This is a genomic window from Vibrio sp. Vb0349, from assembly GCF_033338975.1.
The window spans coordinates 1-57,671 of sequence record NZ_JAWOTS010000008.1 but is presented as its reverse complement, the minus strand read 5'-3'; the positions used below and the strand labels follow the sequence as shown (position 1 = coordinate 57,671).

The following is a 57,671-nucleotide window of genomic DNA, read 5'->3' as shown; positions in this document are numbered from 1 at the left end:
TCCGTCGTGTTTTCTGTTGTTGATGTGTTGTGTTTTGCTTTTGACTTGCCCGATGACACGCTCATCGTGGAAGCTTTCATGCTATTGGTTAAATCAGACATACTCTGGCTCCAGAGGTTCTTTGCAGCAGCCAAAGACTGGCTACAAATGTGAGTTTTACGCCTGCCGTATTGTTATTATGTGGACAGGCGGTTCCTACTTTGGGGAATGCTATGAAATAGGCTCTAATCCTTCTTTAAGGAAGTTGAACCAGTTTTCACCCAATATTTTTCCAGCCTCAGATTCACTGAATCCGTGACCCATTAATCCGTTGTAGATGTTCTCCATCCCTGCGCTGCCGCAGAACCATGGCAGCGCATCTGGCCATCCCGAGTTACTTGCTGAACCTTCGCCGTAATCCATCGCTTTTGACCAACGCCCGTTGCGCATCCACTCCAACACTTGTTGCGGCTGATTTAGGCACAAATCGCTACCGATACCTAAATGGTCAACGCCAAACATGTCTGCGGTTTTCGCAACCATCTGGCAGAAATCATCCAGCGTGCACTGGCTGCCATTTGGCAAATGGAATGGATATAAACTGAATCCAATCAAACCACCGCGCTCCGTCAGTGCTTTGATCACGGTGTTGGATTTGTTGCGCAGTGCGTCATGCGCAAACGTCGGGTTAGCATGGCTGATACAAATTGGACGCGAAGAGAGCTCGATAGCTTCCAACGTCGAACGCTCCGCGCTGTGGGACATATCAATGATCATCCCGACTCGGTTCATCTCTTCAATCGCTTGCTTACCAAAGCGAGTTACGCCGGAATCATTTTGTTCGTAACAACCTGTCGCCAGTAAGCTTTGGTTGTTGTAGGTCAGTTGCATGATCAGCAGACCTTGACGGCGCATCACTTCAATCAGACCAATTTCATCATCGATTGGTGAGCAATTTTGCGCGCCGAAGAAGATGCCGACTTTGCCTTCTGCTTTGGCTTTTTCTACATCTGCCATTGAATAAATAGGCATGATGAGGTCCGCATTTTGCTCGAAGCGCAAGTTCCATTCAGCAAAACGCGTTAAGGTTTCGCGCGCAGTTTCGTGGTAGACGATGGTGGCATGAACGGCGGTAATGCCACTCGCCTTAAGCGTTTGGAAATACTCTCGATCCCAATTGCAGTACTGCAATCCGTCAATCACAATCCGTTGTTGGTACATAACCACTCCTTAAACAATTTCTTAGCCTTTTCGTGCGGGCAACTGACACCATCAGTTACCCTGCCGATCTTAGTAAGGACGCTGATAAGCGGTTTTCACTACGGTGTAGAACTCTTTGGCGTACTGACCTTGCTCACGAGGACCAAAGCTAGATTCTTTACGACCACCAAATGGAACGTGATAATCTGTACCCGCAGTTGGCAAGTTAACCATGACGCAGCCCGTTTGGACTTGCTGTTTGAAGATCGCGCTATTGCGCAAGCTTTGCGTGATAATGCCGCCTGTCAGGCCAAAGCGCGTATCGTTTGCGACTGCAATTGCCTCATCCAGATCAGAAACGCGAATCACGCTCGCCATTGGTGCAAAGACTTCTTCTTGGTTCACTTCCCAGCCATTCTGTGTATTTAAAAACAGAGTTGGTGACATGTAGTAACCGTCATGCTCTAGGCTCAGACGCTCACCACCGAAAGCCAGCTCCGCGCCTGCTTGGCGTGCGTTTTCGATCCACTCAAAGTTCGCATTCAGCTGGTTACCATCAACCACAGGGCCCATGAACACGCCCTCTTCCAGTGCGTGACCCACTTTAAGTTCGCTCATGCGTTGGATTAGCGCTTCAACATACGCGTCGTGAATTCCGTCCATAACCACAAGACGAGAAGACGCGGTGCACTTTTGACCTGCACCCGAGAATGAGCCTGCGATTGTCGCTTCAACGGCAATTTGAATGTCTGCATCATCTGCCACTACGAGCGCATTTTTGCTACCCATCTCTAGCTGACAACGCACAAAATTTGGTGCCGTTGCCGCTGCAACTTTACGGCCTGTGTCCACAGAACCAGTGAAGCTCACGCCGTTCACATCCTTCGAATTGATAAGGGTATTACCGACTTGCGAACCGCTACCCAAAACGAGGTTAAACGTGCCGGCAGGTAAACCTTGGCGATGGATAATCTCTGTCAGCGCAACGGCACTTGCTGGGGTTAGGTTGGCAGGCTTCCAGACGACGCTGTTGCCAAACGCAAGTGCTGGCGCGATTTTCCAAGCCGCTGTTGCTGTTGGAAAGTTCCAAGGAGAGATAATGGCGATAACGCCGACGGCTTCACGAGTAACTTCAACGGAGACACCTGGACGGACGGAAGCAGCGTTATCGCCAATTTGACGCAGAACCTCAGCAGCAAAGTATTGGAAGAATTGGCCAGCACGGTATATCTCACCTCGACCTTCAGCAAATGGCTTACCTTCTTCACGCGAAAGTAAGGTGCCCAATTCGTCACATCGTGCAATGAGCTCATCACCAATCGCTTGTAGCACTGCTTGCTTGCGCTCGATTGGTGTTTTTTCCCACTCTGGCTGCGCTGATTTAGCCGCTTGAATCGCTTGCTCTACTTGCGACACACTCGCTTGTGCGAAATCGCCAATGTTTTCGCTGATATCAGAAGGGTTAATATTGGCGATGGTGTCCATGCCCGATTGCCACTCACCCGCTATATAGAGGGATTTTTCTGCTTGAACATTGTTAATAAAAGTCATGGTTCTTTCCTTGTTCTTCCGATTTGTGATGGCAAGCCACCCACTCACTGATCTCTAATTGTTCTTATTGGATTTATTCTGGTTGGCTTGCCGACGCGTAGACGACAAACTCCACCAACATCTCTTCTCGCGCTAACCCTGCAACCACCATGGCGGCGCGATTTGGGTACGGTGCTTCAAAATATTCCGCGTACACTTGGTTAACGGTCTTTAAGTATTCTCTGTCAGTCACATAAATCAGGACCTGCAACACCGAGTCCAAAGACTCCCCTGCACACTCCAGGGTGTGAATGAGATTGTTAAAGGTTTGACGTGTTTGTGCTTCGATACCGCCTTCCACAACCACGCCTGTGTCATCAATAGGAATTTGAGCCGTATACAGGGTTCCGTTGTTGACTATCGCCCATTCAAGCGGCGCTTTAGAAGCAAATAGACTGGTTTTAACTGGGTGTTTTTTAGTAGGAGTATTCACGTGCCTTTCAACCTTTGTAACAGCTTTGTTTCAATATGGTTAAATGATGCACATTGACAGGCGATAAATCTAACGGTAAATTTTTGACATTTGATAAATTAAACTTATCACCCTGTTTAAAATAACGTAAATAAAGGGATTAGGAGGCATTAGGGATGAGTATTAAGCTTCAACAATTAATGCATTTTGTGATGGTAGTCGAGGAAGGAGGCTTTCGAGCCGCTTCACATCGTGCAAATCGTTCTCAGGCGGCACTGTCAACATCGATAAAAGAGCTTGAAAAAATTCTAGGGCAAACGCTGTTTGAACCCGGAAACAAAACCAAATTGACCCCGTTTGGTGAAATTTGTCTTCCCAAAGTGGTTCAGTTTCTCAATATCTACAGTGCACTAGACAACGATCTCAAAGCAGCCGCTGCCGGACAGCAAGGGAGAGTGCGAATTGCTAGCGTTCCTTCTGTTGCAGCGAAGCTCATTCCTAGCGTGTTGGGCGCCTTTTGCGAACAGTATCCAAATGTAGAAGTAAGCTTGATAGACGATAATGCCGCTGGCGTCGAGGCTCGCCTACTCTCCGGTGAGGTCGACTTAGCGCTCGGTAACCCCTCTCACCTCGATGAGGGCGGCATTGACTTTACGCCGCTGTTAGCCGATCCAATAGGCGTGGTGTGTTTAAAGGACAACCCTATTGCGAGTCATCCAGAAGGAATCGAGTGGCAAACTTTGTTGGAACAACCCTTTATCCGTAACGGCACTTGTACACTTCTCGATCCAACCCCAGCAAGAGCTCTGAGTCAGCAAGCGCTCTATTCGGTCGAAAATATTACTTCGCTGTTTTCTGTCTTAGAACTTGGGATTGGTGTCACGACCCTACCGAAGCTTGCTTTCCCAACCAATGAAACACGCTTGGTTTGGATTCCGCTTATCGATCCACCACTTGAAAGGCAAATTGGTATATTTACGTTAACCGATCGCACGATCTCGCCTCAAGCTAAAGCATTTCACGATCTTTGTGTGCATTATTTAAACTATCAAAAAGAAGATAAATAATGGTTCGATTAACATGCGGATAATTAAAAGCCTCCATATTCAGAGTGGAGGCTAATTTGTATTTGTGTATTCGCTTCGTTCTATTTTTTGCGACGATTTCGGTTCTTATACACCACGCAAAAGTTACCACGCTTGGTACGACACTTTGAGCAACGTTCACAATCTACTGGTGCGCGATTGCCTTCTTTCCAACGTTTGATCAACTGTGGCTCAGCCAATAAAGGGCGTGACACAGCAAAAAATTGGATACCTGTGTTTTCTGCAATTTTCTCAATCGCATCAATGTCGCTCAGCCCGCCGACAGTAATCACCGGTATGCTAACGTCCTGACTGATCACGTGACCATATTCGTGAAAGTAACCTTCTTCTTGTAGTGTGTAACCATCGAACGTTTGACCAACAAGTTCGTTTGCTTTGCCGTGAACATTGCCAGATACGATGATCGCATCAACGCCTATTTCTTCAAGTTTCTTGCAGACGACGCGAGTTTCATTGAACGTTAAACCGCCGTCAAAGAACTCTGTTGCCGTCAGTTTAACGAGGATGGGAAATTCGCTTCCAACCAGCTTTCTGGTTTCAGAATAAATTTCTAAAAGAAAGCGCATGCGATTTTCTAAGTCACCACCATATTCGTCTTCGCGACGATTATAGTACGGGCTTAAAAACTGGTTAATTAAATAAGTGTGCGCCGCATGAATCTCTACGCCGTCAAAACCAGCGTCTTGAGCACGTTTACTCGCCAATGCGAATGCCTTTACGATGTAGTCTATTTCGTCCTTTGTCATCGCTTTGCCTTGCGTATTTGTACCACGCTCAGGCACGTCACTCGGAGCGAAGATGACACGCTCACCGACGTTATGGGTGGTTTTGGTGCCACCGTAAGCAATTTGCATCACGATTTTAGAATCTTGTTGATGTACTAGCTCTGTTAGCTTTTTGTATTCTTCAATAAAAGAGTCGTTGTAGATCCCCATCATACCTGCGTTGGGTTTCTCTTCTTCAACGATATTGGCATAACCCGTGACAATAAGCCCAACTTCCCCTTTCGCAAGCGTTTCGTAAATATCGTAAAGCTTTGCCGTCATGTGACCATCTTCGGTCGCCAGGTTCTCCCACGTTGCGCTTCGCACAAAACGGTTCTTTAGGGTCATGTTGCCAATGCGGGCTTCGGAAAACAAAATGCTCAAAACCAGTCCTCTTAAAGTTGTCTTTATGTTTTATCTTTTCGCAAGTAAACAAGAACGAAAAAGGAACAGCGATACACGATGTATGGCTGTTCCTTCTCTGAATCCTTGAGAGCTGCAAACTACAGGCGCACCTTAATGCCTCGGAGACGACAAAACTTTAATCTGGGTTAAGGTTTAGTGAGTTTTTAGATCATGTAAAAGGATGATTCTTAATCGTGTTCATTTCACTGGAGTTAAGATGCTTCCTCTCCCACTTTCAGTAGTAAAACTTGTGTATTTCGCTAGCAGGTGATTCAACTCAAACATTCACATTGTTAGTTTGTATGCTGCTATGAGAACTAGCACTCCCCCCAAATGTTTACATTACAAACTATCGATATTGAATTCTCATATGGTAAGTAGAGTTATTGCGCTGTTTATACTTTTTGGCTTAATAGTCGCTATCTCTTGGCATTATTACGCGTCAGCGGAAACGCGCGATCCACTATGTTTTACACACTGGTTGTTTTTGCTTTTAGATATGAATACGTGATAGTGAAGCTAGAGGAGGAACAGGAAAAACAGTGAAAATAAAGGACAATAGAAAGTTAAATGACCTTACTTCCAGGTAAGGCCATTCATGCATTCAGCAGCAAAAGATATTGGCGTTTAGCAAACGCTTAGGTTTGGTTGTTACAGAGCTAGAGGAATCAACTCGACACCAAGCACACCACTGATCCCCATCACCACTAGCAGTGAGACTTTAAACACCGACTTTGACCAAGCGATGTAGTTGTTGTCATCAATGCTGCGAAAGGTCACTTTCGTCCACATAAAGCAAACAACCGCTGCAACCGCTAAGTATTCATACCCGGCTTCACCTAGTAAAAATAACCCCAACGATACTGCTCCAAACGCCACGACATACGCTTTCATGTGTCGATGCGCTTTATGAATACCTTCTTTAACTGGCAATACGGGAATCCCGGCTTCTCGGTAGTCTTGCATGCGGAACATGGCAATGGCATAAGAGTGCGGCATTTGCCAGAGACAGAACATGGTAAAGAGTAAAATCGCTTCCAAGCTAATGAAGTTTGTTACCGCCAAGTAACCCACCAATGGCGGAACTGCGCCTGAGATACTTCCCACTAAGGTTCCATACACCGAGTTACGTTTGTACCACATCGTGTAAAAGAACACGTAATACACGTAACCAAGCAACACGACGACAGCGGATAGTGGGTTCACTCGGATAAATAACAGTGCGGTTCCTACCAGCAATAAAGCAAGTGCATAAACAAACGCAATATCGATATTGATGTTGCCTTTCACTGTTTCACGATTTCGTGTACGTGCCATCTTTTGGTCGATATCACGATCGAAAATATTATTCACCACACAACCTGAAGCGATGACTAACCCAACACCAACTAACGTCGTAACGAACAACATTAGACTGGCTGGTTCTGTTTTTGCGGCGAGGAAGAACCCCGCCGCAACAGAAATCAGGTTGCCGAAAATAATGCCCGGTTTAGTGATAGACAAATAACTTTTCAGCATACCTTGACCTACAACTTCATGTTGACGTTCATGTTATAGATGATCCATACCGAGCCAGCGATAAGGATAAGTACAACAATGGCGGTAAACATCAGTGATACAAGGTTCCACCGTCCGTCAGATGTTTTTGTTTCCATGTGCAAGAAGTATTTAAAGTGAACAAATATCTGCACTAATGCACATCCAAATAGAATCGCATAGGTCGTTGTATCTGGTAATGATTTCGTCCAAACAAAGTAGAACGGAATTACCGTCAGAATCAGTGAGGCAATAAAGCCTTTCACGTAATCTGACGCACTGGTTTCTACATGTTGATCCATTACATTACCCCCAGTAAGTAAACGATGGTAAAGACACAAATCCAAACGATATCTAGAAAGTGCCAGAATAGACTTAGGCAGTTAAAGCGCATTGCCATATTGTCGTTCAGACCTTTCGTCGACAGTTGGTGATATGCTACCGCTAACCAAATCAGACCAAAGGTTACGTGCAGGCCGTGCGTACCAACCAACGTAAAGAATGCCGACAGAAATGCACTTGTTTGTGGGCCATAGCCTTCTTCAATCAGGTGATGGAACTCATAGACCTCCATACAGATAAAACCAAGACCAAGTGCGAACGTGACTAACATCCAACGTTTGAGACCAGCAACGTTGTTGCGCTTCATCGCGATAATGCCAAAACCAAATGTGATACTGCTAAACAGCAGCAGCATGGTTTCGACAAACACGAATGGGAGTTCGAAAATGTCTTTACCTGTTGGGCCCGCAATTGAATTGCTCGACAGCACAGCGTATGTCGCAAACAAGGTCGCAAACAATACACAGTCACTCATCAGGTAAACCCAGAAGCCAAATAGCTTGTTGCCATTCGTGTCATGGTGGTGATCATGGTCGTGATGTGCTGCGATATTAGTTTGCATACGTCACCTCCAGATCATCTTTACTTTCGCTGTCTTTCACTGAGTTTTTCTTCGCTTCTTCAAGCTGAGCTCGACGTTCGGCCTCAATTGCTTTGATCTCTTCAACTTCCACGTAGTAATCCACATCATCGTTATAGCTATGTTGAATACACGTCACGATAATACCGACCAAACTTGCCGCCGCTAGCCACCAGATGTACCAAATCATGCCGAAGCCAAATAGGAGCGACCAAGCCGACACGTAGATGCCTGTTGCCGTGTTTTTTGGCATATGAATACGTTCGTATTCCACTTCTTTAGTTGGATCGAACTCGCCACTTTGTTTCTGGTACCAGAAGGCATCCAGCACATCACCTTTTGGTAGGTGCGCAAAGTTGTAGAACGGCGGTGGAGACGATGTTGCCCACTCAAGAGTACGTCCACCCCACGGGTCACCAGTTAAATCACGGTTTTGCTCGCGGTCACGGATACTCACGTAAATTTGGATGAACTGAGACAATACGCCCAGCGCAATCACAACCGTACCTGCTGCGGCAATCGACAACAGTGGGAAGTATTCTGGGTTGATGTCTTGGCTTAAACGACGAGTCATCCCCATAAAGCCCAGCGCATAAAGCGGTAGGAACGCCATTAAGAAACCAATAATCCAAAGATAGAACGCACGTTTGCCCCAAGTTTCATTCATGGTGAAACCGGTCGCTTTCGGGAACCAGTAAGTGATCGCAGCGAAACATCCAAACACCACACCACCGATGATAACGTTGTGGAAGTGAGCGATAAGGAATACTGAGTTATGCAGAACGAAATCTGCACCCGGAACAGCCATTAGTACGCCCGTCATACCACCAACAGTAAAGGTGATCAGGAAACCCACCGTCCACATCATTGGCGTCGTAAAGCGGATGCGGCCTTTGTACATGGTGAATAGCCAGTTGAAGATCTTCACCCCTGTTGGGATAGAAATGATCATCGTGGCAATACCGAAGAAGGCATTTACGTTCGCGCCAGACCCCATCGTAAAGAAGTGGTGTAGCCAAACAACAAAGGCAAGAATCGTGATAACTACGGTCGCCCAAACTAGCGATGTGTAACCGAACAACTTTTTACGTGAGAAGGTTGCGGTGACTTCTGAGAACACACCAAAAATTGGCAAGATCAAAATGTACACTTCTGGGTGACCCCAAGCCCAAATCAGGTTGACGTACATCATTACGTTGCCGCCAAGATCATTGGTAAAGAAGTGCATGCCTAGGTATCTATCCAGCGTAAGCAGAGCGATAGTCACCGTTAGGATTGGGAATGAAATGATGATCAAAATGTTTGCACACAGAGACGCCCAAGTGAAAACTGGCATCTTCATCATTGGCATAGACGGTGTACGCATACGCAAAATGGTCGCGAAGAAGTTCACGCCTGTTAACGTCGTACCAACACCTGATATCTGCAGCGCCCAAATCCAATAGTCGACCCCGACTCCTGGGCTTGCCTCAATACCTGAAAGCGGCGGATACGCTAGCCAACCTGTACGACCAAATTCACCTAAGCCGAGAGACATGTTTGTTAGGATGACACCAACAACAAACAGCCAGAAGCTCAAGTTATTCAGATACGGGAAAGCCACGTCACGTGCACCAATCTGCAATGGCACGATGATGTTCATCAAACCAATGACCAATGGCATCGCTACAAAAAAGATCATGATCACGCCGTGGGCAGTAAAAATTTGATCGTAGTGATGCGGTGGCAAGTAACCTGCTTCACCCGCAGAAGAAAGGAGTTGCTGACTACGCATCATGACTGCGTCAGCAAAACCACGAACAAGCATCACCATCGCTACTGCGATGTACATGAAGCCAAGTTTTTTATGGTCTACTGAAGTAAACCATTCATTCCACAAATATTGCCACTTTCCGGCTTTGGTCACCGCGTAAACTACGGCTAAACCAACCAGCGCCACAACCGCTAGGGTGATGACGATAATAGGTTCGTGGAATGGAACTGAATCAAGAGTTAATCTTCCAAACATTACGATTATCCTTGGTTTTCAGGCAAACAGTTCATTGAACCAGGATGCTGAGTCACAACGTCGGTGAACAAGAACGGAGGAACGCTAGAGAACAAAGTGACTGGCTCTGCGATACTTGGCGCTGCCAGTGAGCTGTATTGCTCCCAATCTTCAATACGATCAGGGCTCGCCTTCACTTTCTGCACCCAATTTAGGAACGCAGCACGATCTGACATTGCTGAAGCTGTGAACTTCATTTGCGAAAAGCCTTCGCCGCTGTAGTTCGATGCAAAACCCTTGTAGTCACCTTCGTGGTTCGCTATCAGGTTGAGCTTGGTTACCATTCCTGGCATCGCGTAGATCTGTGTACCTAAGCGAGGGATGAAAAACGCGTTCATGATGTTGTCCGAAGTCAGTTTGAACTGCACTGGCACGTCTTTCGGGAACGCCACATAGTTCACCGTCGCAATGTTTTCTTCTGGGTAGATGAACAACCATTTCCAATCGAGTGACACCACTTCGATGGTCATTGGTTTAACATCACTTTCCAATGGTTTAGAGGGCTCTAGTTCATGAGTCGAACGCCATGTGATCGTCGCAAGAATCGCAATGATGATGATTGGAATTGTCCATACCACCACTTCGATTTTGGTCGAGTGTGACCACTCGGGTGCGTACTCTTCTTCAGTGTTAGAGGCGCGGTATCGGTAAGCGAAGTAAATCGTCATTAAAATCACAGGGATTACAACGATCAACATCAGCAAAAGAGCAGTAATAATTAACTCTTTTTCTTGCACACCAATGGCACCTTTGGGGTCAAGTAAAGCTGAATTACATCCTGAGAGCATAAGTATGACGGACGCCAAACTTCCCCTCGACAAGATGCGTTTATATCTTGAGGCTTCCATTAACTTTCTCGATGGTTGTCTGGTTTCAAAGCAGATGCCAATCAAAGTAAATAAGAGCTCACAAATAGCGCAGAGGTAATGTATGAGAACAAGAAAAACTTCGATAAGTAGTTATTCTACTTACAATTTTTCAACTTCGTCATCAAGCATTTAACCAGCTAGAATGAACCGTTATTTACTACGATACGATTGGTATCAAGCCAAGAACCAGTTGTTATAGTCATTAGAATGTTTATGTGTTGAGCATGAGTAACGTCGGGCTCAGAGCGAAACAAAACGGAATTGAGTGGAGATCAAAACCACACTCTTAGTGTGAGTTTATTGTTACACTTTGAAACACTATGTTACATTTGGCGCATTATGAGGAGTAAAAAGTTAAAGCTCATTAGCCACAACTGGAAACTAACCTTCCATTAATGGAAGTTACACACTTTAAATCGAATATTAACCTCAACACGAATTTCTCGTGCTTCAACAATTAATTATTTAAAAACAAATAGTTGAAACTTAAAATTGATGAGACTGACTATCAACTTCATTTACGCAGATAGCCTTAATGAGAAGCGGAAACTAAAAAACCAAAAGTGTGATCAGCATCAAATTAATGATTTCACTTAATATTTGAGTGGTATTTACATCTCTTTATTGGATTGTGAGATATCATTCTCAAGGTAAATCCAAACATAAGTTGTAAATACATTTGGGTTGCGCAGAATTAGCACTCCACAACATAGAAAATGTTGAAATGGAAAGAGACTTATTATTCAGGTCTATCAGAGCCTTATTTCAGTGATCACTTACATACGAATGCCGCCATCCACTTCTAAAACCCTGCCAGTAAAGTAATCACTCTCAATAATGTATTTTACTGCATGCGCGATTTCGCTTGTTTCGCCCATCCTGCCAACTGGGATCATCTTTTCTAATCGCTCTATGGCTTCGGGTTTCATTTGCTCTGCCATCGCGGTATGAACTACACCTGGTGCAACCGCCGCCGCGCGAATACCGTATCTTGCGAGCTCACGAGCCCATGTTGTCGCCATGGTCGCGACCGCCGCTTTTGACGCAGAATAATTGGTTTGTCCGATATTCCCAGCTCTCGCAACACTAGAAATATTGATGATAACGCCTTGGGAGCCACTCTCAATCATCTTGACGGCAGCTTCACGCCCACACAAAAACGTTCCTGTCACGTTAACGTTCATGACCAAGTTGAATTGATCCAAAGACATCTTACTGATCACGCCATCTTTTGCTTTTACAAGTAACCCATCTCTTAACACGCCAGCGTTATTGACTAACCCATTGAGTTGACCAAAATCTTGGATAATCGCTTCAAACGTGGTTTCAACGTCGATTTCGTTGGTGACATCCACTTGATATGTCAACGCTTTCGCACTCAGCATTCGACACTGCTCTTGTGTTTCCATTAAGCCACTGGCGTTTACATCCAACAACGCTAAATCAGCGCCAGCTTGAGCAAGGGTAATGGCCATCATTTGCCCAAGCCCCTGCCCTGCTCCTGTAATGGCAATAACACTACTTTTTATGTCCATATTGGTGCACTCCATAGCTCGTAATGTTCTCTATCTCAACCAGTCTAAGTTGGCCGAAATGATGCGCGTTTTAGGTCACCATCTCGGGCTGGTTTGTCACAAAACTCGGTCTAGCCTTTCTTACTCTTGTATAACTCAAATAAGCTTGAGAAATCGAGCTCGCCGTGGCCGCTCGCGTTGTGGAAAGAATATAAGTTGCGCGCTAACGACCCCATCGGAACCGAAGAATGTGTTTGTAACGCCGCATCTAACCCCAAGCCGAGATCTTTTAGCATGAGTTTGCTCATAAAGCCCGGCTGGTAATCGTGACTGGCTGGCGCACTGTCCATCACACCTGGGCAAGGATTGTAAAGCTCCAATGCCCAATTTCGGCCAGAGCTTTGCAGCATGATGTTTGATAGCACTTTTGGATCGAGTCCATGATCGATACCTAGGTTTAATGCCTCGCACGTACCAGACATTAAAATGCCGAGCATAAGGTTGTTACAGATTTTCGCCATTTGACCATCGCCTGCTTTGCCAGCATGGAAAACATTTTTTCCCATATACTGCAAAATCGCATTGGCTTTAGAAAACGCTTGATCCGAACCACCAACAATAAAGGTTAATGTCGCCGCTTTAGCGCCAGCAACGCCCCCCGAAACGGGTGCGTCGACAAACAACACGCGTTTATTTGCCGCTTCATTGGCGACTAATCGCGCGGAGTCCGGATCAATCGTTGAACAATCAATCATCAAGGTACTTGGCGAGACAAGATTGAGAACACCTACGCCACCATGTAAGTCACCAAGATACACGGAACGAACGTGAGACCCTGCTGGTAGCATCGTGATGACTGTGCTAGCACCATCCACGACTTCCTCAATAGAGCTCGCCACCACCGCACCAAAAGGTACTAGTTGCTTTGCGGCTTCGCTATCGACATCGAATACTTGCACGTTAAATCCAGACGCGAGTAAGTTTTGCGCCATCGGATGCCCCATTCTTCCTAAACCGATAAATGCGATGGTACTCATGATCATTCTCCTTATTGACCTAGTGTTTGTTCACCCAAATCAGCAAGCGGATGTTCGTCATCCGGCCAAAGTGAGGTAAACAAGGTATCGATGACATCTTCATCGACTTCACTGACACTGTTAAACATCCAGTTAGGTTCGCCATCCCGGTCAATAAGCCGAGAACGGACGCCCTCTTTAAACTCACCTAATAAGGCACTGCGAACCGACAAACTCAACTCTAAACGGAAGCAATCTGCAAGCGGTAAGCTGTGGTACTCTTTCACTTGTCTAAAGCAAATATGCGCGGTGATCGGACTGCCCGATGCGAACGTTTGTTTCGCGTTTTCTATCCACTGGCTATTCCCTTCGATAGTCATGATTCGCTGTGCTATCGCATTAAGATCAAAGCCTTTGCACGCTTCCTCTATCTGATCTAAGTATGGACAAATTTGCGTGGTTGGTTTGCTATCAATAACCTGTTCTTCCATTAATTTTAGTAGCGCAGTTACCAACTCTTTCGCATCTTCTTTGCCCCACTGGAGCCGCTTTAGCTCATCCAGTAAGGTGGGATACTGCTCTTCCAACAGTAACCAATCGGCCAAACCAATAGTGACAGCGTCACTTGAATTTACCATTGAACCTGTCAATCCGAGGAATAAGCCCACTTGCGGATCTATCTGGCTTAAAAACCACGTACCTCCCACATCAGGATACAGTCCGATATTGATTTCTGGCATAGCAAGGCGTGATGTTGTTGTCACAACTTTATGGCTGGTTCCCATAAAAAGCCCCATCCCACCGCCCATGACAATACCTTCTCCCCAACCGATAATGGGTTTGTTGTAAGTGTGGATGAGATAGTCACACTCATACTCCAACGAGAAATAGTTCGTACAGAACTCTACGATTTTTTCTTTACTCTCGTTATGCATGACGTGATACATAGCTCGAACATCACCACCAGCACAGAATGCTTTTTCTCCAGCGCCAGTCAGTACCACACAAGCCATATGCGGATCGTCTTGCCACTTGATAAGCTGATCGTTAAGTTGGACTAACATGTCATACGTCAATGCATTCAATGAAGCGGTGTTGTCTAACGTTGCGATACCAATGCGGTGCACGCCATCTAAGCACTCTATTTCACTAATGGTTACCATCCCTGCCATGTGGCCTCCTATCGGTTTTTCCATTGCGGTGGGCGTTTTTCTAAAAAGGCGCGAACACCCTCAACTTGATCTTCCGTATCAAAAAGATTCAGAAACAACTCTCGCTCTTTCATTAAGCCGTGCTTCAGTGGCGCAGAGCGCATATTTTGAATGAGCGCCTTACATGCGGCGACAGAAGATGGCGACTGGTTCGCAACAGATTCAGCAAGCTCCAGCGCTTTACTTAAAGCTTCGCCTTTGGGAACCAACTCCTCAACTAGGCCTAGTTCTTTTGCTTTGTCAGCGCTGACTTGCTCTCCACATAAAATGATACGCTTTGCCCAGCCTTCCCCTACTAACGCTGTGAGGTTTTGGGTACCGCCAGCGCAGGGCAAAAGTCCGACTTTGGCTTCAGGTAAAGCAAGTACCGCTTGCTCTTCAACGACTCGAATATCACAAGCTAATGCCACTTCTAAACCTCCACCCATGGCGTAACCATTAATAGCGGCAATGGAAACACCACGGAATTCCGAGAGCGTTTCAAACGCTTCACCAAAGCATCGCGCCATGTCTAACGCAACCGCTTTGTCACCGTCAGAAAATAGCTTGAGATCTGCACCAGCAGAGAAAAACTTTTCTCCACTGCCGGTTAAAACCAGTGCGTAGACCTGCTTATCATTGTTAAGTGTGAGTATCAGCGACTTCAGTACCTTGAGGCTCTCTGCTGTCCACGTATTGGCTGGCGGGTTGTTCATCGTCACCACCGCAACGTGATTAGTGATCGTATGTTGAATGGCTTCTTGGGTTAATGGCATATCTGAATCCTTTCTCAATGAGCAAATCCAATACTTCGCTACAGCAAGGCCGACTCCTCAGAGAGCAAACGACGTGCGATGATCAAGCGCATGATTTCGTTCGTTCCCTCCAGAATTTGATGCACACGCACATCTCTGAAATGACGCTCCATTGGATACTCTTTGATGTAACCATAGCCACCATAAAGCTGCAGCGCGTGGTCGCAAACCTGAAAACCTACATCGGTTGCGAACCGTTTTGCCATCGCGCAATAAGCCGTGGCATCTGGGTCATTTCGGTCGAGCTTGCTGGCGGCATAGCGCACTAACTGCCGAGCAGCCACTAGCTCTGTCGCCATGTCTGCTAATTTGAATTGTAAGGCTTGAAACTGCGCAAGCGACTTGCCGAACTGCTTACGCTCCTGAATGTATTGTGTCGCCTGTTCAAGGGCCTGTTGAGCCGTACCGACGGAACAGGTCGCAATATTTATACGCCCTCCATCAAGCCCTTTCATCGCAAAGACAAAACCTTGCCCTTCTTCGCCCAGTAAATGGCTAGCTGGAATAACGACATTTTCAAAAGTAACCGCTCGTGTTGGTTGGCTGTTCCAACCCATTTTGGGTTCTTTGCGCCCATAGCTGATACCATCTGCGTGAGCAGGAACAACAAATGCAGACACGCCTTTGGCACCCGCTTCTCCGGTTCGCGCCATCACGACCAAAACATCTGTCTCTCCTGCGCCAGAGATAAAGGTTTTGCCGCCGTTGATGACATACTTATCTCCCTTTTTTGTAGCGGAAGTGGTCAGTGCAGCGGCGTCTGATCCTGCGTTAGGCTCAGTTAAGCAATAGGAGCCTAACCACTCCCCCGTAACTAATTTCGGACAGAACTGCGTTTTGGCTTCATCGGTAGCAAAACTGGCTATCATCCAACTGACCATGTTGTGAATCGTCATAAACGCCGTAGTGGACGTACATCCCATGGCCAGTTGTTCAAAGATAATTGAAGCATCCAAACGGCTTAACCCTAAGCCGCCATGTTCTTCTGGTGTGTAGAGACTAAGAAACCCCAGTTCCCCCGCCTCTCTCAATACGTCTTTGGGGAAAATCTGCTTTTCATCCCACTCCGCCGCCATCGGTGCTAAACGCTCATCGGCAAATTGTTGAGCGGTATCGGCAAATGCACGTTGATCTTCATTAAGTTCAAAGTCCATAAAAGCTCCTTTTATTCACTCAGCGCAGTTGGATGGTCAAATTAGGCCCCGTTGGAATATCGTCATCAAACCAACGCGCCGTCACCGTTTTGGTCTCGGTATAAAAACGTACCGCTTGTTTACCATACGCATGTAAATCACCATAGAAACTGCCTCTCCAACCAGTAAAGGAGAAAAATGGTAAAGGGACTGGAATAGGCACATTGATCCCAACCTGACCGACTTGAATGTCATGCTGATATTTTCTCGCAGCAGCGCCATTAGCGGTAAATATAGAAGTTCCATTGCCGTAAGGGTTGCGATTCACTAACTCAATAGCTTCTTGCAACGTTTCGACTTCCATACAAACTAAGACAGGGCCAAATATCTCTTGCGTGTAAATCGACATGTTCGCTGTTACACCGCTAAACAAGGTTGGGCCAATCCAGTTTCCATCGGGAAAGCCGTCCACTTCACACTGACTGCCATCGAGTTCACACACTGCGCCTTGTTGTTTGCCATCTTCGATTAGGTCCAATACGCGTTGCTTGGCTTGCTCACTGATCAGTGGGCCATAAGCAGCCTGTTCATCATCCCAAGGCCCTGGGTGTACTTTCGCCATTGCCTGTTTGAGGTCTGTAATCCATTGTTTTGAATCGCCGACAAATACCGCAACAGAAATTGCCATACAACGCTGCCCCGCCGCCCCAACGGAGGCTCCGATTAGGTTATTCACCACTTGTTCCTTGTTCGCATCAGGCATGATCACCATGTGATTTTTTGCACCTGCAAAAGCTTGAACACGTTTAAAATGTTTAGTCCCTGTGGTGTAGATATAACGGGCAACGGGAACCGAGCCAACAAATGACACCGCTCGAATATCAGGATGAGCCAGAAGAAAGTCGACTTGCTCTTTGCGGCCATGAACGATCTGCAACACTCCTTTCGGCGCACCAGCTTGCTCAAATAGTTCAGCTAAACGAATAGAGGTCAATGGCACTTGTTCGGAGGGTTTGAGCACAAACGTATTGCCCGCAGCGATAGCGATTGGGAACATCCACAACGGAATCATGGCTGGAAAGTTAAACGGCGTAATGCCGCAACACACACCTAGGGGCTGAATCATTGAGTAACTATCAATATCCGTGGCAACGTTTTCGACGGTTTCTCCCATCATATTGCTGGCAATGTTTGCAGCCTGCTCAACCACCTCGATACCACGCCACACATCGCCTTTGGCATCCGCTAAAATCTTACCCGTTTCATGAGAAAGCAGTGTGGCAAGCTCATCATGATGCTCTTTGAGCAAGTGCTGATAACGCAGCATAACTCGGGCACGCTCGGATATTGCCACTTCCTTCCAAGATTGGAATGTCTCTTTCGCATTATCAATGGCGGCTTCCATCTCGTGCTCTGTGGAACATGGAACGTACGCAATGACATCATTAGTGGCGGGATTGGTTACCTCAACCCAATCCGATGTTTGAGATTCACGAAACTCGCCACCAATAAACAAGGGAACCAAACGAGTCATCATTTACTCCTTTCTAATTTCAATTAAAGCGGTATTTCAATGCCTATCGCCGTGGCTTCTCCACCACCGATACAAAGTGACGCAACACCCCGCATCACTTTTTTGGCTTCGAGATCACCATTGGTGCCTAGCGCTTGTAGCTGACGCAAACTGTGAATCAATGTCACCAGAATTCGTGCGCCACTAGCCCCTATCGGATGCCCAAGCGCACAAGCTCCACCTTTAATATTTACTTTGCTCGTATCCAGTCCAAGTTCCGCCACCGCTATTTGTGTCACGACGGCAAAGGCTTCATTGATTTCCCACAGGTCCACTTCATAAATTGACCAATCTAGCTGGAACAGCAGTTGCTCAATTGCGTAGACGGGTGCCAAAGTAAATTCTGCAGGTTTTCTGGCATGTGTAGAGTGCGCCTTGATGATCGCAAGTGGTTTAAGCCCCTGATGACGCGCAGTGTCTTCATCCATAAGCACCAGAGCCGCCGCGCCATCTGAAATGGCACTCGAATTAGCAGCGGTCACCGTACCTTTTTCATCGAATGCAGGTTTGAGTTGAGGAATTTTACCAAGGTCAATCGAGCGAGGGTGCTCATCGTAGTCCAGCACCACTTGTTCTGACTTGGTATTGAGTGAAACCGGCGAAAGTTCATCGGCAAACAAGCCTCGCTCTTGAGCTTCCAACGCACGCTTTGCCGACATCACGGCCCATTCATCCATTTGCTCTCTGGTGAACTTAAGCCTGTCAGCGACTTGCTGAGCATAAACACCCATTAAGTGCCCTTCGTAAGCATCTTGTAGCCCATCGAGAAACATGTGGTCATACGTAGACTGGTGCCCCATGCGCATTCCCTTTCTCGCCTCCCTCAGCAAATACGGCGCATTGGTCATACTTTCCATACCACCAGCAATGGCAGAGCGAATCGTTCCAGCTTTAATGAGATCGTGCGCTAACATGACGCTCTTCATGCCAGAGCCACACACTTTGTTAATGGTGGTGCACCCTACACCCAAAGGAAGATCTGCCCCCATAGATGCTTGCCTCGCAGGAGCTTGTCCACACCCTGCTGGAAGCACACATCCCATGAACACTTCATCCACCGAAGTCACATTCACTTCGTGCATTGCCGCCTTGATCGCCAGTGCGCCTAATTGAGGAGCAGAGTAAGTTTGCAACTTGCCTTGAAAGCGCCCAATTGGCGTTCTTTTCGCGCTGACAATCCAGATGTCTTTTCCCATGATTCGCATTCCCTTAAGGTATATGTGAACACTTGGCAGACTGATGACACCCTACATAGAATTACTCACCAAGCGCCACACCAGCCTTTGTCGCCTTTTTCACTAACAAACTTTCATTCCGCGATTTCTTGACGTTTACGTAAGCATAGCACTAGCCTTTACAATGAGATGAAAAAACACACCAAGCAGGCGTTTATATTTCAAAGTTGATGTTCGACCTTCCCATTAAAGGTTCGATTTCCAGAAACTGGATTTTTATTCGAGGTAAGTATGTTATGGAAAAATACAAGATCAGTGACCTCGCCAAGGAGTTTGATATTACTACTCGCAGTATCCGGTTTTATGAAGACGTGGGTCTGATTGAACCAGAGCGAAAAGGCAATATGCGCGTTTATCAACGCAGGGATAGAATTCGCCTCAAATTGATTTTAAGAGGGAAACGACTCGGTTTTTCGTTGGCAGAAATTCGTGAACTTTTCGAGCTCTACGACATGCAACAAACCGAAGGACAGTTATTGAAAATGCTCAATATCATTGAAGAGAAACAAGCCGTCCTACAGCAACAACTCAACGACATCAGCGTCGTTATGGCAGAGTTGAATGCCGCTAAGGAGCGTTGTATTCAAACACTCAAAAGCAAGCAGACATAAACGCTATACTCAATTAGCAACACCGCTACAGGCTTTTCCACCTTACCTCTGATACCGGGAGACGTTATGAAAAGCACTTATACCCCACTCAATTTCGGACTTGGTGATACCATCGATATGCTCCGAGAGCACGTTAATGCCTTTGCTACCGAACATATTGCGCCCATCGCCGCGGAGATAGACCGCGATAACCAGTTCCCGAATCATTTATGGCCTTTGTTCGGAGAAATGGGGTTGCTTGGTGTGACCGTCGATGAAGAGCTTGGTGGTGCAGGCATGGGATACCTCGCTCACGTTGTTGCCATGGAAGAAATCAGCCGTGCCTCTGCATCTGTCGCTTTAAGCTACGGCGCTCATTCTAACCTGTGCGTCAACCAAATCTTTCGTAACGGCACGCCTTCTCAACGCGAAAAATACCTTCCAAAACTCATTGATGGTACGCACGTTGGCGCCCTAGCGATGAGTGAGCCCAATGCCGGTTCAGACGTGATAAGCATGCAACTGAAAGCGGAAAACAAGGGCGACCATTTTGTACTGAATGGCAACAAAATGTGGATAACAAACGGGCCCGATGCTGACGTAGTGGTGCTTTACGCTAAAACGGATGTCAGCGCAGGTTCACGTGGTATTACCGCATTCATTATTGAACGTAACTTCACAGGTTTCACTCATGCTCAAAAGCTGGACAAGCTAGGCATGAGAGGCTCGAATACTTGCGAACTTGTATTTAACCATTGCGTAGTGCCAAAAGAGAATATTCTTGGCGAGTTGAATAAAGGCGTCGAGGTGTTAATGAGTGGGCTGGATTACGAGCGCGTCGTCCTCGCTGCCGGACCACTCGGGATAATGCAAGCTTGCATGGACATTGTGGTCCCGTACGTACATGAACGAGAGCAGTTTGGAAAATCCATTGGCGAGTTTCAGTTAGTTCAGGGCAAGATCGCCGATATGTACTCTCGAATGAGTGCAGCAAAAGCGTATGTATATACCGTCGCAGCGGCTTGTGATCGAGGTAACGCAACACGCAAAGATGCCGCTGGCGCGATTTTGTACAGTGCAGAGCTCGCCACACAAATGGCACTCGATGCAATCCAGTTGCTCGGTGGGAATGGCTACATCAATGAATACCCTGCTGGTCGTTTGCTACGTGATGCAAAGCTTTATGAAATCGGCGCGGGTACCTCTGAGATTCGCCGCATGTTAATAGGCCGAGAGCTGTTCGAAGAATCTCGCTAACGGAACATACGACAAGGAAGTCATTATGGCCATTATCAAAAGTAAAACTAAGCCAACTGACGAGTTATTTCTTTCCAATAAAGCCGTGATGGAAACGTTGGTCACTCAACTTAATCAACACATCGAGACCATCAAACAGGGCGGCGGTGAAAAAGCCATTGAGCACCAGAGGCAAAAAGGAAAACTCCCCGCACGAGAACGCATCGCGCGCTTGCTTGATGACAACACTGACTTTCTTGAAATCAGCCAGTTTGCCGCCTGGCAAGTGTATGACGAAGCGATCCCCTGCGCTGGTGTTATCGCCGGCATTGGTATCATAGAGGGGATTCAATGCATGGTCATCGCCAACGATGCTTCGGTAAAAGGCGGAACCTACTACCCACTCACGGTAAAAAAACACCTTAGAGCGCAAGAGATTGCCCAACGTTGCCAACTCCCCTGCGTGTACTTGGTGGACTCCGGTGGCGCAAATCTCCCTCATCAGTCCGACGTCTTCCCCGATAAAGAACACTTTGGTCGCATTTTCTTTAACCAAGCGAGAATGTCGGCGAAAGGCATCCCCCAAGTTGCTGTTGTGATGGGGCTTTGCACTGCTGGGGGCGCGTACGTTCCTGCCATGGCGGATGTGTCCATTATGGTTAAAGAGCAAGGCACCATTTTTTTGGCGGGGCCACCTTTGGTGAAAGCGGCCACTGGCGAAGTCGTGACGGGTGAAGAGCTCGGCGGTGCAGACGTGCATTGTCGAAAATCTGGTGTCGCAGATTATTACGCTGAAAATGATGAACATGCCCTAATGCTTGCGAGAGAAGCCATTGCCAATGCCAATAGAACAAGACCTGTTAAGCCAGAAAACACCGTGCTTCCTCCCCGCTACGACGCAGAAGAAATCTACGGAATCGTGAATGCCAACTTACGACTGTCATTCGACGTTCGAGAAATTATTGCCCGCATCGTCGATGATTCTGATTTCGACGAATTCAAATCCTTGTACGGCAGAACGCTAGTGTGTGGCTTCGCTCGTATTCAAGGACACTTGATTGGTATTGTGGCAAACAACGGTATCTTGTTTTCTGAATCGGCACAAAAAGGCGCGCACTTTATTGAGCTGTGCGCCAAACGGAAAACACCGCTTCTTTTTCTCCAAAACATTACCGGCTTTATGGTCGGAAAAAAGGTTGAAGAAGAAGGCATCGCAAAACATGGCGCCAAGCTAGTGATGGCCGTCGCTTGTGCTGACGTGCCGAAGTTTACCGTGATCATCGGTGGATCGTACGGCGCTGGTAATTACGGCATGTGCGGCCGAGCGTATGATCCAACCATGATGTGGATGTGGCCGAACGCGCGTATTTCTGTGATGGGCGGAGAACAAGCAGCAGGCGTTTTAACACAAGTTCGAAAAGACGCGAAGGAACGTCAGGGGGAAGCGTGGTCAGAGCAAGAAGAGCACATTTTTAGAGAATCGATCATAGACTTGTATGAAACACAAGGACATCCCTATTTTGCGAGTGCTCGGCTATGGGATGACGGAATTATTGACCCTAAAAAAACGCGTCAGGTGTTGAGTCAAGCGTTAACGGCAGCATTAAATGCCCCCATTCCTGATAGCGAGTTTGGCGTCTTCAGAATGTAAACATCCAAAGAAGAATTAAGGAAGTTAGTATGCAGGAAATGCAACCAAGCATTATTCCCAACGCCCAAAGGCAAGATGATGTTCTTTGGCATGTCGATGATAATGGCGTAGCGACCATTACCCTAAACAGAACAGCTAAACACAATGCTTTTGACGCTTGTACGATCGACTTGCTGATCCACCGCCTAGATTATCTCGCTTTACGAACGGATGTGCGGTGCTTGGTATTAAGAAGTAACGGCAAGCACTTTTCATCCGGGGCCGATTTGAATTGGATGCAGTCGATGGCCGACAGCACGAGGCAAGATAACTTCATTGATGCCCAAAACTTGGCAAGACTCATGGAAACATTAGATTCGTTCCCTCAACCCACCATCGCAGTTGTTCAAGGTTCCGCTTATGGTGGTGCTTTAGGGTTGATTTGTTGTAGTGATATCGCCATCGCAAGCCAAAGTGCCAACTTTTGCTTAAGTGAAGTTAAGCTTGGTTTAGTTCCAGCGACCATTGCGCCTTACGTCATGCGCGCGATGGGGAATAGACAAGCTAGACGCTATATCTTAAGTGGTGAAGTCATTTCAGCCGAAGATGCCGAACGGTTTGGTATTGTGCACGAAGTGAAAGAAGCCAAACAGCTTGAAAATGCGGTCGATAGCGTAATCAAGACGTTGCTACTTAATAGCCCAGATGCGATGCGTAAAGCGAAAACGCTCTGCCATCAATGTCATCAAAACCCCATCGATCAACAACTGATTCACTATACTAGCAAGCTCATTGCGGACATTAGAGTATCACCCCAAGGTCAAGATGGGCTGCAAGCGTTTCTTGAAAAACGTAGCCCAAGTTGGGTCACCAAGTCACAGGACAAGTAATGCTACCTTCCAAAGTAAAGATTGTCGAAGTAGGTCCTAGAGATGGGTTGCAAAATGAATCTCCTGTTGCGACCCAGACTAAAATCCGGCTGATCAACTTACTCTCTGATACTGGGTTAACGCATATTGAGGCGGGCTCTTTTGTCTCACCCAAATGGGTGCCACAAATGGCGGACTCAACAGAGGTGATGAAAGCAATAACACGGCGAAATCATGTTACCTACTCTGCCCTGACTCCAAACCTAAAAGGCTTAGAACAAGCGTTGGAGGCTGACGCCAATCAGGTCGCAATTTTCACTTCATCATCAGAAGGATTCTGCCAACACAATATCAATTGCTCGATTGCAGAAAGTTTAACTCGCTTCGAGCCTGTAATGCGATTAGCCACCAAACACAGCATCCCTGTTCGAGGTTATCTATCCTGCGTTGCAGATTGCCCTTACGACGGTCCAACAGCCCCTAAACAGGTGGCGAGCGTGACCAAATCGCTCATCGATTTAGGATGCTATGAAGTATCCCTAGGCGATACAATCGGCACAGGCACGCCAAGTCGAATTGCTGCTATGCTGGAAGCCGTCATGTTGGTTGCACCTCTTCCCCAGCTTGCTGTCCATTTCCACGACACATGGGGACAAGCTCTCACCAACATTTATCAGGCACTGAGTATGGGCATCAATACCATCGACAGTAGTGTAGCTGGGCTGGGTGGATGCCCATACGCTCATGGCGCATCAGGAAATGTCGCAACGGAGGATGTACTATATTTATGCCAAGGGTTAGGAATAGAAACGGGGATCGACTTAGATCTACTGGCTAAAGCTGGCTGGATGATCAGCGAAGAGCTGGGTCGGCAGCCTACATCAAAAGTGTCATTAGCATTGCGTAACCGCGTATTATCACTTTCGTAGAAGGCCATCCGGCACCTCAAATTCTCCCAACCCAAGTTAATTTGCTCTACTTTCGAGTAGGGAAGCGAAACCGCCCGCCAGTACGATAAATAATTAGAGAAAATAAGATAAGCACACAACCTACTAGTTTATTTGCCGTTAGCACTTCGCCATACCACAGCACGCTCAGAATAACCGTCCAAACTGGTTCTAATATCATAATTAGAGCAGCGTTACCTGCCTGAACAAATTTTTGCCCCATGGTTTGCATTACGTAACGCAAGCTCGTCGCTAATAAGGTACTCAACGCAAACCACCACCAAATAGAGGAGTCTACCTCTGCCGGGAAAGATTCCATAAAAAATGAAACCAACAAACCTAAACAACCTGCTGAAAAAAGTTGCACGCAAGTAAGCAGCAGCACAGGTAGTTTTTGAGAGTATTTGCTGTTCACATTAAAATGAAGCGCCAAAACCAGTGCTGCACCAAGAAACCACAATTGACTGGCCGATTGTTTCCAGCCACCAACTAAAGAAAGACAAGCAAGACCTAATACAGCGATAGGCAAAGAAAGCCAGAAAATTCGTTGTGGTCGTTGACGAAACATAACCCATGCAACAATCGGCACAAACAGCATGGAAAGGCTCATGATAAATGCGCCTTCCCCGAGAGTATCACTGATAGAAATAGCGTAAATCCATGTCATAACGGCACTGCCTAACAGGAGCCCGACACCACCAGCAGAAAGCACATCTTTTAAGTTTGCTTTCAGCAAAGGTCGGTAACATAGAGGCAGTAAGCAGAGCGAAGCGATAGTAAATCGCGCCCCAATAAAGCCAAAAGGTGGTAAACCCTGTATTGTTTCCTTAGAGAATATCCAGCCAAGTGCCGCGATCATCGTCGTCGCAACCAGAATAACCGTCGCTTTGCGTTCTGAGTTAAACATAAGTACTCACAAAATATGGAACACACAATAGCGCAGCAAGAGAGTTTTACTGCGCTATTGTGTAAATTTGAAAGGGGTTTGTGTCGAGCGAAAAAGTGAAAGCCCGATCCTCTCCTGTATTGTTGTCACGCAGATTGAAGTTCTGCTGCTAGATACATTAAATGCAGGCAAAGTCTTAAGGCAAGCCTTTTCGCATACTAAATTACTTTAGCATTCTATACAGCAAGCAAACTGGCTAAAACCTGTACCGGGTGTCGAACGACCTCCCCTTCAAAACGCTTAACTTGACTGCGGCAGGAGTACCCCGTGGCTAACACACGCTCAGTGGGCAGGTTCTTTATATTCGGTTTCCAACTAAGCTGATATATAGCTTCAGACGTACTTTTCTTATCCACTTCATGTCCGAATGTCCCAGCCATGCCACAACATCCCGTAGGTATGACTTGCAGATTTAAGCCAAAGTGCTGAAAAATAGACTGCCAAGATTTCTCAGTCTCCGGTATTTTGGTCTTTTCTGTGCAATGCGCCATCAAATACCAAGGCTCTTCATCTGATGCGCGTACAGCTGGCCATTCGTTGAGTGTATCCACCAGCCATTCATGAGCCGTATAAACTGTAAATTCGCCTCGCTTCTCTTTTAGAACCTGATGGTATTCATCACGATAACAAAGCACTAAGGCTGCATCGATACCGATCATAGGAATTTCAACCTCAGCAACTTGTTTGAGAAAATCCGAGGTGTTTTGTGCATTTCTGGCGAATGCCTTAAGGAAACCTTTTACATGTTGAGCTTTCCCATTGGGTTTGAAAGGCAGAACAACAGGGTGTTTCCCTAACCGCTGCAATAACTGAATAAAGTCCGCAACCAACTCGGCTTCATAAAAGCTGGTAAATGGATCTTGAACAATCAAGACGTAATTTTGCTTCACTTCTGGGGAAAGCGATTCTAGATACACAAAGTCAAACGGGCTCACTCCAAGTGCCTGACATCGACTTTGCAACGTAGGGATCGATAGCACTGGCGAATCAATAAAACCGATGGATGTCTCTAATACTTGCGTAACAGGCCTACTAGATGCAATTTGATTAACCAGCTTGGGAGCTTTTGCCATAATCGGCAGCAGTTGCTCAATATTCGACACCAGATAGTCGCGCAGAGGTCTGCGATAACGAGAGTGATAGAGGTTTAAAAAACGTGCTCTAAAATCAGGCACATCAACTTTCACAGGACACTGACTCGCACACGCTTTGCACGCTAGACAACCGTTCATCACCTCATAAACTTCATGCGATAAATCATCAGATGCGGGGCGAGATATCAGTTGACTCAGCTTCTGAGCCAAAAGCTTAACCGATAACGTTTGATTGAGAAGTTGCTGTTCGTTGGCGAGCAAATCGAAGTCACTGTCATTAAGGCGACGCAGCCATTCACGCATTATCCCCGCCCTCCCTTTCGGAGAGTGGCGACGATCGGCTGTCACTTTAAATGATGGACACATTGGGCTATCAGCATCGTAATTAAAACACAGCCCATTGCCATTGCAAGACAGTACGGGCTTAAGCGACTCTCGGACTTCTACGGGGATCTGACGATCATAGTAGCCACGCTTGGTCGCTGTGACTTTTACCATTTCAGCGTCGCTATTCAGTGGTGTGCAAATCTTCCCCGGATTCATTTTATTGTCGGGGTCAAACGCCGCTTTAATACGCCTTAATTCAGTAAAGAGCTCATCACCAAAGAAGGCTGGTCCATATTCTGAGCGATATCCTTTACCGTGTTCTCCCCACATTAAGCCATTGTATTTTGCCACCAGCGCGACCACATCGTCAGACAGTTGATGCATCAACGCTTCTTGCTCGGGGTCACACATATCGAGCGCAGGACGCACGTGAAGGACGCCAGCATCCACGTGCCCAAACATGCCATAATGCAGGTTATTGTCGTCCAGCAACGTACGAAATTCCTCGATAAAGTCCGCTAAATTTTCAGGCGGCACACAGGTATCTTCCGCGAATGCAATCGGCTTTGCCTGACCTTTGGTCGCGCCAAGCAGCCCAACCGCTTTCTTGCGCATGCCATAAATGGCCTGGATGTCTTTGGGGTCGCGACAGACTTGATAGCCGATGATACCACTGCGTCGATGAACGATTTCTTTATCAAGAATTAAAAGTAAGCGTTCAACTTTATCCTCAATATCATCGCTTTGACTGCCTGTGAACTCGACAAAGTTAATCCCTTGCATCTGTTTGCCCTGCACGTCTGAGATCGCGTGTTTTACCGAGTGCCAGACAATGTCTTCTCTTGCAAGATTGAGTACCTTTGCATCAACTGTCTCAACCGATAGCGCCTCTGCTTCGACCATCAAGGGCGCATTTCGTAGCGCAGAGTCAAAACTATCGTATTTTACGTTCACTAATAGTCGAGTGGTAGGTATTCGCGTAAGATTGAGCTTGGCTTCAGTGATAAAAGCTAACGTACCTTCAGAGCCACATAATATTCTCGTGACGTCAAACTCTTCACTCTTGTCGTTGATGGCGTTTTTTAGGTCATAACCAGTAAGAAATCGATTCAGAGGAGGAAACTTATCCAGAATCTGTTGACGCTTGTCTCGACAAACTTCCTCCGTAATTTTTAACGCTCGCGATACTACATCACTGTTAAACCATTTGTTTTGTTGAATTGCTTCGGTATCGAGAACCGAACCATCCGCCAATACGGCTTTGAGCGCCAACACATGATCCGAGGTTTTACCATATTGCAAAGAGCCTTGGCCTGATGCATCAGTATTAATCATCCCACCTAATGTTGCGCGGTTGCTGGTCGACAGATCTGGCGAGAAGAAATAACCATAAGGGCGAACGATGTCGTTGAGTTGATCTTTGACTATCCCAGCTTCCACTCTCACCCAACCTTCCTGCTCGTTGATCTCTAACACTCGATTCATATAGCGAGACAGATCAACCACGATCCCCGAGTTCAATGATTGTCCGTTGGTGCCCGTTCCGCCTCCTCTGGGCGAAAAGGTCAGGTGCTTAAATTCATCACGAGCACTGACCTTGCCAAGTATTACCACATCATGATGGTTGGCAGGAAAGACGACCGACAACGGAAGTTGCTGGTAGACGCTATTGTCAGTCGCCATACTCAATCGAGTGGTATAGCGAGCATCAGTATCCCCCTTGAAACCAAGCTGTTTAAGGGTGTTAAAGAACTTGATAACCACAGGATCAGAGGAAAGCTGTAGCGGAAGTGCAGGAAGCATAATTTGAATCAGTGCCTTACGGTTGTCTTTTTAGGTTCATAACATGAATGTGGAGTTAAAAGCGGTAGAGGCGCTTGGGGTTATCGACCAGAATCTTGCTAAACACTGTCGTATCTTGCGTCCAGTGCCACAAGGTATCTAATAGCTGGCCATCATTTGGCATCTCAGCAGCAAAACATGGATGAGGCCAATCCGAGCCCCAGACGCATTGCTCTTCATTCGCTTCTAACAAAGCTTGAGCAAACGAAGAAACGTCATCATAAGGCGGAGATTGAAGCGACAAACGATACGGTGCCGACAATTTTGTCCACACTTTCCCTTCGGCCTTAAGCTTCAATAAGGTTTGAAAACCAGGATGAGAAATCAGCTTGTTTGTTGGCATATGTCCAAGATGGTCAATCACTACGGGCACGGGTAAAGCCCTTAATCGCTGATATAAGTCATCAAACTGCGAAACATCAATTAAGCATTGAAGGTGCCAGTATCGCTCTGCAAGGCGAGCCGCTAAACGTTCAACATCACGCCACTCAATACCACCTTTAAACAGCAAATTCATCCGTACACCACAAAATCCCGCTTCTTGTAGCTCATCAAGCGTTTGCTCGGACACATCCGCATCCACGACCGCGACGCCTTTGTAGTCGTAACCTTGCTGGCGTAAATACCGTAATGTATCAAGATGCAACTGGTTGTCATTGCCATACACACTCGGCTGAACCAGCACGCCATGACGGATACCTAATTGCTGGTGCAAATGCAGGTACGCGCCGACGCTGGCATCGGGTGGCGTGTAGGTTCGCGTTTCACAGTACGGATAACGTGAAGAAAAAACGTGGGCATGACAATCAACCGCGCCTTCAGGAATCGCGATTGTTGGTTTATTTACAAATGGGTCAGCCGCTTCACAAAATGGAATTATGCTCATCGAAAATCATCCTGTCAGAAAGATAGAGGTGCCATCAGTGAAAGCACCTCTTGAAGACTTAACTGAAGTTCTCACTCAACCAGTTCGCGATCACGCCAGAGAACTGAATAAACTTAGGATCGTCGTCCAACATCCACTCGGTGTGACCACCTTCAGGCAGTAAGAATAGAGATTTCGGCCCAGGGTATTTCGCGTACAGCGACTTTGCTTCGGTCACTGGGTGAAGGTCGTTTTCTGCACCGTGCGCAATTAAGATTGGCGCGTCTGCAAATCGCTCGTCCAGTAGAGCTTCCGGTTTGAAATTGATGAGAGAATCCGCAAAATCCAGATCAGATGTCACGCCGTAGCCCGGCGCTTTGACCAGTTCAGTGAATACATATTCGCGGCTTACTGGATCAAGCGGGTAGATTTCAAATGGATCAATCCCCTGCTTTTCTCCACCAAGAGCAAGACGTGTACGCTCTTCTAACATAAATTGACGGAACGCTTTCCAACCGTGCTCACCACGTTGAGCAACCTGAACACGTACCGCATCATAAAAGCCGTTCATGGAGATAAGGCCATCAATCGCATCTTGGCAAACGCGGTAAGCATCAAGAATTAATCCCCCCGCCATGCCCCAGCCAGCCAGTACGACTTTGCGGCCTTCCTCGTCAGCGCGCATTTTCACAACCGCAACCGCGTTGGCGATGTCGCGTACTTGTTCATCCAAAATAACTCGCTCACGAATACCCTCAGATTCGCCAAAGCCACGGTAGTCAAATCCGAATACTGTAAAGCCCTTCGCAGTTAAGGCTCTCGCGTAACGCTCTGGGTGAATATTTTTTTGCCCAGTAAAGCCTGAGCAGACAATAACGATCGGTAAGTCTGGGTTGTTAACGTTCTCGTCAGTAAAGAAAGCGCCATCAAGGCGTAGACCATCACTAATTACTGGGGCTTTTTGTTCAATCATAATTATCTCGTCCAAATGAATGTGTATGCTCGACAAAGAACTCCTTGTCTTAAGTCACATCATGTTCGAATTTTGATAGCAATAATTTAACAATTGCGACATTCTTATCCAGAAATACGACATAGATGAACTGCCCACTTGGTGACCACAGAGAATGAAAACGACACACACGTATCGCATTGGTTTTTTCCTTATTCCTGATTTTTCGATGCTCTCTTTTTCGGCGGTTATCGAACCTCTTCGAATGACCAACCGCCTCGCTGGTTGCGATTTGTATCAGTGGGATATTTATGGATTCGAAGATAAAGAAGTGTCGGCCAGTAATGGCGTTTCATTCTCGCCAACACAGTCAGTCAACAACATTGCTCATTTAGACTTGCTTCTAGTTGTGGCAGGTATTGGCGCCCATGTTGCTGCTGCGAGTGGCTCGGTGAATCAGTGGTTAAAGCAAGCGCTTCGTCAAGGCATCGCCGTGGGCTCGACTTCGACAGGCAGCGTATTGTTAGCAAAAGCTGGCCTGTTAAAAAACAAAACGTGTACCGTGCATTGGGAGTCCGCCAACAGTCTGGCAGAGGAGTTTCCAAACATTAACGTGACCAGTGAGTTGTACGAATTCGACCCACGCACACCAACTTGTTCGGGCGGCTTAGCCGGTTTGGATATGATGCTTCATTTAATTACAAACCAACATGGGAGTGACTTGGCGAATCAAGTGGCTGAGCAATGCATTCACCCTGCGATTCGACCCGCGCATGATAAACAGAGGATGTCGTTAATCCGTAAGCACAACATCCGCCACCCGCGCCTGCTCGACGCGGTAGAAATCATGGAAGCCAACATGGAAGAGCCACTAAAGTGCTATGAAATTGGCGAGCAAGTAGGGTTATCGGTCAGGCAGATGGAAAGGTTATTTTGGCAATACTTGCAAGACAAACCAGGCAATTACTACCTTCAATTGCGCTTAGAACGCGCTCAACATTTGTTGTTGCAAACCATGCTGTCCATCACTCAAATCAGCACCGCTTGTGGGTTCAGTTCTACATCGTATTTTGCGCGCTGCTACAAAAAACGCTATGAAAAAACGCCGCGTGAAGAGCGACGTTTAGCTTAAGATTGAGTAAGAGAAAGGAGTTCGATCTCTTCGATCTCATCGTGATGTGTCAGACGGCTTATCGGACAACGTGCCTTGGTAAAGCAATGATAGCCAAGCAAGTACCTGCTCTTTACTGGCTTTATCAAGTTGCAAACAGCCCTCTTCTATCGCTGACACGCGCGAAGCGGGCAGTTCTTTCTCTGCCAAAGTACGAAACTTACCTCGCATCTCGCCTCGACTGAGCGGATTTTCAGGATTACCTCGCGCAATACAGGGAGGCGAAGTCAGTTTGTCGCCATTTTTCAACGTCACCACGACATGCGCCCAACGTTCGGCTGGAAACTTATCATTGTATGCAGGCTCTTCAATTAACTTCATCCGTTCCGTAAGTGCCAAGCGAGCAGGATCTTTCAGTCCTCTGGTGACGGCTTCTACCGTGACCGTATTATCTATAACCGCACTCGCGACTGAAAATGGCAAACTGTACTGAGCCTGCTCGGTTGTCTCAGGGCGCTTGGTATGCAGGCACACCGCCTGGTGAAAGCTGTGAACTTCGATAAGTTCAATCTCATCAGGTTCTAGTTTATTTTCTTGTTGCAGCGCTCTCACCGCTTCAACCGCGGGTTGAGCCCAACGACAAACCGGATACGGTTTAAAGTATTGTTCCAGGATATACCAGCGCTGCCCTAAATCTGCCCACAAAGCGTGAGTTTGTTGATCCAGCAGAGTCACGGCTGGCGCGCCAGTAAATCCTTCTTCTGCCAGCTCTGCACTGGCAAAGCCCGCCATTGCTCCCCAGCCAGAGCCGTCTTTGAGCATGGTTGGATGTTCAATACAACGCATCATTTGGCTGCGTGGACCATAGAACTCGGCAATGCCGAGCGCATGCTCTGTTTGTGCATCCGTTAAGTCTTTTCTTCTTGCAGACACCGCAGCGACGCCCAACGCATTCCAAGCACCAGAAGTATGATAATCACAAGCGGTTTGATGCAGCGCGATTCCGGCGCGAGTTGCTATTTCGTAGCCAATGACGAGGGACGTTAATAACTCTTCTCCCGTAACTGCTGACTCATGCATACTGGCGAGCAGCCCCGGCAAAACAGCGACGCCAACATGGCCTTTCGTCAGGACTTGGCCGTCGTGCGCGTCCATACTGTCAATCAACATGCCGCCATATAGAGTTGCCCCACAACCACTGGCCGTGTGATCAGAAAACAGCATCGGCGTATCACCGGCAAACTGCTTCTGCGCGAGTTTGGCTACCATGTTTTGCAGCTGCGTCGCTTTACCAGCTGCGGCGACACCCAACAAATCCAAGACGCAATATTTCGCTTGTTCAATAACGTCAGCGGGAAGCTGTTCAAAGGTTAATTCGTGAATAAATCGATGAATAGATTGCATCGTCTACTGCTCCAGTTTTAGCGTTTTGCCTTCGACAATAGTGTTGTGATCAATGGTGTATTGCTGTCTCGCATGGTAGGCAGCTCGAATCTGGCTTTATCAATATCGTCCAATGACAAGGTTGCAGTTATCAAGGTTTCACCGTCTTCTGCCTGCGCCAATAGCTCACCCGTTGCAGACAAAATACAGCTTCCTCCCCAAAACCACGCTTCGCCCTCTGGCCCGTAACGGTTGGCCATCAAAACTGGAGTTCCGTAGAGCACCGCATAAAATTTAACGTTAACTAACCAGTTGTCTTCATTGGAAAAATCTTTACTGACAATACTGCTGGCCGAATTGATCGGCGCGAGCAAGATTTCAGGCTTATCGAGTAGCGCGCAATGAACCAAAGGTGGATTCCATAAATCGGCACAAATTAAAACCGAGCCTCGCCAATTATCATCAAGAGAAACGCTGGTGGTTGCGTCACCAGAATGAAACCACTTGCCCTCTTCAAGCCCACCATAGGTTGGTAAATTGATTTTGCGATGCACAGCAACCACCGTACCACCGAGCAACCAAGCCATCGCGTTGTAGTATTCTCCCGGAGCGGCCTGTTCCACAAAGCCGACAATCACGGACATGTGCGGTGCAAGTTGCGCAAGCTCTTTAAGCCGAGCATCATCACGCTTCATGGCAACTTCACGCACAGAAGATTGGAGCTGGTATCCGGTCAAGGAGAGTTCAGGAAACAGTAATAGCTGCAACCCCAAGGCCGCAGCTTGCTTTATGTAATCCTGATGAGTATTCAGATTGGCATTCACATCGCCTAACTGGGCGTTGATTTGGGCCACACTGACTTGCAGGATAGTCATGGTATTACCCCAAGTTATGCTCAGATAGGAACTGGCTTGCGACTTCTGAGATCGAACGTCGCTCCACATCAACTTGTTGATTCAAAGTCGACATCGTATCGCCATCGATCGCCGCAGAAAGCGCGTTCATTTGCTCGGCAAGCTCTGGGTTCGCATCTAGCGTTTCTTGGCGAACCACAGGTGTGATCGCGTAATCAGGGAAAAACTGTTTGTCATCCGTTAAAACGGTAAAACCGAATGCTTTGATACGACCATCTGTTGCGAATACGAGCGCAGCATCGACTTCTTTCCCTTTCAGCGCATCATAAGTTAACCCCGTATCCATGCGTTTCACTTGGTCTCGTGAAGCTTTGAATTTGTAGGTTTTCTGTAAAGGTCGGAAGCCATCTTTTCGTGCATAGAATTCCGCATTCAAAGCAATGCTCATTGGCGGGTCTTGGCGCATTTGCTCGGCGAAGTCGGATAAGGTTGAGATGCCACGTTGCTTCGCATCGTCACTGCGCATAGCGAGCGCGTAGGTGTTGTTCGCTTTTGAAGGGTTAAGCCAAACTAGACCTTTCTTCGCATCGAGTTCCTTAACGCGTTGATACACTTGCTCGGCTGGGAGCTTGTCTTTGACTTTGTTGTAAATGATCAGTGATGTGCCCGTATATTCCCAATAAAGATCAATCTGGCCGTTTTCTTGCGCTTTACGCAAAACCGCACTGCCCATGCCCGAACGTTTATCAACGTCGTAGCCTTTTTTGGTTAAATATTGAGACGTGATTTCCGTTAAAAGCTGTTGTTCTGTAAAGTTTTTACCACCTACGACGATTTCCGCAGATGCGTGAAAACTTGAAAGCAGTACACCAACGGCCAGCAAGCGGCGAGTAATTTGCTTCAACATGTTTGACTCCTGTCTGTGTTCAATTTTTAGGATTGTTATTGTCTAGCTCTAATAGGGTTACAGCCTTTAGGTACAGTGACATAAGAAACGGCTCCTACCACACTGTCGATAGCGATAGCCAGCATCGCTGTAGGAATAGCGCCTGCCAGCATCATGATGGGTTCATCCAGATCAATACCGGTAAAAATGAGCTCCCCTAACCCACCGCCACCAATTAAGAAGGCCAGTGGAACGGTGCCCACGTTGACAGCTAACGCCGTGCGGATACCGGCAAAAATGACGAACAGCGCATTAGGAATTTCAACCTGAAACAACATTTGTAACTCGGTCATACCAATGCCTGACGCCGCTTCTTTTAAATGAGCGGGCACTTCTTTCAGTCCAATGTAGGTGTTTCTGACAATCGGCAACAACGAGGCAATCGTCAGCCCAAATACCGCAGGCACGGTGCCAATACCAAGAAAGCTCATTGCCAGCGCGAGAATGGCTAAAGTAGGAATCGTGGTCCCCACATTCAAAACCTGCATCGCCGATTCTGCGACTTTCTGAAAACGAGGACGGCTGAGCAATACGCCGACGGGAATCGCGATTAGGATCGCCAATCCACCAGACAGCAGCACCAGTTCAATATGCTGAACCGTCAAATAAACAATGTCTTCTTGGTAGTAAAGAAAATCATCGATCGTACCCGCGCCTTGTAAATAAATACCCAACGCAAAGACACACGCCAATAAAACGAAATAGTAGGTTTGTTTAAGCTGATTGGTCACGATGCCTCCTTAGCCTGATGCAATGGCTGCGGCTGCCTAGGAGAGGTATCGCGCTGATAAGTTGCACCGAGATAATGGGTAATGCCGCGCTGTGTGACTTCGCCCACTAAGCGGCCATTCTCGTCAACACACGGCATCCAAACAATGTCGTGCGTGAACATCTTCGATGCGACTTTACGCAGATCATCCGTGGTTCGGGCGATTGTTTTCAGGCCGACATAATGTTCGCCGCAGTACCCCTTCATATTGATTGCGGTAGCTTTTGGCACATAACCGATAGGTTGGTGTTGGTCATTCACTAATATCACGGCGTCGCGATACCCATACGCGTCAATTTTGGTTAGGGCGTCGGCAAGCGTATCGTTAGGTTTCACGTACGCAAAAGTGGTCTGCATGACGGATTCAGCCGTCACTAAGCGAAGACGTTTAAGTGCGCGATCATCTCCGACAAAGTTTTTCACGAAATCATCTTTCGGGTGTGCGAGCAAATCGTCAGGCGTATCGTACTGAACCAGGTGACCATCACGGAAAATCGCAATTCTATCGGCCATTTTGACCGCTTCATCAATGTCATGACTGACAAACATGATGGTCTTGTTGAGCTCTTGCTGCATTTTAAGGAACTCATCCTGGATTACTTCACGGTTGATCGGGTCAATCGCACCAAAAGGTTCATCCATCAGCATGACGGGAGGATCCGCAGCTAGCGCTCGAGCAACTCCAATTCGTTGCTGCTGTCCGCCAGACAGCTCATTTGGATAACGATTAAGAAAGACACTAGGATCAAGAGCAACCATCTCCAATAGCTCTTTTGCACGCGTCATGTACCTTGCCTTATCCCACCCTAATAACTTGGGAACCACCGCGATGTTTTCGCCGATCGTCATGTTGGGAAATAAGCCAATTTGCTGAATAACATAGCCGATGTTGCGGCGCAGAGTGACTGTATCCATCCCAGAAGTATCTTCACCGCCAAGATAGATCTTGCCCGATGTCGCGGGAATAATTCGGTTGACCATTTTCAGCGTTGTGGTTTTGCCACAACCGGACGGGCCAAGTAACACACAAATTTCACCACTGGGAACTTCCATCTCAATGTGATCTGCGGCAGTCACCGGGCCATTAGGCGTTTCAAAAATTTTGGTTAGCTTGTCAATTTTGATCATTTGAATGTCCCTATTATTTGTCCTTTATCGAGCAGCGGTTAGGCCCGGTGGCGTTAATCTTTTTTGTAGTCGAATCAATCCGTAATCCGCGATGATAGCCAGAAGGCTGACGGCGATGGCACCAACGATCAGTTGTCGAGGATCACTTTGCGAGATGCCACGGCTGATAAACACGCCCAGCCCACCGGCTCCGATATACGCGGCGATCGCCATAACGCCAATATTCATTACTACTGCCGTTCTCACACCCGCCATAATCACCGGAATCGCCAATGGAATTTCCACCATTTTCAAACGTTGAAAAGGCGTCATCCCGATACCGCGAGCTGCCTCTCGGAGTGACGGTTCTACGTTGTGAATGGCGGTATAAGTGTTGCGAATAATAGGCAGCTGAGAATAAAGCAGTACGGTAATCACGGCGGGCACGTAGCCAATCCCATGACCAATGGTCGATAAGAGAGGAATCATCAAACCAAACAATGCGATTGAAGGAATGGTGATAATGATGGACGCTACGTAAAGCACCACTTTCGCAGCGCGCTCATTTTGTGTGATAAGAATGCCGATAGGTACGCCAGTTAAGATGGCAAGCCCAACAGCCAGAGCAACCAAAGAGATGTGCTCCATGGTAAGCGTACCTAGCAGCGCTAAGTTATCTATGGTGAAATTTAGTAAGTCCAAGTAGGTCTCCCCCAACTGTGATTCGCAACCAAGTTAACAGGAGATTAAATTACGCTACTTTTTATTAACAGTGTTGTAAAATAGCGACACGTAAAGATAGAAATACGAAATATTAAGAAAGGAATGAACTGGCTTTCTCATCACCAAAAACACGCTTGATTGGCGATGAGTAGCACTAGTAAACAATTTGATTATATAGGAACTTAAAAGCCTGTGCTGGCATGAAGAACTGACTACAACGAGCGGTTAAATTGCTCCACGGCCTCTACAACACGGCTAGCGCCATCTTGTATTTCATTCATCACATTGCCTGCTTTTTCAGAGAGCTCTAGCGTATCTAGTGCTTCTTTTTGGCATTTAGCGATCAGCTTAACTGCGTTATCTGTTCGCTGTAGGTTTTCACTGACCATTGTGACAATTTCATCGGTGGTTGCATTGGTTCTTGTAGCAAGCTGTCTGACTTCATCAGCAACAACGGCAAAACCTCTACCATGCTCACCCGCACGAGCCGCTTCTATCGCCGCATTTAACGCCAATAAGTTAGTTTGGTCAGCGATACCACTGATGCTATTTACCAACTCGCTAATACGCGATGAGTGCGCTTTAAGCTCGTCAATCGCGGTGTTCGCTTGCTGCATTTGCTCGGAAAGTATCTGCATCTTTTCTAACGTTGAGCCTATAACCTCTTGCCCTTGCAGGGTTTGTGTTCCAGTTTCTTGGGAGATTTCGTTCGCCAATTGCGCAGCCTGGGCCATTTTCTGTTCCTGCATCACCTGCTGGGTAATATCTGTCGCGAACTTAACGACCTTGTAGAGCTCTCCTCTGTCGTTATGGATAGGGTTATATGAAGCCTCTAACCACACCTCTTCACCATAACGGTTAACTCGTTTGAATCGCTCTGATGAAAATTGCCCTTTTGCTAAACGTTGTCAAAACTCACGGTAAGCTTGAGAGCTCGACTCTTCCTGATCACAAAACATGCGATGATGCTTCCCTAGAATCTGATCAAGCGTATAACCCATTGTGTTTAGGAAATTATCGTTGGCTTTTAAAACATGGCCATCTAATGTGAACTCAATCACGGCCATAGAACGACTTAATGCATTTAGCATGTCCTCTTGCTCACGAGATGATTTGATCGTTCGCGTAAGTTCAGAAGCAAAAACAAAAAAGCTTTCTACTTCTCTGCGCTCATTTAAAACAGGCTGGATAATCGTTCTTAACCAGGCTTCCTCACCGTTACCTTTCTGTACTTGCAATGCCCCATTCCAGAATACTTTATCTTGGACGGCTTTCTTCATTCGATGAAAGTGGTCTGTATTGCGCGAATTTGACGGTACCAATTCAGTAATTGATTTCGTTAAGATCTCATCATCATTTAAGAAAAGTTCTTGCTGTAGCTTAGTATTTGCAGAAGTAATGATGCCTTTACTATCCAATGTTAAGCGGATCATCTCTTCATCTAAACTGGTTTGGATTTGCTGCAGGATTTGCAACTCCTGCTTTACTCGTTGATTTTCTTGTTGAAGCGACTTATTAAAAAACATAACTTTCTCTCATTTGACTAATCTTCGAACTAGTCAACGGTTTATTATTTGTATACCGAATAAACTGCAAGCGGCAAAATCGTTTGGTTGCATATTCAAACGCGATTTCTATTTCTTATCAAAGGACCCCGCAGGGAATACGGCGATTTTTTCTCCAGTGTAACCTAAGCGCAGTATACTGAAATTTCTTCAGCACCCAAGTTGTTTATATATTTATCAATATTAAAGCTCTTTATCGCCAATTTGAGGTTTGTATTTGTGGATATACTTATATGGGGAAGTGGTGTGTTCAGATCAATAAGCCTTTTCATTTAAAAAAAGGGCCTTGACTTAGTTCCAATAATTTTCGCCGTTTTACCGCTTTTCCACCCGACTTTTGAGCGATTACCCACTCATTATTCGCTTGCATTTCTATTAATAGCGCACGGAGCAACCAATAACAGCACACAGACCAACAAGCTTTTGGACAAAAGCTTGTCAGTGACTTTCCTAAATTAGACATTCATGGATAACTACAGATATGGAAAGCCGTTAACTACTCCGATTTGTTCATATCAAGGGGAAAGAAGCAGATCTCATTAAGTTCGCTTTTTTTCAAAACACTCTGACAACTACATAGATCAATCTAACGGTTTAAGAATAAAACTTTGGGTAACATGCAGTTACTATAAATGGTAGCATTCCTTTACAACCAGTTGCACAGGTGTACCTTTCATGAGTTATCATTTAAATAATTTTCTAAAAAGTCAGATTCTAGATGATGATGTCTCTTATCTATATCTATTGTCCCTCATTAAAAATCAAAAAGACAAGAAACTGACAAAAGTGATGTTTTCGGAGCTTGGTGACATAGATAAGATAAAGAGAAGAGTGAAAAAGAATGTAGAAAGGTACAGGCGAATTGTAGATCAAAATATGGCTTTAGCACGTGATGACTCCAATTTAGTCCTGACACCTTTGAAATCAATACAAGTCAAAAACTTTAGAGGGTTTTCTTCACTTAACGACAATGATGAAGGGACGTTAATCCCATTTAGCAAGGGTGTTAATGTCTTTTTTGCACCAAACGGTGGAGGCAAAACATCATTATGTGAAGCTATAGAATATAGCCTTACTAATAACGTAAAAGAAGCGAGTAGAAGAAATACACCATTAAAAAGCTACATAAAGAATGGTGGGGCACCAAGCATTAACTGCAAATTGGTTAATGGAACCGTCTCCCAATCCCCCTTTTGGAATAGCTGCTTTATTGATAGAAACAGACTACAAGAATTCTCACTATTGGGTTCGAAGGATACGAACGTCAGACAAGCGGATGTTCTGGCTACATTGTTTGAGCTTGAAGAAATTGACGACATTGTAAATGGAATGGTTAAGCCAGCTTCATTCAAAGCGGCTGAGTTTTTTAGAACGTCTGGTCAAGACAGTTATGAAGATGTGACCCAACAACTCGCTGAAAAAAGGCGCTTGAGAAAAACAAAGAACGACGAAATCCAAAAAGAGCAGCAGCTCTTAGCTGAACTATTTGGATTAGAAAGATATGAACATGCTCATATAGTAACAAGGAAGAATTACTTCGATAGGTTGAAAAAACACCTAATGCTAAGTACTCAGAAATTTGAAGTTACTAGTGAAGAAGTTCAGCTAAACTCCTTAGCTAAATATATCGAGTCAATCACTTGGTTAATTGATTTGTCAGCAAGTAGAAGAAAAGTCTTAGCAAACAACGCTAGTAAAGTTAACTACAAAGATTTGTATAAGGCTATGAAAAACTTCGGTGATATGTCCGAAATTGAAATCTGCCCAACTTGTGAAACGCCTATTAAAGAGGTTCGAAAACATCCACAAAAAGTAGTTGAAGACGAGCTACCAAAGCTAGCGTTTTTAGAGCAATTATCCATAACCTGCGAAAAGATAGAGCACCAATTAAAAGAACGAATAGCTGTTTCCGTCGCTTATATACAAACGTGCCTAGAGCTACACCGAGATACCCTAACGAAAGGCTTGGTTTCAGCTATCAACAATGTTTTATCGTCAGACACATCTAATCCAGCCGAGTATTTAAAACAGTTATCGGCACTATACGGGTTCTCAACTGAAATTGAAAAACTGAATGATGATATTAGAGCAAGAAACAAGAGAGTAGCAAATCAAGCTAAACGCCTCGAGTCTCTTAACGCTAAAATTCACGACATCGAGAAAAAACTCGATTCTGCTACAGTTTTTGAAACAAATATTGAGGCGAAATCTGAGCTATTACTGGAAACACAAAAAGAAATAATTCGTCTTTTTGAACAAAGTAAAATTCATGCGATTCAAATAGTGCTTGACGAGAAGTTTAACGACTTTGCAAAGCAGCTTGAAGATAGTTACAAGAAATTATTTTCAAAACTTAATGAGTACAAGCAAGGAATAGAGTCTACAAATATAAATGGAATAGAACTATCAACACTGAGCTATTACAACCAAATCAATAAGCATGACAACCCGAATGAACTAGTGTCGGAAGTCAAATTTCAGCAAAAAGGCGGAACATATAGAATTATTCTTAAGATGCAAGATGGTAGTGAAGATGACGCGTTTTGTGTGTTAAGTGAAGGACACCTCAGAGGGTTAGGACTTGCCTTACTCTTATCTGTAGCAAAGAAAAACAGTCATCCAGTGATTGTTTTCGATGATGTAATCAATGCAATTGATACTGAACATAGGTCAAATATTATAGATATGTTTAGTGATGATGTTTACCTAAAAACAGTTCAAAGAATAATTACAACGCATGACAGAATGTTCTGGGAGAAGATTTCGAACAGACATAAAAGAGCAACTGATGCGGACACATTTTCAAGTCAAATATTGAAATCGACACCAAAGGGGATAGTTATACAAAACTTCGGTGTGAATTACTCTCAAAAGGTTAAAGAAGCACTTGAGGTATACGACATTCGTCAAGCACTGGTCTACTCACGAATTTGGTTTGAGACTATGGTCAATGAGTATTGTGTTAGAAATCAAATCGAAATAACGACAACATTTTCTAGCAGACAACTCAAAAAAGACAATTGGTTGGAAATCAGCTTAGAGGAAACTTATCGCGAGTTTGCGAAATCATTGAACGGTAATGTCGGCACCTTTAACTACCTGAAAAACGATCTAATAAACTGGGGTGGTCAGAATCAAGAACATCACGCGTTTGATGAGTATAACTATAACTTTTCTCATGCAACAACTAGCTTAGAAGTTCAGACTATCTATGAGAAGTTATGGGTATTAGAGGCTCAGTTAAATCAAGAGCAAACTGTCGAGAAGTTGAATAGTGAAAAAGCAGAACATGAAAGAATCAGGGAACAAACTACCCGTCAATTAGCAAATCAAGGGTTTGTAGATAATGCTGATCAGAAGCTTGTTCAAAATTGCAGAGACCGCCTTGAGCGAGCTAATAGGGAGTTACTGTTGCTGAACAAGATCTTAGAACAAGTTTAGCTATAGACGAATGCTTGGTTGAATATCCCCCGTGATACATCACGGGGATTCAGCTAACAGGATTAGGGCAATGGATAACTTTTAGTAGGGCAAACACATACTGCCTCAGTCGTATAGAGTGCTCACTTTAAACGACTTTGGGGCACAGGCTTTCCAGAGGTATGAAAAGCCCGTATCAGTTCTTCTAGCAATCCGTTTGCTCTGAGAGTCTCAGAGCGTCTTCTAGTTCAACGCCAAGATATCTAATAGTGTTATCTAGCTTCGAATGACCAAGTAAGATCTGTACCGCCCTTATGTTTTTCGTTCTGGCATAGATCAGAGTAGCTTTAGTACGACGCATAGAATGCGTACCATAATAGGCTGCATTCAAACCAAGCTTTACAGCCCAGTTCCTGATAATCGTACGATAAAACGAATAGCTGATGGCTTGGCCTTTACGGCGACAGCTTGGAAATAGAAAACTACTTGCCTCTAGATGTGCTGAGTAAACCCACCGACTAATACTCTGTTGCGTTCTCGGAGTAATCTCATAGTGTACATCGGTACCTGTTTTTTGCTGGATGCATTGAACCCTCTCATATATCACGCCTTGCGAAGAAACATCATATACGTGCAGCTTTAGTAGATCACTCGCCCTCAACTTGCTATCAATGGCTAGGTTCAATAGTGCAAGCTGCATTAGGTCGTTTTCAAGCTCTAGCCTGGTTCTGATTCGCCAAATCTCTTCCAACTTGAATGGTCTTTTTATCCCGCTACATTTTCCTGAAGATAACTTTCTCATGTTGACCTCCTCTTAGGTGTTATTGGTCAACATAAAGTCTGGTCATAGACTACAACTGTTGCAGCAGTGTCGATCGCTGTCGGTCAGGGCGTGCAGGAACGACAATGGACAAAAATCATTTTCGCGCTTCAATCAAACCAAGCCAGTTGGCTGGCAAACTTAGTTATGAGCTTTTAGCTGAGAAATTACAGTTAGAACTTGGCCTAAAAAAGCCGCCATCACGTTTCACATTCACCAAGTATGATGAAATTAAGCATGCTTTTGATTTGAAGAAAGAGCAGCTAAGGCAAAAGAAATCAGAAGCTATCCAAGATGCCAAGTGTTTGTTCGAAAGTACTGACAAATTAAGTGATCTTATCTCTAATCTAGGGAATGATGACGTAGCGATTGCAGAATTAATCAAGCAAGTAGAAAAGCTTGAAAAAGAGAATGAAAGGCTTAATTCAGAAAATAAAAGGCTTAACTCTCAAAATGATATGTTGCTTGAAAGATTTGCGAGATGGCAATACAACCTTCAGAAAATGGATGGCGTCGATCTCAATAAGTTAGTTTCTACGTTAGATGATGGTCTACCAGCTAAGTCAAAATAAGGCGTATTTATACAACGAATTTGTACTAAGTCACTCCTGAAATAAATAATAATGCAGGATGGGGTTGATGCTTACATGATTATTACTGATATCATCAATCCTTATAGGTATAATAGAGTCTAAACCCATTTAATTAATAGTAATCGGGCTGACAAATCCTTTGGGCTTAATTGCTAGAACTGAGCATTTTAACTGACTCAGTATGTCTTCTGCTGTATTACCAATTAACAAGCCCGAAATGCCAGTCCTAGCCACAGTTCCCATGACTAATAGATCACAATGATTTTTTGTAGCGAATAATGGAAGTTGCTCTTCAGCGCTACCAAAAATTAAATGGGTCTGTATTGAAATCTGATTGTACATTTCTTCGCCGATATTGGTTTTCAATCGTTCCATCAATTCTTCCATTCGTTGTTTAGCATATTTATATTCATAATCTTTCATTTCTCTTTCAAGTTTTTCAGGCTGATCGGCCCAGTTACTTGCAATACGAAAATAGCGAGGATTATAGATATTAACTATATGAAGATGAGCAAAGTTCATTAACGCTATCTGACTGGCAAGAGAAGTGATCTCGTCGCTCAAAATATCATTATGTGTATCTTTAAATCTATCGAAATCAACAGCAGCGATAATTCTTTTAAACGTAAGTTTTTCTACATCGTTCACAAACATAATTGGGCAAGGACACTTTCGAAATAAATGCATATCCTTGCTCGTAAATATATGATCTAAAATATTTTTTTTAAAAGGTAATGAGATTAATAGGTCATGTTTTTCAGTAATCACTCTTTTTATAATTTCATTACAATGGTCACCTGCTAAAACTATAACTTCAAAGTTATAACAACCATCATAAGCAGATAGAGTTTTATGGAGAGCACTTAAACTATCACTAAGTATATGTTGCTGTAGATCTTTAGATATTGGACCACCTGGAGGCATTCCAATTCCAGCAGATATGATAGGCACTATACTAATAAACGTCAGCTTAGCTTGATTTGATTTAGCAATCTCAATAGATTTTAATATCAATTCTTTATTAGGGTTCTTATCATTAATAACAGACAGTATATTGTTGAACCTTTTCATAACTTTCACCTCAACACCCATTATTTTTGATTGATTTCTCTATCTTGATTGAAGCCTGCTGTGCAGCATCTTTAAAAGGCTCTAACACTAAATGGACGCCTAGTTTCTCAAGTAGTAGAGTATCAGCACTATTGTGGGAAACAATGGATACACTACCATGATAAGAGCATGCCCTTAACAACTGAACTATTGTTTTACGAGAATCTTCATAAGACAAGCCAGTATGATGATTAGGTATGGTTGAAATAACCCACTTCAAGCCTTGCAAAGGTAACTCTGCCAAAAACTCGGCATCAGCTGCATCTCCATAGAGACAATCCAACCCTTCACTATTCAATTTTTTTACTACACTAGGATTAAAATCAACACCTAAAACAGATATTCCTTTATTCCTCAACTGTCTGGATAAAGCTGTTCCAAAACGGCCTAGACCTAGAATAATAACATCGTATTTTAACTGATTATGCTTTTCTGACAGATTCTCTCGCTTAGGTTCCTTTTTCTCAAATATATATAAGTATGGTTCAAATATTTTATATAAACTATGAGAATAGGTTATCATATATGTGGAAAGTGCAATGGTAATGATACCAACCAAGGTAACAACACCCAAGATTTCATTTTTCACATGACCTAAAGTGATCCCCATTGCTATAAAAATTAGTGAAAACTCACTAATTTGAGCAACAGTAAGCCCAGCTAAAAAACCTGTTCTCTTTTTATAGCCCATTAATCCCATTATGATAATGACAATAAATGGATTACCAATTAGTACAAATAGAGATAAAATTATCGACTCATATACATTACTTCCTAACTGAGATAAATCTAATGTTGATCCCAGAGCAATAAAGAAAAACAACAATAAAAAATCCCTTAAAGGAGCTAGTCTTGCTGCTATGCTCTCTCGATAAGGAGTAGAAGCTAAAGCAATGCCAGCAAGTAATCCCCCCACTTCTTTTCCTAAACCTATTAATTCACCAGTGCTTGCAAATAAAGCTGCAAATGCAATTGAGAATATTAGTAATAACTCAGGGGCGTTTGCAAGTTTTTGAGTTAAAGGTGTGGCAATGAAACGTACAAAAATAGCAACAAAAAGAACTAATCCAATACATGCTAGAATAACTTGAGCTATAGATTTCGATTCTTCTCCATTCTCACTACCAATACCTATCGTAGCTAAAATGACCATTGAAAGAACAACAACTATATCTTGTACAATGAGGAAACCTAATGCTATTTGGCCATGTAAAGCATCTATTTCTTTTTTATCAGATAATAATTTTACTATTATAATCGTCGATGAAAAAGTTAACGCTACAGCAATATATAGGCTAGAAATGCTATCAAAACCTAATGCGAGACCGAGAAGATACCCCCCCAAAGATGTGAATATAACTTGACCTAATCCAGTAAATATGGATACTAAACCGATGGAGCGAATCAGTTTTATATCCAACTTAATCCCAACGAGAAATAATAATGTTGCGATTCCTAACTCAGATAAAAAATCAATTTTTTCTTTAGAGTGAACTATATCTAGTGCTGATGGTCCAGCTATTAAACCAACGACAATAAAGCTCACAATTAAAGGCTGTTTAAAAAGCAACCCTAAGAAGCCTATGCCCGAAGCTAAAATTAATAAAAAAGCCACTTCAATAAATGAAGAGTATGATAGCATCTCATTCAAAGACTTACTCCTTTTTATTTAACAATTCAAAGTTAAGCCTAGAGTAGCACAATTCACGTTTTCTAGGTGTGACAGTTGTAACCAAAAATGTACTCAAGGTATGGGTTTTGTGTGATGGACGCTTTGGCTAAAACCAGTTTACCAACAGTTGAAAAGACTATGTAACTAGAAAGATTTGGGGCACTTTGGTGCTAGAAAGTGCCGAATGAAACAGTTCTGGACAGAAATGTTTCAGCCCGAATAGGCTGAAACGAAGATGGACAAAAGTGAGTTTCGGAAATTAGAATATTAGCATTTCATGTATAATTTAAAGTATGGAAAAGTATCTTAACTCTTAGTCCAAATCTTCTGGTGCAGATTAATCAGTATTGATCCTACGTCTACAACTTAAGCATATATGGGCTTTGTTGCTTAAATCGATGGAACTAAATCAAGAAGCGACGATCTTGGCTACACCCACCAATCGTCGTAGCCTCATGCCTAAACCTCGTTATAAAACAACAAACTGGAAGCAGTACATAAAGCCTTAATTAACCGTGGTTCTCTGACTTTTTGGATTGATGAGGAAGCGATAGCCGAGTGGAAGCAAAACAAACAAGGCAATCGTTGTAGACCTCGCCGATTCAGCGACTTAGCCATTACTACCGCACTGATGGTGAAGCGCGTTTTCTCTATACCATTGAGATCGCTGCAAGGTTTTCTAGACTCAGTATTTAAGCTGGCTAACATCCCGCTTGTTTGCCCACACTACACCTGTATAAGCCACCGAGCTAAGGAAGTTGAGGTTTCATTTAAAACCAAAAACAGAGGAGCAATATAACATCTAGCCATTGATGCTACTGGCTTCAAGGTTTATGGCGAAGGCGAATGGAAGGTCAAAAAGCATGGTACTGATGGGAAGCGCAGAGTCTGGCGTAATCTACATTTAGCAGTAGATACCAACACCCACGAAATAGCCTCAGCAGAGCTGAGTTTATCTAACGTCACCGATGCCGAAGTTCTTCCCAACCTACTTAAGCAGACACCTCGTAAAATCATTGAGATATCAGGTGATGGTGCTTATGACACAAGACATTGCCATGATGCAATACGGGTCAAGCGAGCGGTTGCGCTCATCCCGCCAAGGGAAGGAGCAGCCTTCTGGGAGCAAGGGCATCATGAAGATTTTTCGTTCAGGTTAAAACCACCGACATTAATATGTAGTCTTCAAGAGAAACATCACACCATTCTATGAACCTTTTTAAGTCTGACTGTATGAGTAGTGAAGTTTACTTGTGGAGTCTTATTATTCCAGTCAGCTTAGTCATGCGTTTTAACTATAATACATGGCTTGATATTGTGAACGAGGATTGCATGAAAGAAATGAAGTGGCGCGTTTGGGGGCTGGAATTTGCTTGCATTTTGCTAGTAATAGCAACAGGAATATTTGCTTATTGGCTGTATCACTTTTTAGTTAACCATAATTGATACAAAAGCTTTGGTTAAACATACTCTCTGATCAGCGATGTTTTATGTTGGTTCAACCGATCTAGACTAGAAATTCTCAATCGGTCAAACCAAGGTATTTACGAATAGCCATTGTTTTAGCTGTTCGCTATAACGTGAATCTCTCTCTGTGGAAAGGGAATGGTTAAACCAGCGGCTTCAATTCTTGGTTTGACCTCCTTCTGAACAGACCAATAAGTCTCCCAGTATTTATCCGTTGGACACCAGGCGCGAAGTTGGAGGTTCACTGAACTGTCAGCCAGCATGTGGACAATCACTTTAGGCTCAGGATCTTTAAGAATGTGTGGCTGAGATAATGCCAGTTCTTTAAGCACATTCAATCCGACCTCGACTGAATCTTGGTAAGAGATGCCAACCGTGATATCCATACGACGTTTGCTGTTTCGACTAAAATTACGGATAGTTGAATTCCAAACGGCACTGTTCGGGCTGGAAATGTAGAGGCCATCCGCCGTCTTGAACACAGAAGTGAATAGGCCAATATCGACCACGCTACCAGAGTAGCTTCCGAATTCAACGAACTCGCCTTTTTTGATCGGTTTCAGAAATAAAATCATGATACCTGCGGCAATGTTGCTCAGTGTGTCTTTCAGAGCAAGGCCAATAGCTAAACCCGCAGCACCGACTAAGGCAACCAAGCTGGCGGTATTCACACCAAAGAGGTCTAAAACGATGACCAACGCGACTAAATAAACCGCATAAGAAGCCACTTGAGAAAGCAAGCGAGCGATAATTTCATCCCCACCGCTAACTTTCTCTGTCGCTTTAAATACCCCGTGATTGACGAGCTTAGATATCACAGAAGCCAAGATAAAAATAAAAATCGTCAAGAGTGCATTTTGCAAGATCTGCATAATAAGCGCCTGATGCGTATCGTAAAAACCCGTGATATGTTCCATGGTTACTCCTCTATCTCTTTTTGTATGGATTGATAATGGTTACTACGTGAATCAATAAGTTCACCGTTCAGTATTTGTCTATTACAGCGCTCCATAGATGAGATAACCATTGTACCCCAAATAACACAACAACAGAACAGCGCCTTCACTGCGAGAAATCGTCTGTGATTTGCCAAAACGAGCGGCGGTCAACAGCAGTAATCCCGTGACAAAAAGCATCGATGTCCAGTCACGCCAGAAGACTTCAGCACCAATATTGGCAATAGGTTCAATGGTACCAGCAATACCGATGACGGCTAAGGAGTTAAACATATTTGAGCCGACCACATTACCCACAGCTATATCATGCTCGCCTTTACGAGCTGCCACGATGGATGCTGCTAATTCGGGTAAGGACGTTCCTAAGGCAACAATAGTTAGGCCAATCAATAAATCGCTGACACCGAGTTGTTGTGCGATTTCCACCGCTCCCCACACCAAAATACGCGAGCTGATAATCAGTAACACTAACCCTGTAATCAGCCAGAAAATGGATGACTTCAGTGACATACTTTGGCTAGACAGTTCGTCGTCCATCTCTTGTTCTAAGTGGTCTCCCTTTGAGCGTAAGGCGCTCCAGATTGACCAACCAATCAAAAGCATGAATCCACCAATCAACGCCCAGGCTTCTAATGTGCTGATATGGTGATTCCACAGCATTGCGCCAATGACAAGCGTGACGACCAAAAGAATGGGAAGTTCTTTACGGATGATGCTTGAATGCACAGCAATCGGTGCAATGATCGCGGTTACACCGAGTATTAAGGTAATGTTGACAATGTTCGAACCGACGGCATTTCCAAGCGCCAGAGCAGGATTGCCATCCATAGCCGCCATAGCCGAAACCACCATTTCAGGTGCCGATGTACCGAATCCGACGACCAGCATACCAATCAATAAAGGTGGCATTCCTGCGTAGTTGGCACTAGCGGCTGCTCCTTCAACAAATTTATCTGCACTCCAGACAAGCAGTGCAAAGCCAGCGATAATCGCGAGTGAAGCTAATAGCATGTTTAATCCCTATTAAATAACGTAAAAGTATAGAATAACGGCCAAAATTAATCGGTAGATGACATAAGGCATCATCCCAAATTGATTCAGGAATTTGAGGAAGTAGTGGATCGCAAGTATTGCGGTGAGAAAAGATGTAACGCTACCCATTAAAAGTGCCAGCCAATCTACGGTTACCGAACTATCCATCGCTACTTCAGCGATTTTAGCTGCTGCCGCGAGAGCAGTAATCGGTATGGCAAGCAAAAAGGACAGGCGAGAGGCTGCTTGTCGATTAAATCCTAGTATCAATGCTGCGGTGATGGTTACACCTGAACGAGAGGTGCCAGGGATTAAGGCTAATGCTTGCGCACACCCGACAATCAGTACATCTCTCCAACCGAAAGATTCTAACTCTCTAACTTTTCGACCAAAGATATCGGCTAAGCCCAGCATCACGCCATAACCAACGGTTGTAAACAGAATAACTATAACAGAGCGAAGCTGGTCATCGATTAAGTCAAGAAGAAATAACCCAGCTAATGCCGCAGGAAAGGTTCCCCACAAAATCGCCCAACCTAAGCGACTGTGGGCAGAGAAATATTGACGATGAATGATCGACTTCCCCCATTCAGTGCTCAATAGAACAATATCTCGTCGAAAATAGACGAGTACGGCGAGCAGCGTACCGATATGAGTGGCGAGATCAAAGCTAACTCCCTGCTCGACTACACCAAGGAAGGTAGGCATTAAGATCAAATGAGCAGAGCTAGAAATGGGGAGAAACTCGGTGATCCCTTGCACAATCCCTAAAAACAAAGCGTACCATGCATCCACAGCAGGTTTCCTTTTGTCATTTCGGGCAGGCAAAAAACAAAAGCTAAATCGCGATCCTACCCGTATCGCGATTTAGCTTAAGTCTTGCCAGAACATGTCGAACGTGAATACCACAAGCGTGAGGCTTGGAGACTGTTGATATTCACTCCACTACTAATCGGTGGTGGAAGGCTACTCCCTTAAACGAGCGGAATTGTAACTAATAAATACAATTTATATCAAATGTTAAATGAATAAGTTGAAATAAGAAAAAGTTTGGGCTGATAGTATGTGTACGAGTTTTTGCTCTAACTAACAATACACAGTTTCACAATTCATCAGAGATAAGTTTTGTGAGGGCTACACATAGTACAGTTGACAGTAATGCGCTTTGCTGCAAAGAAGGAATGGGGCATTTTTGATTTTGACTGATTTGTGCAACAGGCTGTTGCACAATTGGGAAACGGCTTGTTTCACTAACAAGCGAGTCTGATTTTAGCCAACAGGTTGTTGACCAAATTTTTCATCTGGAAGGTCTTGCTCATCATCGAACATTACAATGCTTCGGCGATGCTCCTTTAGAGCAGATAATGCAACTTGAAAACAACTTTCACACATATCAAGGTGGTGATTAATACCGTCCATTTTTGACCCAAATCCCCAGTTAGCAGTCAGTTCACCAACTTCTTCTAACTGAACACCATTTGAATCGACCATCACGCTAGCACCACAGATATCACAATATCGATCAACAACGACCTCTATCGTTTTTTGTCCATAAACTTTCATTGTGAACTCCTGTCGCTGATAAGATTAATCATTACTTGGATGTTAGCCAGTACCAAATAACAACTAAGTAGTAGCTGAAAATTATAGCTGCCCCATAGGCAACTGAGCAATTAACAAGGTCACTGAGTTTTTATTGTTACTCAGCGAAGTATCCTTCTTATGTAGACATGTTAAACGTATTAGCAAAACTCAGTCATGAGGCAGAGCAACAGGGAACAGACTCAATTGACGCTGGCACACAACGGGGCAGAGGTGATTTACGAAACAACTTGTTTAGCAATTGTACAAGACCCTCTTGCAAAATTTGATACTAGAGTTTGTCCAACAGCCTGTTGGACAATTGGGTAACGGCTTACTTCATCAAAAAGCGGTCCTGAATTTAGCCATGTAGGAGTAGTTGCAAATTCTGCAACTACTGAGGATTCTTCGGTAGTTGCTTAATGAGCAATGTGCATGTTTTGCAAATTAGCTAGTTCTATAGCCAAAACGACGCGCTCTGAAACGGTTTGGGATAGAAATCTTTCGGCCAAAACTAGCTGAAATTATAAATGAATAGCTTTTAATGTCCCAACGAACTGATCTAAGCTCAGTGGCTTATGGAAAAGGTAACCCTGTAAGTACTGAACACCTTTAAGTCTCAATGCCTCGGCTTGTTTTCTCGTTTCCACTCCTTCTGCCACTACATCGACATTCAAGCGATTTGCTAGATCTATCATATTGTCAATCAGACTGACACTAAGAGCATCGTCTGGATACCTGTCCACAAACCGTTTGTCGATTTTCAAACCACCAATGTTTAGCTCCAGTATGTTCTCAAATGAGGAATACCCAGTGCCAAAATCATCAATAACGACAAGAACTCCCATATCATGCAACTGCCTAATCGTAGCAATCGTTTCTGGTGTGTAGGAGACAATTTGCCTTTCGGTCAACTCCAACACAACCTTGATGGTTCTTAGCTTCGAGCACTTTCGAAACTTCGCTACAGAGTTAAGTAATCCTTGTGCATGAGGCTTGGTCAGTTGAATAGGACTAATGTTGAATGCCAGATGAAACTCAGGAGATACTGAATAATAGTGCTTGAGGAAAAACTCATAGGTTTTATCCATAAGCTGAGTACTCATTGGCACAATCAGTCCAGATTTTTCGGCAATGGGAATAAAGTCATCTGGACTTATCAACGATGATTTGTAATTCCAACGCATGAGTATTTCACAACCTGCGAGCACCCCATTTGAATCGGTAATCCCTTGAGCATAGGGCTCAAATTCCCCTTTTTTCAATCCCTTTCTTAATGCTTGTACAACTTCTCTTTTTGAATCATAGAAGAAATAGAACACACTGATTGCAGAAGAAAAAAGCAACAAGATCAATAGTGACCAAACATCTGACTTCAAGAAGTAGAAAAACATCTTCTGATAGTCGTAGCTAGTACTGATGGAATACGGGAAAGCTCTCGACTCGATGTACAAGGTGTCAGGCTTTTCAGTTGTCATTAATTGGCCGTCATCATTAACCCAACCAGTGCTAGTGTTAATATGGAAAGGCGTTTCCATCTCCAGAATTTTTACAATACCAAGTAAGATGAACCCATGAAGTGAAGCGGCAACCGCAAGATCATCATTACCCGATTTGATAACGACGATGGTTTTCCCTGGTACTACAATGTTTGAAGTGATGATATTGAAATTCATAAACGAGCTAGACGGACGGATGCCCCCAATGTTGGGCTCATAAGTTGAGCACACAACAGTGCCATTTTTTAAAACATTGAGGCTTTGAATACTGGGAACGGCGATTATCGCATTAGCTAATACTCTAGCATCTGTGGAGCAATCCCCTGTGATGTGACTTAGCACATTATCGACAGTCTCTGTCGCTGTTTCAAATTGCCCATCAAGGACTTCAAGGGACAAGAGCAGTCGAGACGTGGTGTCTGACTTATAGTTTTGTACTGATTGATAATATAAAACGGCATAGGTAAAGAGTACCAAACCGATAAATAAGTAGAAGCTATGGAAGAGTTTTATCCTTCTAAACGGCCTTTTATTATTCAGAGTCACATCCCCTTTGCTAACAACTTTACTCTGTTTTTCATAAAGTTGTTTTCCTCACCCTACATGAAATAATTATAGAAGCTAATAGAGAACATAGTACTGTCAGTAGCACGTATTAACCACCAGAGATCTCATTTCAAAGTTCAATCTATTACAAAAAGTATGTCGATATTTTGCTCATCTAAGAAAGTTATTATCTTTGGATAAAACACTTCGGGGCAAAGATAAGTTTGGCAGAGAAAACCCAAGCTTAGTCTTCAGGCTTTATATCAAAACTCATAAAATGAAGCTTTGGATGCCTAAAACAACCCTAACTCACTTCAATTGCTGCCCGCACTAACACTTTTGTTTTGTATCGTAACTGATTTGCTTACTGACGTTCTTTAGTTGCACTCCTACCTTATTAAAGGCCTTTTGAATAGTTGTGGAAACATGCTGGCGGCCCTCTCCTTCAAAAAAGTTAGCTCGATCTTGCTTCGTTTCGAATACGCAGACTATTTCTAAACTTTGTGGAAAAGAAGAGAATTTGACGGTATGAGTCACCCAAAGAAAGCCATCGTAACCTTTTAGCGTATCTTCACAAACTTCGGTCAACACTTCTCTAATTAGATTCTCGACCTTCTTATCTGATTTGCGCATAAATTAAACTTCATTCCTATCTAACGCCTTTAATTAGGTTTCAGTGTACATTGTCTTAAACAGTATTTGGCAGTGGTATTTAGTCAATAGCCTGTAGATGAGGTTATTCGCACGAAGATTTACCGACCTACTCGCTTCGAACTACATCTTACGCTGTTAAAAATAAGCGCTTTGCAACTCTACAAAACGCTTCTAACTTATTAGATTATTTTAAGTGTGTTTCAAGGAATGCAGAAACCTTGTCCATTGCAATGCCGACTGCTTCTGGATGGTCATACAGTTCATAGTGAGACCAATTTTCCAAATTAACCAGCTGTCGGTCTTTTGATTGAACAGAGCGGCCATAAATTTCCTGCCCATCACGATAAGCACCAAACGCCCCGACTTTTTGCCCTACCACGGCCATAACAGGCTGAGTCAATAACGTTTCGGCAAATGCAAAGGCATCCCAGCTCAGTGTTTTCTGTGCATGTGAAAACAGCATACGAGTTGCACCACCTTCGGTTTGTCCACGTGATGTTTTGTAGTATTCAGTAGCTTCGAACACGTCTCGTTCTGTTAATCCATTTTCTTTTGCAAATTCAATATTTGGAGGAAGAAGTTCATCGATTTTCAGCTCCGAGCCGCGAGCTTCGGCTGTTCTCTGTGCAGCCATAGCCTCAAGATTGGCGATAGGGTCGTACATACTAAAGCCTTCACGGAACAAGCGGCCTAAGTTAACAGGCGTAATACCTACGACAGCTTTCAAGCGCTTTTCGGTTAGGGCTGAATTGATCATGTAACCACCACCGCCGCAGATACCGAGTCCACCAATTCTATTCTCATCGACATATGGTAAAGTTACTGCATAGTCGATAACGCGACTGATATCTTCAACACGTTGACTTGGGTCTTCTACGTAGCGAGGCAATCCCCCCGATTCTCCTTGGAAGCTCGCGTCAAATGCGATCACGACGTAACCTAACTCAGCAAGGGCTTTACCATAGACAGCGCTGGATGTTTGTTCTTTACAACTACCAAAAGGATGAACACTTATCATTGTTGGGTAGCGTTTCGATTCATTGAAGCCTTCTGGGAATAAAATTAATGCAGACATATCCCAAGACATATCAGCATTTCTAAAAGTGATTTTTTGCATATTCATAATCAATACCTTAAGAGTAAAAAGCCTTGAGAGCAGAAAGGCTCGAAGCAATTGAGCCTTTCATCGGGAATATTAAAGAGTGCGTTGGAAGAAAGATGCGAGTTGGGATACTGCGTCATCGACGTATTCGGCAACATCATAAAGCGACATATGGTTTGCACCATCAATGGCATACAAGGTTTTATCTGAACTCGCTGCACGTTCTATCAGGTCATCACTCATCCATTTGCTGCCTGCGTCACTACCAACGACAGCAAGAATTGGCTGAGTTAGGAATGCTTCCGCTTTGTGGTACGCATCGTAAGTAATGATCTGGTTTAAGTTACGAGTTAGAGCAAAACCCGGCGCATTTGGATGTTCACAACGTGGTGTGTGGTAATACTCCCAAGCTTCGCGTAGCTCTGCATTTGAGGCATCTTCTTCACGCATCGGAGCTAGAGGAATAGTCGCGAATTCTGTACCATTCGTGTCGGTTGTGCGAGCATTCGAACCAAATTCTAAGTAACCAACAGCGTCAGCATCGTTAACCGAATTATCCCAACCATTACGGAACATTTGGCCAATGTTTACGGCACTAACCATACCCAGTGCTTTGATTCGACGATCATTGATCGCTGCATTTGCACTATAGCCCGCACCAGCACAAATCCCCATTGCGCCAATTTTATCGTTATCGACGTACTCTAACGTTGTCAGATAGTCGACGACTGCGCTCACGTCTTCAGTACTCGTGTAAGGGTTTTCCATTTGGCGAGGCTCACCTGTACTTTCACCTTGATACGAACGGTCAAACGCAATGGCAATTATGCCGCTTTTTGCAAGTTTACTCGCATATAGGCCTGCGGTTTGCTCTTTTACGCCACCACCTGGGTGTGAAACAACAACCGCCGCATATTGTTTACTTGCATCAAAATCTGTAGGGAAGTTGATAACCGCTGAAATCTCAATACCTTGACCATTGAGATTTTTGAAAGTGACTTTAGACATAGCGACATTCTCCATTAGAAGTTAACTGTTCATCTCAGGCTGACCTAAGCTTCGATGTAATATTAGTCAACACACTGTTTCGGATAAATATCGTTTTATCTACATGACTGTTTAGTTATACTTAACAAATGAGAATAGAACCTTCTTTAATTTCATCACTGACGTGGTTTGCACATATTGCTCGCCATCGTAGTTTCACTAAAGCAGCCTTAGAAATGGGGGTAACCCGTGCTGCCTTATCACAACACCTAAAAGCGTTAGAACAACAGCTACAAGTTCGGTTAATTAATCGAACCACCAGAAGTATGTCGCTGACGGAAGAAGGCCAACGTCTGCTTGATATTTTGCAACCTTCATTGGTGAACATTGAGCAGGTCGTTAACGAATTGAACGACTCTCATCTTGAGCCTTCGGGATTAATCCGTATCAGTGTATCAAGAACCGCTGCTCGGCTGCTTATTGAGCCCTATCTAGGTGAGTTCCTCTCTCGTTATCCTAAAATACGCCTAGAGCTAATTATGGATGATGGGTTTTCTAACATCGTCGCAGAAGGCGTTGACGCTGGCATTCGCTTAGGATTAAGCTTAGATGAACATATGGTTGCGATCCCTATTACTCCGCCGTTAACAACGGCAATAGTGGGCTCTCCTGAATACTTTAGGCAAAATGGACTACCTCAAACTCCTGAGGATTTAGAAGATCACAATTGCCTTGCTTATCGTTTTACCTCTAGCGGAACAATTGATCATTGGTCGCTAACCTCTCCAGATGTTGCAAAGCGCACCCTCGTTTTCGAGCCTAAAGGTAATGCTATTTTTAATGATGACTATAGTATGTTACAAGCTGCAATACAGGGTGTGGGTTTAGTGAAGCATATTGATTTATGGGTGGAAAAGCACATAGATGAGGGAAGATTGACCCGAGTTCTGACACCTTGGTGCAAAGAGTTTCCAGGGTTTTATTTATATATACCTTCACGAGAGCATATGCCGAAAAAAATCCGCGTCTTGATGGATTTTTTAATCAAAAAGCGCGAAGCTCTGAAACTCAAAGAGTAATTGCCAAATTGCTTTAAGTAAATTACCACCTTCTAAAGAAGGTGGCTTTGTGTGAGCCCCCTAAAAGGGGGCCTTTGTTTAGTCCAGCGCC

48 protein-coding genes and 3 pseudogenes (1 of these 51 running past the window's edge) are annotated in these 57,671 nt (G+C 44.7%); 11 read left to right on the top strand and 40 right to left on the bottom strand.

Features of this window, described 5'->3' with window-relative positions:
* The 4 genes from R7Q47_RS11550 to R7Q47_RS11535 all read right to left on the bottom strand — a co-directional run.
* Positions 1–101: the 5' end (the start) of a BCCT family transporter gene (locus tag R7Q47_RS11550; RefSeq protein WP_005388593.1), read on the bottom strand. It extends 1,501 nt beyond the left edge of the window; the window shows 101 of its 1,602 coding nt (coding positions 1–101); its start codon is at positions 99–101; its stop codon lies off the left edge, out of view.
* Between the two features lie 109 nt (positions 102–210).
* On the bottom strand, positions 211–1,200 hold the full coding sequence (locus tag R7Q47_RS11545; protein WP_053303711.1) for a membrane dipeptidase: 990 nt from the start codon (positions 1,198–1,200) through the stop codon (positions 211–213).
* Positions 1,201–1,269: 69 nt separating this feature from the next.
* On the bottom strand, positions 1,270–2,730 hold the full coding sequence (locus R7Q47_RS11540; protein WP_005375790.1) for an aldehyde dehydrogenase family protein: 1,461 nt from the start codon (positions 2,728–2,730) through the stop codon (positions 1,270–1,272).
* Positions 2,731–2,803: 73 nt separating this feature from the next.
* Positions 2,804–3,202 carry a RidA family protein gene (locus R7Q47_RS11535; protein WP_213962397.1) on the bottom strand — a complete coding sequence of 133 codons (399 nt, stop codon included), beginning with the start codon at positions 3,200–3,202 and terminating at the stop codon, positions 2,804–2,806.
* Between the two features lie 155 nt (positions 3,203–3,357).
* On the opposite strand from R7Q47_RS11535, the gene R7Q47_RS11530 reads away from it, so the two are divergent.
* A complete protein-coding gene (locus R7Q47_RS11530; protein WP_005375788.1) occupies positions 3,358–4,248 on the top strand; it encodes a LysR family transcriptional regulator in 891 nt (296 codons plus the stop codon).
* Positions 4,249–4,328: 80 nt separating this feature from the next.
* On the opposite strand, the gene R7Q47_RS11525 is transcribed toward R7Q47_RS11530, so the two are convergent.
* From R7Q47_RS11525 to R7Q47_RS11465, 13 genes are all read right to left on the bottom strand, one after another.
* Positions 4,329–5,435 carry an NADH:flavin oxidoreductase gene (locus R7Q47_RS11525; protein WP_104976556.1) on the bottom strand — a complete coding sequence of 369 codons (1,107 nt, stop codon included), beginning with the start codon at positions 5,433–5,435 and terminating at the stop codon, positions 4,329–4,331.
* Positions 5,436–6,107: 672 nt separating this feature from the next.
* Positions 6,108–6,974 carry a heme o synthase gene (gene cyoE, locus R7Q47_RS11520; protein WP_021036012.1) on the bottom strand — a complete coding sequence of 289 codons (867 nt, stop codon included), beginning with the start codon at positions 6,972–6,974 and terminating at the stop codon, positions 6,108–6,110.
* 8 nt (positions 6,975–6,982) lie between these two features.
* Positions 6,983–7,294 (bottom strand): cytochrome o ubiquinol oxidase subunit IV, encoded by a 312-nt coding sequence (cyoD, locus tag R7Q47_RS11515; protein WP_012842490.1) that lies wholly within the window; start codon positions 7,292–7,294, stop codon positions 6,983–6,985.
* Positions 7,294–7,896, bottom strand: a complete 603-nt coding sequence (gene cyoC, locus R7Q47_RS11510; protein ID WP_005375782.1) for a cytochrome o ubiquinol oxidase subunit III — start codon at positions 7,894–7,896, stop codon at positions 7,294–7,296. Before cyoC ends, cyoD begins: the two co-directional genes overlap by 1 nt.
* Entirely contained in the window at positions 7,886–9,922 is a 2,037-nt protein-coding gene (cyoB, locus tag R7Q47_RS11505; protein ID WP_005375781.1) for a cytochrome o ubiquinol oxidase subunit I, read from the bottom strand. Before cyoB ends, cyoC begins: the two co-directional genes overlap by 11 nt.
* Positions 9,923–9,927: 5 nt before the next feature.
* Positions 9,928–10,809: a ubiquinol oxidase subunit II gene (gene cyoA / locus R7Q47_RS11500; RefSeq protein WP_005388604.1), complete on the bottom strand. Its 882-nt coding sequence runs from the start codon at positions 10,807–10,809 to the stop codon at positions 9,928–9,930.
* Between the two features lie 797 nt (positions 10,810–11,606).
* A complete protein-coding gene (locus R7Q47_RS11495) occupies positions 11,607–12,365 on the bottom strand; it encodes an SDR family oxidoreductase (protein WP_005375778.1) in 759 nt (252 codons plus the stop codon).
* A gap of 110 nt (positions 12,366–12,475) precedes the next feature.
* Complete coding sequence (gene mmsB, locus R7Q47_RS11490; protein WP_005375775.1) at positions 12,476–13,381, bottom strand: 3-hydroxyisobutyrate dehydrogenase; 906 nt, start codon at positions 13,379–13,381, stop codon at positions 12,476–12,478.
* Between the two features lie 11 nt (positions 13,382–13,392).
* The gene (locus tag R7Q47_RS11485; RefSeq protein WP_248486258.1) at positions 13,393–14,532 is read right to left on the bottom strand and encodes an enoyl-CoA hydratase/isomerase family protein; all 1,140 of its coding nucleotides are present in this window, start codon (positions 14,530–14,532) and stop codon (positions 13,393–13,395) included.
* 8 nt (positions 14,533–14,540) lie between these two features.
* The gene (locus R7Q47_RS11480; RefSeq protein WP_145472032.1) at positions 14,541–15,326 is read right to left on the bottom strand and encodes an enoyl-CoA hydratase; all 786 of its coding nucleotides are present in this window, start codon (positions 15,324–15,326) and stop codon (positions 14,541–14,543) included.
* A gap of 38 nt (positions 15,327–15,364) precedes the next feature.
* Positions 15,365–16,519 (bottom strand): acyl-CoA dehydrogenase family protein, encoded by a 1,155-nt coding sequence (locus R7Q47_RS11475; RefSeq protein WP_054729373.1) that lies wholly within the window; start codon positions 16,517–16,519, stop codon positions 15,365–15,367.
* Between the two features lie 19 nt (positions 16,520–16,538).
* Positions 16,539–18,032: a CoA-acylating methylmalonate-semialdehyde dehydrogenase gene (locus R7Q47_RS11470; RefSeq protein ID WP_172563963.1), complete on the bottom strand. Its 1,494-nt coding sequence runs from the start codon at positions 18,030–18,032 to the stop codon at positions 16,539–16,541.
* A 23-nt stretch (positions 18,033–18,055) separates the two neighbouring features.
* Positions 18,056–19,267 carry a thiolase family protein gene (locus R7Q47_RS11465; RefSeq protein ID WP_248486253.1) on the bottom strand — a complete coding sequence of 404 codons (1,212 nt, stop codon included), beginning with the start codon at positions 19,265–19,267 and terminating at the stop codon, positions 18,056–18,058.
* A 275-nt stretch (positions 19,268–19,542) separates the two neighbouring features.
* Between R7Q47_RS11465 and R7Q47_RS11460 the strand changes: the two genes are divergently transcribed.
* The 5 genes from R7Q47_RS11460 (at position 19,543) to R7Q47_RS11440 (ending at position 24,560) form a co-directional block, all read left to right on the top strand.
* A complete protein-coding gene (locus R7Q47_RS11460) occupies positions 19,543–19,917 on the top strand; it encodes a MerR family transcriptional regulator (RefSeq protein WP_017821195.1) in 375 nt (124 codons plus the stop codon).
* Between the two features lie 66 nt (positions 19,918–19,983).
* On the top strand, positions 19,984–21,153 hold the full coding sequence (locus R7Q47_RS11455) for an isovaleryl-CoA dehydrogenase (RefSeq protein ID WP_213893353.1): 1,170 nt from the start codon (positions 19,984–19,986) through the stop codon (positions 21,151–21,153).
* 25 nt (positions 21,154–21,178) lie between these two features.
* Complete coding sequence (locus R7Q47_RS11450; RefSeq protein WP_213962392.1) at positions 21,179–22,783, top strand: carboxyl transferase domain-containing protein; 1,605 nt, start codon at positions 21,179–21,181, stop codon at positions 22,781–22,783.
* Between the two features lie 29 nt (positions 22,784–22,812).
* Positions 22,813–23,652 (top strand): enoyl-CoA hydratase-related protein, encoded by an 840-nt coding sequence (locus R7Q47_RS11445; RefSeq protein WP_171344096.1) that lies wholly within the window; start codon positions 22,813–22,815, stop codon positions 23,650–23,652.
* Entirely contained in the window at positions 23,652–24,560 is a 909-nt protein-coding gene (locus tag R7Q47_RS11440; protein ID WP_318088997.1) for a hydroxymethylglutaryl-CoA lyase, read from the top strand. Before R7Q47_RS11445 ends, R7Q47_RS11440 begins: the two co-directional genes overlap by 1 nt.
* 46 nt (positions 24,561–24,606) lie before the next feature.
* Here the strand turns inward: R7Q47_RS11440 and R7Q47_RS11435 are convergent, their stop codons facing one another.
* The 4 genes from R7Q47_RS11435 to R7Q47_RS11420 form a co-directional block, all read right to left on the bottom strand.
* Entirely contained in the window at positions 24,607–25,485 is an 879-nt protein-coding gene (locus tag R7Q47_RS11435; RefSeq protein ID WP_005375761.1) for a DMT family transporter, read from the bottom strand.
* 215 nt (positions 25,486–25,700) lie between these two features.
* The gene (locus R7Q47_RS11430; RefSeq protein WP_154203917.1) at positions 25,701–28,748 is read right to left on the bottom strand and encodes an FAD-binding and (Fe-S)-binding domain-containing protein; all 3,048 of its coding nucleotides are present in this window, start codon (positions 28,746–28,748) and stop codon (positions 25,701–25,703) included.
* A gap of 55 nt (positions 28,749–28,803) precedes the next feature.
* The gene (locus R7Q47_RS11425; RefSeq protein ID WP_137282542.1) at positions 28,804–29,673 is read right to left on the bottom strand and encodes an amidohydrolase family protein; all 870 of its coding nucleotides are present in this window, start codon (positions 29,671–29,673) and stop codon (positions 28,804–28,806) included.
* A 58-nt stretch (positions 29,674–29,731) separates the two neighbouring features.
* Entirely contained in the window at positions 29,732–30,625 is an 894-nt protein-coding gene (locus R7Q47_RS11420) for an alpha/beta hydrolase (protein ID WP_137282541.1), read from the bottom strand.
* Between the two features lie 154 nt (positions 30,626–30,779).
* On the opposite strand from R7Q47_RS11420, the gene R7Q47_RS11415 reads away from it, so the two are divergent.
* Entirely contained in the window at positions 30,780–31,736 is a 957-nt protein-coding gene (locus R7Q47_RS11415) for a GlxA family transcriptional regulator (protein WP_154203918.1), read from the top strand.
* A 36-nt stretch (positions 31,737–31,772) separates the two neighbouring features.
* Here the strand turns inward: R7Q47_RS11415 and R7Q47_RS11410 are convergent, their stop codons facing one another.
* From R7Q47_RS11410 to R7Q47_RS26895, 8 genes and pseudogenes are all read right to left on the bottom strand, one after another.
* Positions 31,773–33,119, bottom strand: a complete 1,347-nt coding sequence (locus R7Q47_RS11410) for an MmgE/PrpD family protein (protein WP_137282539.1) — start codon at positions 33,117–33,119, stop codon at positions 31,773–31,775.
* A gap of 17 nt (positions 33,120–33,136) precedes the next feature.
* Complete coding sequence (locus R7Q47_RS11405) at positions 33,137–33,973, bottom strand: nitrilase-related carbon-nitrogen hydrolase (protein ID WP_137282538.1); 837 nt, start codon at positions 33,971–33,973, stop codon at positions 33,137–33,139.
* Positions 33,974–33,977: 4 nt separating this feature from the next.
* Positions 33,978–34,859 carry a glycine betaine ABC transporter substrate-binding protein gene (locus R7Q47_RS11400; protein ID WP_137282537.1) on the bottom strand — a complete coding sequence of 294 codons (882 nt, stop codon included), beginning with the start codon at positions 34,857–34,859 and terminating at the stop codon, positions 33,978–33,980.
* 35 nt (positions 34,860–34,894) lie between these two features.
* Positions 34,895–35,629, bottom strand: coding sequence for an ABC transporter permease (locus R7Q47_RS11395; protein WP_006742426.1), 735 nt, complete (start codon positions 35,627–35,629; stop codon positions 34,895–34,897).
* Positions 35,626–36,795: an ABC transporter ATP-binding protein gene (locus R7Q47_RS11390; protein ID WP_137282536.1), complete on the bottom strand. Its 1,170-nt coding sequence runs from the start codon at positions 36,793–36,795 to the stop codon at positions 35,626–35,628. Before R7Q47_RS11390 ends, R7Q47_RS11395 begins: the two co-directional genes overlap by 4 nt.
* A gap of 24 nt (positions 36,796–36,819) precedes the next feature.
* Entirely contained in the window at positions 36,820–37,422 is a 603-nt protein-coding gene (locus tag R7Q47_RS11385; protein ID WP_017635730.1) for an ABC transporter permease, read from the bottom strand.
* A gap of 287 nt (positions 37,423–37,709) precedes the next feature.
* Positions 37,710–38,063 (bottom strand): annotated as a pseudogene (locus R7Q47_RS26900) (methyl-accepting chemotaxis protein); the annotation flags it as partial.
* 180 nt (positions 38,064–38,243) lie between these two features.
* Positions 38,244–38,930, bottom strand: a pseudogene (locus R7Q47_RS26895) (PAS domain-containing protein); the annotation flags it as partial.
* Positions 38,931–39,737: 807 nt separating this feature from the next.
* Here R7Q47_RS26895 and R7Q47_RS11375 point away from each other — a divergent pair.
* The gene (locus R7Q47_RS11375; protein ID WP_140064760.1) at positions 39,738–42,503 is read left to right on the top strand and encodes an AAA family ATPase; all 2,766 of its coding nucleotides are present in this window, start codon (positions 39,738–39,740) and stop codon (positions 42,501–42,503) included.
* A gap of 184 nt (positions 42,504–42,687) precedes the next feature.
* Here the strand turns inward: R7Q47_RS11375 and R7Q47_RS11370 are convergent, their stop codons facing one another.
* Positions 42,688–43,284 (bottom strand): tyrosine-type recombinase/integrase, encoded by a 597-nt coding sequence (locus R7Q47_RS11370; RefSeq protein WP_065779147.1) that lies wholly within the window; start codon positions 43,282–43,284, stop codon positions 42,688–42,690.
* 104 nt (positions 43,285–43,388) lie between these two features.
* On the opposite strand from R7Q47_RS11370, the gene R7Q47_RS11365 reads away from it, so the two are divergent.
* Positions 43,389–43,874: a hypothetical protein gene (locus R7Q47_RS11365; protein WP_065779146.1), complete on the top strand. Its 486-nt coding sequence runs from the start codon at positions 43,389–43,391 to the stop codon at positions 43,872–43,874.
* Between the two features lie 129 nt (positions 43,875–44,003).
* Here R7Q47_RS11365 and R7Q47_RS11360 read toward each other — a convergent pair whose 3' ends face one another.
* Both R7Q47_RS11360 and R7Q47_RS11355 read right to left on the bottom strand, forming a co-directional pair.
* Entirely contained in the window at positions 44,004–44,966 is a 963-nt protein-coding gene (locus R7Q47_RS11360; protein ID WP_004729347.1) for a universal stress protein, read from the bottom strand.
* Positions 44,967–44,976: 10 nt separating this feature from the next.
* The gene (locus R7Q47_RS11355) at positions 44,977–46,647 is read right to left on the bottom strand and encodes a cation:proton antiporter (protein WP_237769432.1); all 1,671 of its coding nucleotides are present in this window, start codon (positions 46,645–46,647) and stop codon (positions 44,977–44,979) included.
* A gap of 485 nt (positions 46,648–47,132) precedes the next feature.
* On the opposite strand from R7Q47_RS11355, the pseudogene R7Q47_RS11350 reads away from it, so the two are divergent.
* Positions 47,133–47,812: pseudogene (locus R7Q47_RS11350) on the top strand (IS5 family transposase); the annotation flags it as partial.
* Between the two features lie 427 nt (positions 47,813–48,239).
* Here the strand turns inward: R7Q47_RS11350 and R7Q47_RS11345 are convergent.
* The 8 genes from R7Q47_RS11345 to R7Q47_RS11310 all read right to left on the bottom strand — a co-directional run bounded on the left by R7Q47_RS11345 (position 48,240) and on the right by R7Q47_RS11310 (position 56,522).
* Positions 48,240–49,061: a mechanosensitive ion channel family protein gene (locus R7Q47_RS11345; protein WP_065779143.1), complete on the bottom strand. Its 822-nt coding sequence runs from the start codon at positions 49,059–49,061 to the stop codon at positions 48,240–48,242.
* Positions 49,062–49,142: 81 nt separating this feature from the next.
* Entirely contained in the window at positions 49,143–50,111 is a 969-nt protein-coding gene (locus R7Q47_RS11340; protein WP_039428122.1) for a calcium/sodium antiporter, read from the bottom strand.
* Positions 50,112–50,123: 12 nt separating this feature from the next.
* On the bottom strand, positions 50,124–50,927 hold the full coding sequence (locus tag R7Q47_RS11335) for an undecaprenyl-diphosphate phosphatase (protein ID WP_065779142.1): 804 nt from the start codon (positions 50,925–50,927) through the stop codon (positions 50,124–50,126).
* 474 nt (positions 50,928–51,401) lie between these two features.
* Positions 51,402–51,695 (bottom strand): hypothetical protein, encoded by a 294-nt coding sequence (locus R7Q47_RS11330; protein ID WP_065779141.1) that lies wholly within the window; start codon positions 51,693–51,695, stop codon positions 51,402–51,404.
* A gap of 542 nt (positions 51,696–52,237) precedes the next feature.
* Positions 52,238–53,758: a cyclic diguanylate phosphodiesterase gene (locus R7Q47_RS11325; protein WP_065779140.1), complete on the bottom strand. Its 1,521-nt coding sequence runs from the start codon at positions 53,756–53,758 to the stop codon at positions 52,238–52,240.
* Positions 53,759–54,088: 330 nt separating this feature from the next.
* Positions 54,089–54,391, bottom strand: coding sequence for a hypothetical protein (locus tag R7Q47_RS11320; RefSeq protein WP_031781024.1), 303 nt, complete (start codon positions 54,389–54,391; stop codon positions 54,089–54,091).
* A gap of 205 nt (positions 54,392–54,596) precedes the next feature.
* Positions 54,597–55,535, bottom strand: a complete 939-nt coding sequence (locus R7Q47_RS11315) for an alpha/beta hydrolase (RefSeq protein WP_017635745.1) — start codon at positions 55,533–55,535, stop codon at positions 54,597–54,599.
* A gap of 72 nt (positions 55,536–55,607) precedes the next feature.
* Positions 55,608–56,522, bottom strand: coding sequence for an alpha/beta hydrolase (locus R7Q47_RS11310; RefSeq protein ID WP_017821078.1), 915 nt, complete (start codon positions 56,520–56,522; stop codon positions 55,608–55,610).
* 128 nt (positions 56,523–56,650) lie between these two features.
* Here R7Q47_RS11310 and R7Q47_RS11305 point away from each other — a divergent pair, with 128 nt between their 5' ends.
* The gene (locus R7Q47_RS11305) at positions 56,651–57,580 is read left to right on the top strand and encodes a LysR family transcriptional regulator (RefSeq protein WP_213873957.1); all 930 of its coding nucleotides are present in this window, start codon (positions 56,651–56,653) and stop codon (positions 57,578–57,580) included.
* Positions 57,581–57,671 lie beyond the last annotated feature (91 nt).

What these genes read in the sequence shown, in the direction of transcription:
- R7Q47_RS11545 (WP_053303711.1), bottom strand. Translation starts at nt 1,200, where the DNA reads ATGTACCAACAACGGATTGTGATTGACGGATTGCAGTACTGCAATTGG.
- R7Q47_RS11540 (WP_005375790.1), bottom strand. Translation starts at nt 2,730, where the DNA reads ATGACTTTTATTAACAATGTTCAAGCAGAAAAATCCCTCTATATAGCG.
- R7Q47_RS11530 (WP_005375788.1), top strand. Translation starts at nt 3,358, where the DNA reads ATGAGTATTAAGCTTCAACAATTAATGCATTTTGTGATGGTAGTCGAG.
- cyoE (WP_021036012.1), bottom strand. Translation starts at nt 6,974, where the DNA reads ATGCTGAAAAGTTATTTGTCTATCACTAAACCGGGCATTATTTTCGGC.
- cyoD (WP_012842490.1), bottom strand. Translation starts at nt 7,294, where the DNA reads ATGGATCAACATGTAGAAACCAGTGCGTCAGATTACGTGAAAGGCTTT.
- cyoC (WP_005375782.1), bottom strand. Translation starts at nt 7,896, where the DNA reads ATGCAAACTAATATCGCAGCACATCACGACCATGATCACCACCATGAC.
- cyoB (WP_005375781.1), bottom strand. Translation starts at nt 9,922, where the DNA reads ATGTTTGGAAGATTAACTCTTGATTCAGTTCCATTCCACGAACCTATT.
- cyoA (WP_005388604.1), bottom strand. Translation starts at nt 10,809, where the DNA reads ATGGAAGCCTCAAGATATAAACGCATCTTGTCGAGGGGAAGTTTGGCG.
- R7Q47_RS11495 (WP_005375778.1), bottom strand. Translation starts at nt 12,365, where the DNA reads ATGGACATAAAAAGTAGTGTTATTGCCATTACAGGAGCAGGGCAGGGG.
- mmsB (WP_005375775.1), bottom strand. Translation starts at nt 13,381, where the DNA reads ATGAGTACCATCGCATTTATCGGTTTAGGAAGAATGGGGCATCCGATG.
- R7Q47_RS11485 (WP_248486258.1), bottom strand. Translation starts at nt 14,532, where the DNA reads ATGGCAGGGATGGTAACCATTAGTGAAATAGAGTGCTTAGATGGCGTG.
- R7Q47_RS11480 (WP_145472032.1), bottom strand. Translation starts at nt 15,326, where the DNA reads ATGCCATTAACCCAAGAAGCCATTCAACATACGATCACTAATCACGTT.
- R7Q47_RS11475 (WP_054729373.1), bottom strand. Translation starts at nt 16,519, where the DNA reads ATGGACTTTGAACTTAATGAAGATCAACGTGCATTTGCCGATACCGCT.
- R7Q47_RS11470 (WP_172563963.1), bottom strand. Translation starts at nt 18,032, where the DNA reads ATGACTCGTTTGGTTCCCTTGTTTATTGGTGGCGAGTTTCGTGAATCT.
- R7Q47_RS11465 (WP_248486253.1), bottom strand. Translation starts at nt 19,267, where the DNA reads ATGGGAAAAGACATCTGGATTGTCAGCGCGAAAAGAACGCCAATTGGG.
- R7Q47_RS11460 (WP_017821195.1), top strand. Translation starts at nt 19,543, where the DNA reads ATGGAAAAATACAAGATCAGTGACCTCGCCAAGGAGTTTGATATTACT.
- R7Q47_RS11455 (WP_213893353.1), top strand. Translation starts at nt 19,984, where the DNA reads ATGAAAAGCACTTATACCCCACTCAATTTCGGACTTGGTGATACCATC.
- R7Q47_RS11450 (WP_213962392.1), top strand. Translation starts at nt 21,179, where the DNA reads ATGGCCATTATCAAAAGTAAAACTAAGCCAACTGACGAGTTATTTCTT.
- R7Q47_RS11445 (WP_171344096.1), top strand. Translation starts at nt 22,813, where the DNA reads ATGCAGGAAATGCAACCAAGCATTATTCCCAACGCCCAAAGGCAAGAT.
- R7Q47_RS11440 (WP_318088997.1), top strand. Translation starts at nt 23,652, where the DNA reads ATGCTACCTTCCAAAGTAAAGATTGTCGAAGTAGGTCCTAGAGATGGG.
- R7Q47_RS11435 (WP_005375761.1), bottom strand. Translation starts at nt 25,485, where the DNA reads ATGTTTAACTCAGAACGCAAAGCGACGGTTATTCTGGTTGCGACGACG.
- R7Q47_RS11430 (WP_154203917.1), bottom strand. Translation starts at nt 28,748, where the DNA reads ATGCTTCCTGCACTTCCGCTACAGCTTTCCTCTGATCCTGTGGTTATC.
- R7Q47_RS11425 (WP_137282542.1), bottom strand. Translation starts at nt 29,673, where the DNA reads ATGAGCATAATTCCATTTTGTGAAGCGGCTGACCCATTTGTAAATAAA.
- R7Q47_RS11420 (WP_137282541.1), bottom strand. Translation starts at nt 30,625, where the DNA reads ATGATTGAACAAAAAGCCCCAGTAATTAGTGATGGTCTACGCCTTGAT.
- R7Q47_RS11415 (WP_154203918.1), top strand. Translation starts at nt 30,780, where the DNA reads ATGAAAACGACACACACGTATCGCATTGGTTTTTTCCTTATTCCTGAT.
- R7Q47_RS11410 (WP_137282539.1), bottom strand. Translation starts at nt 33,119, where the DNA reads ATGCAATCTATTCATCGATTTATTCACGAATTAACCTTTGAACAGCTT.
- R7Q47_RS11405 (WP_137282538.1), bottom strand. Translation starts at nt 33,973, where the DNA reads ATGACTATCCTGCAAGTCAGTGTGGCCCAAATCAACGCCCAGTTAGGC.
- R7Q47_RS11400 (WP_137282537.1), bottom strand. Translation starts at nt 34,859, where the DNA reads ATGTTGAAGCAAATTACTCGCCGCTTGCTGGCCGTTGGTGTACTGCTT.
- R7Q47_RS11390 (WP_137282536.1), bottom strand. Translation starts at nt 36,795, where the DNA reads ATGATCAAAATTGACAAGCTAACCAAAATTTTTGAAACGCCTAATGGC.
- R7Q47_RS11385 (WP_017635730.1), bottom strand. Translation starts at nt 37,422, where the DNA reads ATGGAGCACATCTCTTTGGTTGCTCTGGCTGTTGGGCTTGCCATCTTA.
- R7Q47_RS11375 (WP_140064760.1), top strand. Translation starts at nt 39,738, where the DNA reads ATGAGTTATCATTTAAATAATTTTCTAAAAAGTCAGATTCTAGATGAT.
- R7Q47_RS11370 (WP_065779147.1), bottom strand. Translation starts at nt 43,284, where the DNA reads ATGAGAAAGTTATCTTCAGGAAAATGTAGCGGGATAAAAAGACCATTC.
- R7Q47_RS11365 (WP_065779146.1), top strand. Translation starts at nt 43,389, where the DNA reads ATGGACAAAAATCATTTTCGCGCTTCAATCAAACCAAGCCAGTTGGCT.
- R7Q47_RS11360 (WP_004729347.1), bottom strand. Translation starts at nt 44,966, where the DNA reads ATGAAAAGGTTCAACAATATACTGTCTGTTATTAATGATAAGAACCCT.
- R7Q47_RS11355 (WP_237769432.1), bottom strand. Translation starts at nt 46,647, where the DNA reads ATGCTATCATACTCTTCATTTATTGAAGTGGCTTTTTTATTAATTTTA.
- R7Q47_RS11345 (WP_065779143.1), bottom strand. Translation starts at nt 49,061, where the DNA reads ATGGAACATATCACGGGTTTTTACGATACGCATCAGGCGCTTATTATG.
- R7Q47_RS11340 (WP_039428122.1), bottom strand. Translation starts at nt 50,111, where the DNA reads ATGCTATTAGCTTCACTCGCGATTATCGCTGGCTTTGCACTGCTTGTC.
- R7Q47_RS11330 (WP_065779141.1), bottom strand. Translation starts at nt 51,695, where the DNA reads ATGAAAGTTTATGGACAAAAAACGATAGAGGTCGTTGTTGATCGATAT.
- R7Q47_RS11320 (WP_031781024.1), bottom strand. Translation starts at nt 54,391, where the DNA reads ATGCGCAAATCAGATAAGAAGGTCGAGAATCTAATTAGAGAAGTGTTG.
- R7Q47_RS11315 (WP_017635745.1), bottom strand. Translation starts at nt 55,535, where the DNA reads ATGAATATGCAAAAAATCACTTTTAGAAATGCTGATATGTCTTGGGAT.
- R7Q47_RS11310 (WP_017821078.1), bottom strand. Translation starts at nt 56,522, where the DNA reads ATGTCTAAAGTCACTTTCAAAAATCTCAATGGTCAAGGTATTGAGATT.
- R7Q47_RS11305 (WP_213873957.1), top strand. Translation starts at nt 56,651, where the DNA reads ATGAGAATAGAACCTTCTTTAATTTCATCACTGACGTGGTTTGCACAT.